We start from the raw sequence: 57671 nt of genomic DNA on the forward strand, positions 1-57671 counted from the left end.
ACACCAATTTGTAGGCCGTTTTCGGACTCGGTAGGCGCCGCCTCTTTTCTTCTTAATAGCATGCGAATACGAGCCAGCAATACGCGAGGTTTGATGGGTTTAGTAACAAAGTCATCTGCGCCTATTTCTAATGCGGCGACATGATCGAAGTCATCATCACTTGCTGTTAGCATCAACACTTTGCCTTTGTAGCATTCTCGGATTTGACGACATACACTCAGACCATCTTGTCCGGGTAGCATCAAATCTAACAGCACCACGTCTGGTTGTGTGTCAATAATCGCATTAGGTGCGTCCGTCCCATTGTCGATACATTTGACCTGAAAACCTTGTTCAACAAAATACTCTCCCAACATAGTTTGTAATTTGGGATCGTCTTCCACAATGATTAGAGATGGTTTGATTTGTTGTGCGTTCATTTAAGTGATGTATACAATATTTAATATCAATGGAACTTAAACAAATTTACGAATTATTTCAAATAAAGCTTTCTCAGAATAAGGTTATCGGATGAGTTAATTGGATAAAATTGCCAATTAATGATTTAAATCTAATCACTAATCACATTTCGAGAGATGTAAAAAGGCGCAACGTTTGCGCCTAGATATGGAATCTTAAAGCGAAATTACCGCTTATTCGGTGGTACACACGACGCTGTTGTCGCTGCCAAAAACATTTGGAACGTAAGCATCAGCTTGTGGGTCATTTTCCCACTTCGCATCATCGAGCAAGTAACGGAACTGAACATTCTGCGCTTTAGGTAAGCGGGTTTTAAATTTAAACTGACGACTTTTCTTCACTAATTTCATCGGTTCTGGCTGCCAGTTGTTAAAGTCTCCAGCAATTTGGACAGAGTCCCACTGATCTTTATCTAGCTCGAACGTGACTTCGACTTCATCTTTTGTCTTAAAGAATCTCTTTTTAAGCATTGATCTTTCCTTGTTCGTACAAAAACTGTTCTAACTATTACTCGTGTTTCATAATGATTTCAAGTTTTATCGAATTGTTGCTGGTATCTGATGAGGGGAGTATCCGAACGGTGAATAGCTCGTTGTGCTGGTTTCGTGTACTGAGGGATCGTTAGAGAGAAAATTCACTAGTCTAAAATGGTCAAAAAACAGAGTTTGTTAGCGAGCCGAGAGTCCGTATCTTGAAGTCAAACCGTTATCATGTATTATCTTAAATCACCATTTTCCTTGATGTAGCTATGTTGAAGTTTAACCGTACATTGTTGACTGCGATAGTTTGCTTAGTTGCTATGCTTTTGAGTAGTGTCGCTCCTGTGGCGCAGGCTTCCGCTCCGATGAAAACAATTGAAGTACGCGATCTTATTGTTCAACAGGCTGCTCTACACAAACAACTTGGCGTCAATGACGACTGCGTAGAATCACATCACGATGAGTCAGCCATCAATAAGGCACAACAATCTCACACGAGTTGTAGCTCTTCCTGCATGGTCAAAATCCCCGCCAACTTATCTCAAAACGACTTACTGCTTCTTCCTTATAGCCTTGCTTTGATTGATAGGCCTCTAGTCGAAAAAGTAGTGACAGTGATCACCAAGCTTTATCGTCCTCCGATTGTTTAATTCCTCATCTCAAATTACTTGGGGTTTACCCCTTCTTACCAAATGAAATGATTTGGCATTTGAATGCCACAAGGAAATAAACAATGAAAAAACTACTTGCCTTATGTAGTGCACTTTTACTGACTTTTACCGCTCATGCAGCGCAATTTGAAGAAGGGAAGCACTACAAAGTTCTGGATGTTAAGAAAGCATCGAAACCTGTTGTGACGGAATTCTTTTCTTTTTATTGCCCACATTGCTACAAGTTTGAGTCGCTTATTGAGCGTTTAAAACCTGCTCTGCCAAAAGAGGCAAAGTTTGAAAAGGTACATGTGGGGTTCATGGGCGGAGATATGGCGATTCCGATGGCCAAGTCCTACGCGACGATGGTGTCGCTCGGGGTTGAAGATACAATGATTCCTGCCATGTTTGCCCAAATTCATCAAAAGCGACAAGCGCCAAAAGACGAAGCTGAGCTGAAACAACTCTTCGTTGATAATGGCGTAGAAGGTAAGAAGTTTGATGCGGCTTACAACAGTTTCGCCGTAAACTCAATGCAGAAAGGTTTTGATAAGCAATTTTCTGCCAGCACGTTAAGAGGGGTTCCGGGTGTGGTTGTGAACAATAAATACATTGTTTTGGCCAACGAAATTCGTACTTACGACGAGTACAATCAATTAGTTAATTACTTATTGACGCTGTAACTGTAAATAGCATTGATGCTTAAAAATGGCGACGGTAGAGTCGCCATTTTTTATGCTTATCACACTCGTATTATCTAAGAACGCTTGTACATGCTTGAGTCGGAACACTAGTCATAAATATGGCATGCGGATAAAACAAGCTAGCAGCAGTGATTGCAACATTACATGGCTGAGCAATCGTGGTTTTAATCACATTGGTAAGCACGGCACCTGTATTATTTACTGTTTGAGCGGCGGCTTGTTGTGCCTGGTAAGACACGCAACCTGTCGTTGCATTGATCATCGCAGTGCTAAACAAAAGTTTGCGAAAAAACATATTCATATCCTTTGTGAATGCTTTGAATTACTTATATGTGGATTGATTCATAAATGAAACGAAACAGTGTTCAAAATATGTGTGCATTCACGAAATGAACATTGTTTTATAAAAAGACGTTTTTTTGTGATCTTAGTACTGGACAGACCAGGTTATGAAACTAAAGCCAATCCGTGCATTACGATTACGCCGAAGGTCAGTTTGCTCCTCATTCCTTGATATCCCTTGGGCTCGGCGTCTTGTTCGACTTTCCTCACGAGCTTTTCTGCATACCAAACAGCAAGGTACCCAATTGCTAAGAGTAGGGTTGCGACTGCGTAATGTTTGTGGCCCTGCAGTAATGCGCCCCAAGCCAGTAAGACAAAAAGGTTGCTGAGAATTAATATATTTCGGCTAAGGCGATGGTAGTAATGCTCAATGCCATTACCCCAAAGGATGCCGGATAAAAAACTTAATATAACGGCGCTATATGCGATGAAAAATTGCTGACCACTTAAATTGAAGAGTGAGATGTCAGTGAAAATCAGCCCTAAACTAAACACAAATGGAACCAGGCCTAAGTAACCGAGTTGTAGCATGGTTGAGCGTGTTGTCATGGTCGTCACCTTATAATTGTTGCTCTATCATATTGGTAAGCGTAGTACTTGTCGGTGATGTGGAGCTTGGAAAAGTAGCAATAACTTTACCTTCAGAGCTAATTAGAAACTTGTAGAAGTTCCATTTTGGTTTTATGCCTGCTTGGTTAGTAATCTGGTTGAAGACTGGGTTCGCATCTACACCTAATACTGAAGAGCGAGCCATCATTGGAAAGGTTACCCCGTAATCGAGATAACAGACTTTCGCTGTGTTTGTTTCGCTTCCTCTATCTTGTCGAAAGTCATTGCTCGGGAAACCGATAACGGTGAAGTTTTGGTCTTTGTAAGTTTGATAGAGGGTTTCTAACTGTTCGAACTGAGGAGTGAAGCCGCACTGGCTTGCTGTATTGACGATTAGTAGTGTCTTTCCCTTAAAGCTTTCGCATAGATCGACTTCTTCCGTTGAGTTTAACAACCTTTGCTTACCTTGAAGAATATCAGGGCACTCAGATGCAAGAGCAAGCGAATTCATGGAGAGAAAGCTAACGAGAGCGGCGAGTGTCAGTAATTCTTTCATGGTGTTGTTCCCCTTGTTTTCAATAAGTATAACTACTCAAGTGCAAAGAGGATCGATCAAAAAAGCCGCACAAATGCGCGGCTTTTTTCAAGAGCTGAGATCTGACTATGCCAGTTTCAACTCGAACTGGTTCAGGTACATTACCATGTCTTCAATCGTCAGTACCGGCATGTTGTGCAGGCGACCGAATGCTACGATCTCCGGTGCCTTTGCCATCGTGCCATCTGGATTGGTCACTTCACACAGTACGCCAGCGGGTTGAAGCCCTGCCATTTGCATCAGATCAATCGTACCTTCTGTGTGACCACGGCGAGTCATTACACCACCTGGACGTGCGCGCAGAGGGAATACGTGACCCGGGCGAGCAAGATCTTCCGGTTTTGCGTGCGGGTTTGCCGCCGTTTTAATGGTCGTTACGCGGTCTGCTGCTGAAACACCCGTTGTTACACCAACTTTAGCTTCAATAGAAACCGTAAATGCGGTTTGGTTTGCGCTGTTGTTGTTTACCACCATTGGAGGCAGTTCCAGTTTGTCTGCTTGAGCATCTGTTAAGCACAAACAAACGATGCCGCTACATTCGCGGATCATCAATGCCATTTGCTCGTTAGTGAGGTGCTCGACTGAATAAATGATATCGCCTTCGTTTTCGCGATCTTCATCATCAAGAAGCAGTACGCCACGGCCTTCTTTTAAAGCGATAAGTGCGTTTTCAACGCGAGTAATTGGGTCGCCGAATTCGGCAAGTAGTGATGACTGATTCATGGTTAACTCCTAAATTTCACCAGAATCAGGGCGGTATGAGAGATCGCCGTAAAATACGATCAAAAAGAAGTGCACCGGCATTTTTAGCGATCTGACTCGCTATGCTGGTGTATTCTTATTCTCTTTCATCCGGACTATAACCGTCGGCTCTGGCATCTCACCAGATCTGCTGACCTCGACGAATCGAGCGCTCGCGGGCTCACTTGAAAAAGTATACCGCCGGTGGGGAATTTCGCCCCGCCCTGAGAACAATTAAAAATGTGCCACTTCATTCAAGTTGTGAAGAAGTGGAGCTAGGATAGTACTGCGAACTGAATAGCTTGGAAAGTCGATTCCATCTGTATGATGGAAAAGTGTGCTATCGACGGAAATAATCTGTGCGAATAAAGTGATCAATCTGCTGCGGCACGAAGGTGTTGTAAATCAGGCTCGTATGCGTTTGCTTCACTTCGATATGATCTTGCATACCGTCCAGTCTTGTCTCTTCTACGGTAACCGTACCGTCCGACATGGTGTTGTCATTACGGATCAACAATGGGCGGGCACCAATCGGTACCGTTCCTGCGATACTGCCGAGTTTTTGCGGAAAAGCCCACGCATCATCATGTCTGTTTAATCCGTGGTGTGGCGAATTGCCTAAAATTGCACCCAACCCGAGATCTTGAATCCGACCTACTATGGACGCGCCTTTAAGAGGTGAACCGATAGCGACAACATGAGAGATTAAGTTAGTGCTCGGTTTTCTGTTGGCGAGATAGCGCTTAATCATCAAGCCTCCCAAGCTGTGTCCCACGAGCACGTTTGTGGTCAGTGGATTAAGCGAATGATCAATAGAATCAAACAGTGAAGACTCATCGATAGCAACGGTGTTATAGCTGAGTACTTGCGTTTCGTATCCGAGTTTTCTCAGCTTTTGGCTAAGAGGCTGCATGACCAGCCCATGCATATAAAGACCATGTAAGATGATGATTTTCATAATACCTCCTAGATTTATGACGTCGTAGATATCCTACTCTAATTGACAAGAAACTACTTGTGCTTTGTGGTGCATATTTACGTTTTGCTGCAAAGTTTGACTGCTGTAGCAAGCGACTCAGCCCAGTAAATCCTGTACTTGTTGTTGCAATTGATGACGATTTAAAGACGCAGGACTTAACACTTCACCGATAACAACATCCACTTTTGACCAAAAACGAGTCGGTCGTTTTGTGAGAGCATGTCCGCCTTTGTGGCTGAAAAAAGAACCCCAAAGCCCTTTTAACGCCATAGGGATGACAGGAACAGGGTTACGTTCAAGGATTTTCTCTACACCAGGGCGAAACTCACCCAATTGACCGTTAGACGTTAAACGACCCTCAGGGAAGATACAGACAACCTCACCGTCGTTAAGTGCTTGTTCAATCTGTTCAAATGCTCGTCGGTAAGTGTCGGCACACTTACGTGGAGAACAGATCGGGATAACACCGGCATGACGGAATACATATTTAAGAACAGGTAGCTCGCTGATGGATTTGTCCATCACAAAACGAACCGGGCGAGTAGAGGTTCCCATCAAAATCAATGCATCGACATAGCTAACATGGTTAGCCACGATTAACGCAGCACCTTGTTCAGGAATATGTTGGCGCCCCTTTACGGACACACGATACATACAATGGCTGAGTAAATAACTGATAAAGCGTTGTGTGAATTCCGGTACTTGACGATAGACATAGATTGCCACGAAGAAGTTACCTATTGCCATCATGACAAACAGTTCCACAATAGAAAGCTCTAGTACGCTGAGTACAACGATCGAAACCAAAGCAGACACCACCATAAACAACGCATTCATGATGTTGTTAGCAGCAATGGCACGTGCACACTCCCCTTTGTTTGAACGCGATTGGATGAACGCATAAAGAGGAACAATAAAGACACCGCCGCTTACACCAACAAGGAACAGGTCAATCATGACGCGTAGATGTTTTGATTCAGCAACGAAGCTTTGAACATCATAAAAGTGCACCGGAAGTGATGGATAACTTGGGACTGCCCATAGCAAGTCGACGCCAAAGACTGTCAGACCAAGGATACCGAATGGCAAAATACCAAGCTCAACGTGGTTGAAAGAGAGCTTTTCACACAACCAAGAGCCTGTCGCGATACCAATGGAAAACAATGCCAACAGTAAAGAAACGACAGTGCTATCTGCGAACAAATGTTCGCGTGCGAAGTTAGGGAATTGAGTTAGGTAAGTCGCACCCATGAACCAGAACCAACTGATGGCAAGAATAGACATCCAGATGCCTCTCTGCTTTTTTGCCACTTTTAACGTGTTCTTTAAACCAGAAATCGGTTCAAATTTCGCTTTGTCATTTGATTGGCTAGGCATCGCTGGAATATTCACGCTGCTCATGAACCCAAGCAAAGACAAGGCAATCACGGTACAAGAAGCAATCAAGGTACCATTAGGAATGGCTAGCAGCAGGCCTGCGCTAAGCGTACCTATAAGAATCGAAAGAAACGTGCCCATTTCAACCCAAGCATTTCCTTTAACAAGCTCATTTGGTTTGAGCGCTTGTGGTAGTAAGGCGTATTTCACGGGGCCAAAATAGGCCGATTGAGTGCCTGTCATAAACAGCAGAACCAGCATCAGCATGGCACTTTGGGTGGCAATAGCGGTTGCTGCGCAAGACATGATAGCCAGCTCGATGAGCTTTAGACGTCGGATTAATTTGGCTTTGTCCATGCTGTCAGCGACGGCACCAGCATGCGCTGAGAATAGAAAGAAAGGTAGGATGAATAAGCCGGCCGCCAAATTAACGAATAGATTGACGGATATTGGTAGGTTATCAATTTGGCTGTATGTCACCATCAATAACAGAACGTTTTTGTAGATGTTGTCATTGAGTGCGCCAAGGCATTGTGTCACAAAGTAAGGAAAAAAGCGTTTTGAGAAAAACATACGGGCCCCGATTAAACAAAGTCGAATGAGATGGGAGCACTTTATGCTCAATGAACGATTAAACCAGCTTTCTCTTTCAAGTGACGTTGTATGCCACCAAAAGTAACGAAATTCGTTACTTTTATTTCCATTTGTTTATTGAGTTACTAATTGCGAGACTTCTGCGTAGGTTTTCTTTCCCATGGTTCAAACAGAGGGAACGTCCAACGACGCATCGCAATAATCACAGAGGTGCCGTGTTTTTCGTCCATATCGAGAGAGCTATCACTTTGGCAAGCCTGATAAAACTCATCGATGACCTTTTGCAGTTTCTGTTGTAGCTTCTTGTTGGTTGGTACACTCATCAATCCTGTTGCCATGGAGAACTTTTCATCTTCACCAGAAAAGTAGCTTTGGAAAAAGGCGTCTTGAACTTGCTGTTGGAAGAACCGTTGAATAGGGCCGCCCATCTGCCACTTAAATGTCGGAGATATACGCAAACGAATTTTGTTATTTGGCTGCAAGTCGATGATGTTCAGCCGATCCAAATGAGCAAGCTTTTGCACCAGTTCCAACTCATTGAAGGTATATTGCTGAACGATTTGTTCAAACTGATAGCCATTTACAACACAGATCGCCACGAGCAGCAGGGCTTTATCGTAAACCAGCTGCTTTTCTTGCTCTAACGTTAGCGACTCTAGACCTTTATTGTGCGCAGCCGCGAGCTTAAATAGTTCCGCCATTTCTAAACCAATCAATTGGCAAATTCGTTCTAAGCGCTCAAGGCTAATGTGCTGACCTTCAGCGAGTAAACGTTTGACGCTTCCTTCACTTAAATTAAGGTGTTGTGCAACATCCGCATAATGCAGCCCAGCTAACTTTAGTTGGCGTTTAAGCTCTTTAATTAACGTATAGCTTTCTGACATTTACGCTGTTACCTCGTCGTGTAACTGCTCTAGGTACGTTTGCATAAAGGTTTTGCGTTTTTGCGCTTCGCGTCTCGCTGACTCCGTGTTCATGGTTTCAGCGATTTTGAATAACTTGGTTTGAAAGTGATCCAGAGTGAATTGTTTATCGTTAAGTTCACGTTCTTCGGCAAATATATCGCTGTCGTTGTAAAGTTGCGCGTTAAATTGAGTGCTGACTTGAATGCATCGCGTCACGCCAATTGCGCCTAAAGCGTCCAGACGGTCGGCATCTTGGACGATTTTGGCTTCTAACGTATTTGGCCTGATGTTGGCGCTAAAGCTGTGTGCCTCTATCGCATGAGCAATGGCATCATGATATTGCTGCGGATAATCGATACTCTCTAAAAATGCGACCGCTTTTTTGGCTGCGATGATTGAGCTCTCTTTGCGATTTGGGTGATCTTTCGGGTAAGTAAAGCAATCATGCAAATAGGCAGCCGGTAATACAATCGCGATGTCTGCATTTTCTTCCTTGCAGAGCTGTTTCGCTGTTTTGACCACGCGTTTTACGTGTTTAAGATCATGAGCTGCATCTACTTGCATCTCTTGCTGCATAAATTCCAAAAATTGCGGTTCTATCTGGCTTAATGACGTCATGGTTCATATCTACAACTAAAATGAAGTCAGAAGTATGCCCAACGCTTAGAATAATTTCCAAGTGCGATGGTGTAATTGAGATTCAGCCACCAGAACCTTGTGCAACGTTTGGTACTGAGCCGTTTTATATGGCCTTTCAATGTGTTCAGCGGTTTATGAGACAAGAATAGACAGAGCGAGCAGTGATGTTTACCAGTAGAAAAAAGGCCTGACGATGTCGTCAGGCCTTGCTCGTTTCGCCGATCTTTTTAGCGTTTGAACGTTACTTGCTCTGCTTGTTCAAGATGAATATGAGTCGTCGCAGGCTGTGTTTCTGCAATCACTTTACCGTGACGAACAGAGTAGCGAACCGGCACTTGGCGACGTACTGCGTCAAAACCATTTTCTGCGGGAAGAATCAGTAAACTACCTGGTTTGCCTTCTTCAATGCCGTGCTTGTCTTGAATGTTCAGTGTACGTGCTGAATTGGTGCTGATCAGATCCAGTGAGTTGTTGATTTGGTCGTAACCCATCACCTGACACACGTGCAGACCCATATGCAGCACTTGCAGCATGTTTGCAGTGCCTAGTGGGTACCAAGGGTCAAATACATCATCGTGTCCAAAGCAGACGTTGATGTTGGCATTCAGCATCTCTTTCACTCGTGTTACGCCGCGACGTTTTGGGTAATCATCAAAACGGCCTTGTAAGTGAATGTTCACCAATGGATTTGCCACGAAGTTGATACCGGACATGCGTAATAAACGGAACAGGCGAGATGCGTATGCACCGTTGTAGGAACCCATCGCTGTGGTGTGACTGGCCGTGACTTTATTCCCCATATCAAACTTGTGCGCTAATGCTGCCAGTGTTTCAACGAAGCGAGATTGTTCGTCATCGATTTCATCACAATGCACGTCGATCAGGCGGTCGTATTTTTGCGCTAACTCGAATACGTAGTGCAGCGATTCAATGCCATATTCGCGTGTGAATTCAAAGTGTGGAATCGCGCCAATCACGTCCGCACCTAATTTGACGGCTTCTTCTAGCAGCTCTTTGCCATTTGGGTAAGAGAGAATTCCTTCCTGCGGGAAGGCGACGATTTGGATATCTACCCATTCTTTCATCTCTTCACGCACTTCTACCATCGCTTTTAGGGCAATTAGGGTAGGGTCTGAAACATCGACGTGGGTACGAACGTGTTGTACGCCGTTTGCTATCTGCCATTTTAAGGTTTGTTTTGCGCGCGCTTTCACGTCTTCAATCGACAGCATTTCTTTGCGCTCAGCCCAACGTTCAATACCCTCAAACAATGTGCCAGAGATGTTCCAGCTTGGCTCACCTGCGGTTTGAGTTGTATCTAAGTGAATGTGTGGCTCGCAGAAAGGCGCAACCGCCATACCGCCTTCAGCATCGATGATGTCACCGTTATGACTAAGCTCCACATCGTTGCTTTCAATGCGCTTGAATTGACCATCTTCAATCAAAATTTGCTGCAGACCTTCTTGTCCTTTTAGCGTTACGTTTTTGATCAGTAGTGTTGTCATGATGGTTCCTTACGCTGGCTGTGTAGCCAGTGCTTTTTTGTTGAGAATAGGATTAAGAATCAGGAAGCTAATTGCGCCGCCAAGTACAGCGTTAATCGGCACTACGCCAGGCAGGAAGTGTCCCGCACCAACGCCAATCACGACAGCGATAATGCCAGCCCAGTTAACGTTTTGGAATTGGGCGGCTTCAAAGTTTGCGTAGCGTTTACGGTTCGTGAAGAAGTCAGCGATGATCACACCGCCAATCGGTGGAATTGCCAAAGATAAGAAGGTCAGCCAGCCAACAAAGTTATTGTAGAGCCAGAGAGCGCAAAGTGTGCCAACAAGACCGTTCGCCATTGAGATGTATTTACTTGGTAAGCCTGTGATGTTGGAAAATCCAAGACCCGATGCGTAGAGCGCGTTGTCGTTGGTCGTCCAGATGTTCAAGCCAAGAACGATGATAGCTGGAATAAGAAGACCTTGCGCGATCATCACTTCAGAAATGTCTGATTGACCCGTCACCGACGCACCTGCCGCGCCAAAGATAAACATTAACGAGTTACCGATGAAAAACGCCACCATGGTGATCATCACGGCGCTGCGCGGCTTTCTACCAAAGCGTACGAAATCCGCCGTTAATGTACCAGCACTGACAAAAGAGCCGACAACCATCGCGAGAGCTATTGAAAAATCGAGTGGCTCGGTTGGTTGAACCTGTTGTAGTTCGCTTATACCGCCAACACTATTTACTGCCTCGATGACAGAGTAGCCGCCAAGTAGCGCAATGGCAGGAACGGCAATTGCTGACAACACCATCAGTGCGGAGATGCCAAAGTAAACGGTCGCGGTCATGAGCAAACCGGAGACGAGGATCAAAGTATTGGTATCGATGCCCGTTGCTTTGTGCACCGGAATCGCAAACATCGCGACACCAACTCCAAACCACCCAACTTGAGTACCGCCAAGAAGAGCAGAAGGAAGCCAAGAGCCTTTAGAGCCAAAAGAGAAACGAGCAAGAAGGTGAGTAGAGAGACCAGTAGAAGCGCCGATGTAACCGAGGAAAGAAGTGTAAATACCGAGGATTAGGTTACCGATGAGAACAGCGAGGAAAAAATCATTAAAGGAGAGCCCAGTACCGAGAGAACCCCCAGTCCACATACTTGCGGAGAAAAAAGTGAGTCCTAACATCACCATTGTAAGTGACGCCACGCCTTTTCTGGCCGTGTTAGGAACTGGTCCAAGACTGTAGTTATTGTCTCCAGCCATTATTACCTCCGCACATTGAAATATTAAATTATAGCACCTGATTTTCAGGCAAACGGCGCGTATTATCGTGATGTAAATTTAATAGTCAATGATAAAATTGCAATTTAAACGTTTGCTTTGTTTTTGATGTGTATTTTTTCTTTTAATAACAATGGTTTGATTTTTAAATTCTAAAGGTGGAAATTTTGATTTTACGTATTTTCTATGATTTATAGACAGGTTTTCTATGTGAAATGAATGTTTTGAATTGCTATTTGTTTTTATGGATTAAATTTATCTATAACTCTGGATTGTTCAGTCGATTTCTATGAAAAGAAAACGATTTCATGATGAGGTTTTTGGTTTGGACGTTATTTGTTCTTTTCTTGGGTGTGTTTTCTTGGTTTTATTTTATGTAGGTGATTTATTTTTGTTGAAGCTGGCATTTCTAATGGTTTAGTGGGCGAATATTTGAATTTTATAAACAGTAAACAATCTGTTGTGGGTAAGAAAAGTACAACCGAGCTCGGTCAGAGGATAAGAGGGCAATAGCCACATAAAAAAATAGCCAACCGCAAAGAGTTCGATTGGCTTATATACATGTGAACAAAATCAAGTTCACTAACAACGTCAGTTGGCTAGGTGACCCTCGGCTTAAGAAGGGTCGATTTATATAATGCAGTTACTGTGCCAACTTTAATATGCCCTAAAATACGTAGTTTCTGTGACATGCGTTGCTTAAAGTTTGAGTGTGTTTGCAATTTGCAACTGCGTTATGCAATTTGACTCTATTATGCTAATGATTGATTAATAAACAATGAACCTTTTAAAGCATGACTAAACTCGCCGTTCCTAAAAAGGCGAAAAAACCAACTACATCTGTCACTGTTGTTAGAATCACCGAGCCAGCCAAAGCGGGGTCCAATTTAAACTTATCCAGAATAATGGGAATCAGCACACCAAATAAAGCTGCGGTAATAATATTGACGATAATGGCCAGCGCGATGGTTCCCCCAAGAACCGGAGATTGAAACCACAATCCGGCGAGCCCGCCGATGATTAACGCCCAAGCAATGCCGTTCAGAGAGCCAATACCCAACTCATTTTTCAAAAGCTTGAAGCGGTTACCTGGGGTGATCTGATTAAGCGCCATCGCACGAATCATTAGAGTGAGCGTTTGGCTGCCAGCAATGCCCCCCATGGATGCAACAATTGGCATGAGCACCGCCAAAGCCACCACCTGCGCAATTACATCTTCAAATAGTCCGATAGTGACAGACGCCAAAATCGCAGTAAGCAGATTGATGCCTAACCAAACACCGCGCTTTTGCGAGCTTTTTAATACTGGCGCAAACAAGTCATCGCCTTCATCCATACCTGTACCGGCCATCAAACGTGCTTCGTAGATTTCACGCTGTGTACTCAATGCAAACTGCCAATCGACTTCACCGATCAGTGTTTGGTCTGCATCAGTTACAGGGAGAGCGGGCAGTGTGCTGTGTTCTAATGCCTCTACCGCTTCAGGAAGCATCATTTTACTGTCTAGAACCGTCACAGCCTCAATAACGAGTATTTTTAAGCGAGTATCGGGGTCACCACGTAAGATATCGAAGTAGTTGACCGTTCCACGATACTGTTTATTACGATTAATCAGATACACCTGTTGAGGCGTGTCGTAGCTATAGCGCTCCATTAACTGCTTAGCTGTCCCAATCGTAATGTTGAAGGGCAGGGTGATGATCTTACGTTCAGCCCAGTGGCCGAGTTCTTCATCAGCATACTCGTTTGCTTGATCGTAAAGTTCCAACTCATCTTTTTCTATCAACGAGAGCGCTTCGTTGATGATCGACTCTGGCAACGAATCGGCCCATTCGATGAGCGACAAGTTGTCGAGTTTAGCGAGAGTTAGCTTTAGCTCGACTTCAGATAACGCATTGATGATAGAGAAACGTACGTCCGCACGCATTTCCGTTAACACGTCGATATGTAGCTCTAGTGGTAAAGCTCGCCATAAGCGAACACGATCGTCGATTGGAAAGGCTTCTAGAATCAGGGCAACCGCGCCGGGCTCGAGGCCCGCTTCAATAGATTCATTGAGCGTTGCGACTTGATCCGCTTCTTCGGCTTGGCCAATTTGCTGGATTAGAGTGGAGAGATCTTGAAACTTGCTCACCGAGTACCCCGATAGTTAATTCGTTTTATGGAAGTATGGCATGTTATTGAGATGCACAACTATGCATCTTAACCCTGCTCAAGGTACTTGAAAGTAACAGAAAAACAATAGGCTATTTGCTGTTGATGGTGAGATATGGCTGTACCAATTGGCGAATGTTCACTTTTGCGCCAATACGGGCTGCCAGCAAGTACATTCCGCCTATTTTTCTGTGCAAAAATAGGGCATCTGCTGGTGGAGTATGCCAGTATTCTTGTTCCATGCTTAAAATAGTGCCAGCTTCGCGAAGCTTTTGTGCTAAGCCACTGGCTTTAAAGTCATAAGGCTCATCAACTAACATTGGTTCACATGCCATTTTCACTAGATCGAGAATCGCTTGGCGCTGGTCTGGAAGGATGGTTTGGCTGAAGAAGCCTATTTGTTCAAGCGCATCATTTAAGCCTTGTTCGTCATTATTCACGACAGACGCAAAAGCTTGGCGATAGCCGGTACTGAACCGTTCGCTGTATTCGCGGGTCGCCCCGAAATCTAGCAAGCCGATTTGACGAGTGTTTTCGATATATAAGTAGTTGGCGAAGTTTGGGTCGGTTTGTACCATCTTAAATTCGAACAGCTCTCGAAACAGTAATTCGAGTAGGCTGTGCATGACAAAATCTCGCGTACTCTGATCATAATGTTCGATTTGCTCAATCGGACTGCCATCAATGAATTCCATCGCGAGAACGGAGTCTGAGCAACTTTCAGTATGAATCTTGGGCACCACAAAATGAGGGTGCTCCTTCAAAGCGTCATGATAACGAATGGCAAATTGTGCCTCTCGTGCGTAATCGGCCTCGTCATGTAGCTGCTTTTTCGCTTCTTCGAGCAATCCTTTGTAGTCGACAGACTCGGGAATCAACCCAACGACCTTGAGCAGTGTACCGACATTATCGACGTCGCTATCGATACTTTTCCGTATGCCCGGATATTGCACTTTGACGGCTAGGTTATCGCCCGCATCGCTGTAGGCTTGGTGCACTTGTCCTATTGATGCACTGGCGATTGGTTTGAAGTTAAATGACAGAAACTCAGCTTTCCAATTCGTTCCTAGCGAACTTTCCATTACTGCGTTGAGTTGTTTTGCAGGCATTGGGTCTGCGTTGGAACGAAGACGGGAAAGAATATCGGCAAGTTCAGGTTCTAAAACATCACCAGCATCCATTGATAGCATTTGACCAAGCTTCATTGCAGCGCCACGCAGGTGAGCAAGTTGGTCAGTTAAGCGCGCGATGTTCTGTGGCGTCAGCAAGAGGTCTTTCGCTTTTGGTTTGTTGCCTTTGGCTATCTGTTTCGTGCCTTCTGCAATCACATTGCCTGCGACACGGGTAGCAAGTGAAGCGAACTTGCTGAATCTTGAGATGCGATGGGTAGGTAGGCTTCTTTCCTTTGCCGACATGAATCTTCTCCGCTATTTACTAACTAATTGTTATACGGGAAAAGGATATGTTTGGATACAAATGAAAAGAAAACCGCCAGCGTAACTGGCGGTTTGCGAGTTTAGATAGAGTAGAAGAAGTACAGTTGAGACTTCATTCGGATGATGATCCCGCGAATCACATCTAAGAAGGCCATGAAGCCTATCGGTTTTTCACCGCTGACCCATGCGAGGCCAACAGAGCCAACAGGGATGTCGTAGCCTTCTGGCTCATCAATCTTAAGACGAACAAAGTGGTGTTTGTTCTGTAAGTTCTTTCCAGTGGTGACACGTACGGAATCATCGAAACCCAGTAGATTACCTTGTGACTCACCTGTTGCTTCAACAATGCCTTCGACGGTCGCTGAGAAGATCTTACCTGGGTAAACGGACGAAGAGAATTCCGCTGGCTGACCCGGTTTGATGTTACGAATCGCCTGATGGTTGACCCGCATCAGCACATACTTCTCGTTAGTGTACATGTTGATACGCGGCATCATCGATACACGCTGACCTTCACGCAGGATAAAGTTGGTGACAAAGCCATCTGTTGGGGCATGAACTTTTGTGCTATTCAAATCCCATTGCGCTTTTGCAATTTGCTCTTCAGCTTGGCGCAGTTCGGCTTGTTTGGTTTCAACTGCAAGTTCCGCTTTATGAATCGCCAGTTTTGCACGGGAAATATCGACTTGTTTCTTCTTGATTTGAGACTCAAGGGTTAACACGTTGTGACGTGCCATATCTACCGTGCTCGATTGTTTGTCGATGTCGCTTTCCGTGATGGTGTTTTGCACCACTCGGTTTTGCTCAACATAACGATCTAGCATTTTTTTCTGCAATTTGTAGTCAACTTTGGCCGCTTCCAACTGGCTCTTGGATGTTTCTAGATCTTGCACTAGCGCTTCGTGGTTAGCTTCTTCAATCTCAATGTCGCCTTTTGCCGTAGCTAATGCAACGCGAGCAGAATCAGCGGATACGTTCGCTTGATTTAATGCGATTTTGTATTGCGTTGGGTCAAGTTCATAAATGAGCTGACCTTCTCTAACTTTCTGATTTGGCCTAATGTAAATGTGGTCAACTTTACCTTTTACATTGGTTGAATCTGGACGCAATTGGATGTGTGGCGACTGCACGACAGAACCGCCGGATAAATCCATCGGGGTGAAGTTAATCAAACCTACCCAGACGAACATTAGCCAACCAAAGCCGCCAAGATAAGCGAACGATTTGGTTGCTTTGTTCCAAGGCATGCCAACCAAACGCAACAGGTAGATGAAGAGTGCCCATACTGCTAAACCTTCTAACATTATGCTTCCTCTTTTGGCTGTGTTTCTGTTTGCGGTTTACTTTTCCATGTATCACGCAGATTGATGATGGCTTTTTCCATATCAACAAATGCAAAGATCACGGCTAGTACCCAAACCCAGTGCCAGACAAACCCTATCCAGGTCAGCGCAGTGATGAGCCCTATCTGATGATGGTCTTTGCTGTGTGCTTTATTGATAGGTAATTCATGGATTTTCCAAAAGCCGTAACACGCGCCCGCGACACTCGCGATTAAAACGACAGCAGCGACAACATGTAACGCCGTATCTGCGCCTGTACCGACAAATGGGACACTCAGTAAACTCATTAAACACTCCTCTATCAAACTGTTGGCGTATTGTGATCTGAATTTGATTTGCGGCTTTCTTTGTGACAGATTCAATCACTATAGGATTAAATTTGATGTGATTGGTTATGAAAACGGTTCGGTTTATTCGCGCGATGGGCATTCTAAACATGCATAACCTCGCGTTATCTAAATACAATTTGGACTCGGATGAGTTAGGGATCCCAGCATCGGTGTTTCGTAACCCAATGACACTGATCCCGCTAAAAGCCGTTGCGGAATGGTATCGTTGTGTTGAACAAGCCAGTGGTGACCCGGATGTGGTGTTGAGTCTCAGCCGAGGTATTGAACTGCAAAAGCTAGGGCCAGTGGGACGCTGGTTATTCTCCGGCAATGATTTAGCCAGTACGATTCGGCGAGTGAATTATGGTGTGAGCAACCTACAATCAGGGGCGTTTTTTGCTGGCGAACAGTCGGGTAAAATCATCAAATGGACTTACCACAACCCGTTTATAGAAACGTCAGTAAAGGTGCACGATAGTATCCGCTGTGCGGTATTTATGATTAAGGTGTTACGCGAATTTCTTGGCAAAGATTACCAGCCTTTACGTGTCAAGGTTTCAGGCTCGAGAAAAAATACGGAGCGATACCGGGAATATTTCGGCTGCGAGGTGGAATGGAGTCAGCCAAAAACAGAGATATGGATCCCAGGAGATGACCGACTAGCTTCTCGCCAAGTGAGCCATCGAGAAGACAACCGTCTAGCGATGAGTTTTTCCGATTTAGATGATTTGCTTAATATGCCCGACCCAGAAGATGAGTTGAAAGTGATTTATGAAGTGGTGAATTACAGCAGCCATTATGGATTGCCAACGTTAGAGCGCGTTTCTTCTCTGCTTGATTTATCTGAACAGCAGTTTCAACGTCGTTTGCATAAATTAGGACTCAATTTTTCGACGGTTTCTGGCTATGTATTGAGTAATATTGCAGCTGGTTTGTTGAGTAAGCGCGTGAGTATTGATGACATTGCCACGCGCCTTGGTTATACCAATGTGGCGAGCTTCAATCGTATGTTTAAGAAACATCGTGGATTAACGCCCAAGCAGTATACGGGAAGATTAGAGAAGTAGTGCTCCACTTATCTCTATGAGTACAAGCAATAAAAGCCCTCAAAGTTGAGGGCTTTGTTATTTTTTGTGTCGTTTTATGTGATGGCTATTTCTTAGGACGCCAACTTAGTGCACTTGCAACAGCGCCGATGGCAATTACATCCTTTTTTTGTTCGCTAAGTTCAGGGAGCATCTGCACCGCAATGGTACCGTTCGTCTGCACTGCGGCAATTTCTTGTGTGCCCTCCTTAAAGCTATAACCCAATGGAATGTCTACCGCCATCATGGCGTCAGGACTAGTATGTACAGTTTCTACATTAAAGTGGGTGCTACCAATACGCACTACGCCTGTCTCTTTTTTCTCAAAGCTGATGTCGATGAGAGCGGATTTTGGCTCCATCGCAAACTCACCGACTTTTTTACCATCTTGAGTAATGTCACAGGTGTAAGGATCATTCCCACCAAAATCGACGCCCATGTAGTTAACCGACATACCGCCTCCGGTGCAGTTCAAAAGCCAAGTTTCCCCGCTGTCGATACGAGTCACTTCTGCGCCCATTGAACCTTCTTTGAAAGAGATACGGTTAAACCAACTTGAGTTAGAAGCACTGCGTGAATACTTGCCTTTGTACTTACCAGCAAAATCAAAATGGCCATCTGCACCGAATCCCCAAAAATCACCGTCGGTTTTGATCAGCATTTCTGGTTGTGCTTTTACGGCATCAGTACGATCCATGACGGCTAGGCCACCACAACCAACAAGGAGCAAGGGAGCGAATAGAATAAGTTTCTTCATGTTTTTCATTGTTTATAGCTTGGTTACATCTAGGGTTTGGTCGGTGAATTGGATGTTCTGAATGTCGTACAACTCGTCAGTGCCTGTATTTGGGCACTCAACAGAAACACTCTTTGCTTTGATAACAGTACATTCCGCCAGTTTGTGTGGCACGATATAGGTGTTGATACCGCCTTCACCATAAATGCTGTTGTCTTTGCTGTTGCCTTCAAAAGTATTGTTTTGATCATTACCGATCACATTCATCGCGTCGTCGCCAATGATCTTCACTTTTGTTAGCCACTGAGATTTGTAGGTGTACGCTTCTATCGAACCGTCTTTGTTGGGAGCCATACGGAAGGTAGGTACTGTGCCTGGATTTGTCTTTTCTGTGTAGAGCTTGACGCCCGCAGAGTCGATATTCGCGGTATATTGCAAGTATCCGTGGAATAAGCCACTGATCCAATCAACGGCTTGTGGATCTTGGGTTTGCATTTCTTCACGCGTTAACGCTTGGTAGCCATCTAAACCATGTCCGTTTGCTTTTGCTACACCCATGTAAGCTTCAAAAGCGGCAGCAAAATATTCGTGAGAATATGAAGGGCCCGTTTTTTTAACACTTTCAGGATCGAAGTCGTCCGATTTCCAATCGTCCCAGTCATACTGAGTAGGGCGCCACACCGTCGGTTTGCCCGATTGAATATCGTTATAGATGCTTAACGCATGAGCTTGAATGTCATTTTGCAGTGCCGCAGTCGCCGTGTTAGGTGCAATACCTTGCGCTTGGACCAAGTGTAAAATTTCTTCAAAAGCGGCGTCTCGTTCGGCTTTTTTACCAAGATTGGCGCAGTAATCGGCAAAATTACTCATGTAATGGCAATCGCCTTCAACTGTCAGTTCTCGATACATTAAAGATTGGCTATTCCTTAGCCAGTTTGGTGTTTCTTTACTAGTTACTAATGTTGACGCGATAGATGTGACAAGTGTATCCATATCATCTTCGTTAAGTACCATCATGCTTACAACAAACTTTTCTAGAGAACTCGTATCAAAAGAGTGTGCTAAGCCCGAGTTTGTAACTGCATCGTTCAATTTATCTTGGCGAATCAGTTCGTTGATAAAGATTTTGGTTAACATCTCATCATTCTGTTCGTCGTTTTCGGTCAGCATTAGTGTGGCATCACGCTCGGCTAATGTCTTAGCGATACGAGACTTGTCAGCACCGTACTTAGAGTCTGGTTGGTTTGTTAGAAGGTGTTGGATGATTTTGGCTGCACGAAAGATTTTTTCATTATTCGCACCGTCATCAACGGCCACAATGTGAAATGTATCATTGTTATTTGCTTCAGAAAGGGAGATTTTCACATAGTGGGTGAAGCCAGCATCAGCAGCCACTTTTAACTTGGCTGGAAACTCTGTAGAAACGACAGTTGGGATTGTGACAGTGCTCAATGTTGGCATTGGTGGTGTTGGAGGTTTCGTTGTCGATGGTTTCGGATTAGATTCACTGCCGCCACAAGCAGTTAGACTTATCGCGCAAAATATGGCTAAAGGTGTTAATTTGGAATATCTCATTTCATGTTACTCGTAGACTTTATTAGAGCAAGAAACTTAGAAGCAACATAAAGTCCTGTCTATATAAGCAAACTAAGTCATATATGTTGATATTGTTTTTTGGTAAGACCTATTATTCGATATGTTTAAAAATATAGTAGATTTTTATTCCGAATTTTATTTTATATGTGAAGCTATATTCTGATAATAAATAAAACATCAGGTTATTGTATGGTTTAAGGGGTATGGAATGATTAGGGTTATCGTATATGTATGGTTTGTAAGCGTATGTAAGCCTGCTTTTTATTAAAATTATCATTTAAGTGGGTTGCGCAGTATAGGACGAGCGATATACTCCCTCCATCATATTGGTGGAGTAAATGATTCATGGTGGGTAATACAATCTTACTGGTAGAAGACGACTCAGAGATTGCTCGATTAACCAAAATGTACCTCGAAGCCGAAGGATATACGGTAACTGTCATCGATAACGGTCAAAATGCATTAGAAACGATTAAGGGGCTCAAGCCGGACCTAGTGCTGTTAGATTTAATGTTACCAGGAAAAAATGGCGCAGAAATATGCCAAGAGGCGCGTAAGTTTTATCATGGTATTATCATTGTTTTGACTGCGACCGATGATGAAATGAGCGAGGTGAGCTTATTTAAGTTCGGTGCTGATGATTACCTTACCAAACCGATAAAAGGTAATATTTTGCTCGCCCGTATTGAAGCAGCGTTGCGTCGCTATTGTCGTCAAGTTGATATCGTTGAAGAAGAAAAGCTGAGCCGATATGGCATTAGTCTTTGTCTTCGTCGCTCCCAAGCATTTTATTTGCAAAAAGATATTGGTTTAACGAGTTCTGAGTTTGAAATTTTAGAGCTCCTGATGCTGAATGTCGATAAGCCAGTATCTCGTGAATCATGTTGTCGTCTTGCCCGAGGCATTGAATACTGCATTACTGATCGTTCGATTGATATGCGTATATCGTCGCTAAGGAAGAAATTCTCCAAGGCTCATATCCATACGGCTACCATTAAAACTATACGTCACCACGGCTACATGCTGACAGGTAAATGACGCGTGTTTTCCCTGTTTACTCGTCTATATGTGGGGTTAGTAACCGGCCTTGCGCTGACTGTTGCTTTGTTTCTCTTTATAGGGGAAGAGTACATGCGCAAAACAGAAGTCGGTGTTTTTTTGAACGATGGTGCTTATTTTGTCGATCAATACATTGAGCAGCGAGGCACTCCGGATTCTCTCTACAAGAAGTTAACCGAAAACGGCAAGCAAGATTTCTTTATCTTTGATTTAACATTGGTTGAGAACTGGGACGGATCACCGCCTTGTCGAGATTGTAATCTGCTGTACCGAATGCAAGGGGTACCTGTTTATCTTATTGACGGCAGTACCTATGCTGCGGTATTCCCTTTGCCTAACACTTCGAAGAGTTTAGTTTTCAAAGAAAAAACGGACTTCTTTAGCCCACACGTTGATTGGAATGAAGATTCTGAGATTGTATTTATACTTACTCTGCTTTTGGTTGTTGTATGCAGTTTAGGCATTATGGTTTACATACCTGTACGACGTCTTGACCGCCAAATTCGGCAACTAACGGCTGCGCAACAACAATTTGGTTCTGGTGAGTTGAATACGCGAGTCGATCTAAAGCAATTTTCGCAACCCGTGAAAGAGCTCGCCCAAGGCTTCAACTGCATGTCTGAAGAGATTGAGAGACGAGTACGCCAAACACACATCTTTACTCAAGCTATTCCTCATGAAGTGCGCACTCCGCTGAGTCGTATTCAGCTAGCGACGGATTTAGCTCGACGCACGAGTGGTGAAATGCAGGCAGAGTTACATGACGATATTGAACGATACGTTGATGTAGTGACGGATTTAACATCCGACATCGTCATGCTGTCTCGCTTGAGTGTGAAAAACCACTCATGGATCGATTCTGTTGAAACCATGGAACTGCCACTTTGGTGTAAAAGCCGCATGAATTACCTAGGCTTAGAGTCCGCCATGTTGAGAGCAGAAAATGAACTCGCGAACCAATTGATTCACTTTCAGCCTACTTTGGGTAACCTCGTCCTCGATAATTTGCTGCAAAACGCCAAGCGTTACGGTGAATCCTGCGTTGAGGTGACGATTCGAACGGTAGAGGATTGTTGGAGCATCGATATTGAGGACGATGGTCCGGGCATCCCTGAAGCGATGCGAGAAGAAGTGTTTATGCCATTTTCGCGCTTAGACAAAAGCCGCAACGCCGACATGAAAGGCTTTGGTTTAGGGCTTGCCATCGCTACCAGTGCAGCGCGGCAACTGGGGTGGGAGCTTTCTGTCGGCGAGAGTCACTTAGGCGGCGCACGTTTTACGGTGCTTATTCCTGCCAACGGTTAGAGTAGGCACTGCGGTAGTCTGGCTCTGCGATACCTTCATACAAATCGTCACAAGCTTGCAGCGGACCTACGACGGTTCGGTAGGGTAGGACACCTGCCCAAACAGGGATGTCCATGTCTTCCGCATCGTCGTTGACGCCAAAATTGCTGATTTTCACTGATGCCTCCGTGAGCGGGATACGCAGTAGCATGGTGGCTTTGAGTTCTTTTTCATTACTCAAACGGACTTGTTCTGTTCTCCCCGGAGCGATCTGTTCAATAAAGTGATTCAGCAACCTGTCTTTCTCTTGGTTATCTTCCACCATCTCAAACTGGCCAAAGACCACAACACTGCGATAATGCGCACTGTGGTGAAACGCACTTCGAGCCAATACCCAACCATCAAACAAAGTAAAGGTTAAGCACGTTTGCACTCCTTGTTTGAGTGAGCGTAATAGTCGACTGTTGTTGGCACCATGGATATACACGTAATCATCGACACGCCATGCCAGCATAGGGATGACCACAGGGCCTGACTCGTTGGTTATCGCAATATGAGCGATTAGGCTTTCATCTATGATGGCGTGCAGTTTGCTAACATCAGAGACGGCTTTATGTGCGCCTTTCTTAATTTCCGTTCTATTGGTGTTGGATAGCATTTTCTCTCCTTGTTTGCTCACGATTACGAGCGATTGATCCTCATTCTTTGATTGCAATGTAGCGTTTAACTGGTAGCTTAAAGAGAGCCACTTTTAACTAATGGATGGATCCAGTTTGTCTTTGATTGATATCGGTGACCTGCATTTAAAAGACAGTGATGGAACGCGTCAGCAAGCGTTGTTTTTTGCTATTCGCAAGAAAATTGTTCAAGGACTGTGGGTGAAGAATGGGAAGCTGCCTTCTACGCGGAAGCTTTCACAAGAGCTTAATCTAAGTAGGAATACCGTGATTTCTGCCTACGAACAGTTAGTGGCGGAAGGGTACTTGAACAGCCAAAAAGGTTCTGGTTTTTATGTTGCCGTAGAACTGCCAGAGCAGTACTTGCCTGAACCTAGTTCAGTTCAGAGAGACTCATCACCGAAAGCTCACTTTGATATCAACCGCGCATTTGCACCGGGTGTGCCGGATTTGGACGCATTTCCGATGGCGCAATGGCAAAAGTTACTCACTCGCCATATGTCTCGTACTTGCTTGTTGGGGAATCAAGATATTCAGGGTAGTTGGGCATTGCGCTGTGCTTTAGCTGACTACCTCGCATCAAGCCGTTCAGTGAATTGTTCTCCAGAGCGCATTATTATTACCTCTGGGGCGCAGCAAGCGTTGTCAATTGCGACGATGGTAGTGCTCAAACAAGGTGATAAGGTTCTGATGGAGCAACCAGGTTACGCGCAAATGCGGAAGTTGATTCAGTTCCAAAACTATCAATTTGAGCCTTTGTTCGTAAGAGAGAAATTAGGTTTTGATGTGGAAGCGGTGACCTCAAGCGATGCCGATGCGCTGTATATTACACCAAGTAATCAATATCCGATGGGCACCACACTCAATACCGAACAAAGAGGAAAGATCATCAACTGGGCGGTCGAACAATCAAGTTGGATCATCGAGGATGATTATGACAGCGAATTTCAGTTTGCTCATCGTCCCTATACCAGCTTACAGGGGCTAGCAGCTCAAATGGGTCGAGATGATCGTGTGTTGTATGTGGGTTCCTTCAGTAAAGTGATGTTTAACGGATTGCGGCTTGGCTACCTTGTAGCTCCTGAACGTTTAGTAGAGCAATGTTTGGTGGTTAAAGATGCGTTAAGTGGTGATTCGCCGACGCATACACAAGAAGCATTGGCAGATTTTATTACTGAAGGTGGGTTATTACGTCATATTCGAAAAATGCGTCGACTGTACAAAACTAAGCATGAACAGATGCATTTATCCATTCAACAGCATTTTGGCGACCGTGTTTGCGTCGTTAGCCAAGCGGCGGGGCTTCATATTACGTTGAAATGGCAAGACGGTATGGATGAGCAGCGTTTTACAAAAATGGCAGAGCATGAAGGGATCATCTTGCGACCTTTGAGCTATTATGAACCCCCAGATTTTCAAGCACGTCACTGGCATGGTGCCGTGCTTGGTTACGGCAATATCGCGTTAGAGAACATAGACGCTGGTATCCAACGTTTAGCTCACATATTTCGAAATGGGAAGCGATGACTATTCAACTACACGTGTTTGTCGCTTATGTCGCCACTGTTTCCAAGGCAGTAAAAGTAGAGTAAAAATGCCAAGTGCATAAAACATTGACCAGCCTAAACATATAAAAACACCGGTACAAAGCAGTAGGGACAGTCCCGCAAGTGTTTTACCAAATCCTCGAAGCAATTTGAAAGCGGCTAACATCGCCAACATGTAAACCAGAACGAATACACTGTTTGCGAGTTTTAGGAAAAACTCCAGATCGAGCTGTGATAGGGTTCCTATCACACAAGATATCAATAATATACCGCCAACTAATATGGTGGCTGAGAAAGGGACACCACGACGTGAAATCTTGGCTAGTGGACTAGAAGGACGATGTTCACGAGCTTGAGCCCAGACCATTCGCGCTAGACTCTGTGTGTATAAGTTAACGCTCGCGAAACAAGCGGAGAAACCTATCAAGCTGATTATCCATTTGGCTCCATCGCCTAGTAGTTGGGCACTAAGCCAGGGGATGGATGCGTTATCAAATTGAGCGTTACCATACGCGCCAAATTTTAAAATAACGACAGAGCATGCCCAATAGGTAGCCCCTGCTACAAAACAACCGACCACAATGGCAATAGGGAAATCTCTTTGAGGGTTTTTGAACTCTTCCCCCATATGGGCAAAAGCCTCTATGCCAACAAAACACCAGAACATCACGCCTAACGCTGCGGTAATAGGCCAAATTGACTCTTGTGTGATGGCGGGCATCACAAGATCGGCGCTGTTAACGTCGCCTTTCCATAAAAATGCGCCAACAAGTGCGAAGACACTCAAAGCAATAAGAGTTTGTAAATGACCTGATGATTTTGTGCCCATCAAGTTGACGAACACAAGTAGTACTACTGTCAGAATTTGTGCAAACAGATTGTTGCTAATAGGCTCTGGCAATATTTGTTGTAGGAAGCCTGCGGCGAGTGCAATCGCGGCCGGAACCCCTACCGGAATGACACTAACAAATAGCCAAGCGACACTACTTTCCAGTTTGGCGTTAAAGGCTTTGCGTACAAAAAAGGCTGTTCCGCCCGCGTTGGGGTATCGTTTACCCAGTTGAGCAAAAGTCAGCGCAATAGGACAAATCGCGATGAACAATAAAATCCAAGCCCATAGTGAAAAATGGCCAGCTATACCTGCTGCGATAGCCGGGATCATAAACAGCCCAGTTCCCATTAATGTGGTGGATAACTGTGCGATACCTGATGTGAGTGAAATGTCTTTTTTGAGCTCTTCCATGCGAATTGATTCATCCAATGTTATGAGGCTTATTACGAAAAAGCTTGTGGCTTCTGGTTATTTCGTTTTATGTGTTTAAGCGATGCTATTTATGTGCTGAGCACTTAAGTTGGGAATTTGATTTCAATGTGTTATCTATTTTCTGTTGAAATGGATAACAGCACTCATCTCATGCCCGCCAAATAGCATATCCAAAATGTTAATAACAAAATGATTTACTAAACCGTCAATATGACGGTTGTTTTAAATAATTCCAACAAAATGTTGGTTTCTTATGCAGTTAGAATCGGTATAGAATGAGAAAAATAAGGAAAGCTTGGTAACGGTATGGACAAGTTTGATCATAAGATTGTGGATCTGCTCAGGCACAACGCTCGGCTGTCGGTGACTGAAATTGCGGATAAAGTAAACCTTTCTCGTTCTGCGGTAACGGCCCGTATTCGTAAGCTAGAGCATGACAAAGTGATTCTAGGGTATCACGCTGAAATTGCACCTTCGGGTGGGGATTCGATTTGCGCCTATTTTGCCTTAAAGTTCGATAAATCAACCTCTACGTATTATTGCGAATCATACGCGGACGAGTTATACAAAATTGATGGCGTAAAATGGTGTCATGCGATCAGCGGTGAGACGGACATGATGGTTTTTGTCGAAGTGCCTACGATGGCTCGCTTGAACGAAATCAGAGATCAAATTCAACGATATCCAGAGCTTCGAAACCTGATGACTCATACCGTCTTAGCTGAATTCTTTAACACGACTGGGAACCTGTTTGTGAAGTGACCATGAATGGATGCCATGTTGAAAACCCTTCTGAGCGAATATGTTAAACAACATTAATTTGAATCTACTTAGATCCTTGCATGTACTTTTAGAGGAGTGTCATGTCAGCCGGACCGCAGACCGTTTGCACATTACGCAGTCTGCCGTCAGTCGACAGCTTGCACAATTGCGCGATCTGTGTGGTGACCCACTGCTTATTCGTCAAGGTAATCAACTGATACCAACGCCACGAGCAATAGCGTTAAAATCAAAGCTTGATGCATTACTGGCTGAGTTTGACCATTTACTCGATGACCAACCTTTTGAGCCGCGGCAGTGGCAAGGTGAGCTTGTTATTGCTTCTAGTGACTACGTGGCGCAATACGTATTGCCCGATATTGCCTCTCACTTGGGTGAACAAGCGCCACAGTTAGATATGGCGTACCGACTGTGGCAACCCAACTTTCTTGATAAACTTCATGAGACGGGCATCCATATCGCGTCTTCTATGTATCCAGAAAAACCACAGAGTGTGTCGAGCGTTAAAATTGGTGAGGATTCATCAGTTTGTTTGATGAAATCTTCTCATCCGTTAGCAAAGCAGGACCAGATCAGTATTGAAGACTTGATTTCATATTCACACATCAAAGTGACTGGCGGCGGAGACAAAGATTCCTACACTGATTTAGCATTGAAAGAGCTAGGGCACACCCGCCACGTTACCTTTAAGGTTCCATTCTTCTCTGCTGCGATCAATCGCTTAGTTGCAAGTGAGCACCTGATGGTGGCTCCTGAACATATTGCCGTTAACCTCGCTAAGCATTGGGACTTAACCCATAAAGCATTACCACTCGAAACACCTATTCATCAATATTGGTTAATGTGGCACCCCAAATACGACACGGATCCTGCGCATAAATGGGTGCGAGAAGAGATTCGCTCAGTAATGCAAATTTCTGAATATTCCATTCGCTAATACGTACACCGTTTAGCTATGACTTGAAGTCATGATTAGTATGAATAACTTTGATTTCTAATTATACCTCTTCCGTTGATAGAGTGAGCTTCAAAGAGGGGAGATTCTTATGACACTAACAGTTTGGTTATCACTTTTTACCGTGTGTTTATTAGGGGCTATGTCACCAGGTCCCAGCTTAGCTATTGTCGCTAAGCACTCGTTGGCTGGTGGACGTATCAATGGATTAGCTACGGCTTGGGCTCATGCGTTTGGCATTGGTATATATGCGTTTATTACCTTGATTGGGCTCGCTGTTGTTTTGCAGCAAAGCCCGATGCTGTTCAAGACGATTAGCCTTGTGGGTGCGGCATATCTTGCGTATTTAGGGTTTAATGCTTTGCGTTCAAAAGGTGGTGTGGCTGCGAAGTTGGAGTCAGGTGAGGAAACAACGGTAATCCAGTCTGCGCGAGAAGGCTTTTTTATCTCGATTTTAAGTCCCAAAATTGCTTTGTTTTTTATCGCATTATTCAGTCAGTTTGTCGCGCTCGGTAATGATTTGAGTAATCAGATGATCATTGTTGCCACGCCGTTTGTTGTGGATGGGCTTTGGTACACCTTTATTACCCTAGTGCTATCGAGCTCTAAAGTCGTTGACAGAATTCGCTCTAAGGCAGTGTTGATTGATCGTTTGTCAGGAGTAGTACTCATGCTGCTGGCTCTTAGAGTGGTCGTAACGGTATAGACAAGCTCGCAAGACAGAAATACTAAAAGCAGCCCGTGTGGCTGCTTTTTTGTCTACTCTCAGTAACCCTTACACAATTTACGTAATTCTGACGCTAAACGTTGCTAAAATTAATATTATCAATAGTGTTACTTTGGTTCATATTCTCATTTGCTGTGAAAGCTACTTTCCAACGCATTGTTATAATGAGAACGATAGCCACTTAACGTTAATACTAACAGTGTCGCATATTAAGTCGAGAGTGCTTTATTGGATAAAAACGGACTTTCCTCTTACTTACCCTATGAAAGGGGTAGAGACTTCATGACCGTTTAGAAGGTGAGAGCAATATGCAAAGAATAGTAGATTTAGCTCCAGTAGTAATTTTGACCAGTGTTTGCAGCGTTGCTTGGATATTCTTTTCAACAAAGAGCATTTGGGTGTTTTTTGAACTGTTTGTATTTACGATGCTTGGCTTTGGCCTTTTGTACGGGTTACTACAAAAGGCTGATCCTAAACACTTTGACTTTGTTTTAAATCACATCGATGAAATTAAGAAGGAAGGCAAAGATGCTTGCCTAAGCGGCGCTCCGAAAGAATCCAACCCATACTCTGGTGTCGATGGTGATTTATGGGAGGCTGGTTACACAGCCTCCTACAACAAAAAGATAAAGCAATAAACCGCTAGGTGCTTATTCAATATTGTGCTTTTCAAAAAAGCACCCTGCCATTTTAAGGACAGGGTGAAAGCAAGAAGTTTCTCAGGAGCGGTCGGGGGAGAGAAACTCATCTAAATCTTATTTACTTACCGGCGAACCTCTTCAAATTCACCTTCAATCGCATCTGCTTTACCTGTATTAAACTCATACTCTTCGTGCATTTCTCTCTGCATTTTCTTGACGCGCTTTTCAATACGTTTACCGGTAATTAATGCTGCGATGGTCAACGGAATCGCAATGATCAAGCTAAATACTAACGTAAAAAAACCGGTAATCAGTGCTAGTGCAGTTACAATAATCCGATTCATAATCATGACCTCTCTGTAATTTATGTGCTCAGATTAATGCTGTGAACATGAACAAAACATGAATGCTGACGTTCACTTTGTCCGGAGAGTGTCAAATGAATGAAACGAAAAAACGCCTGAGGGTGATCAGGCGTATAAACGGGGAAAAATATTAGTAATGCGCATGGCGCTTATTATTTAGAACAAATATGAGATATTGTCCGCTACGCTATGTGGTTAACGTTGTGGAGCAAAGTTCACCTATCGAGGGAATGTTTGGTAACGAACACCCATCATTTGTTCCATACAGTGCACAACTTGGCAGCTGTAACCGAATTCGTTGTCGTACCAGATGTAAAGTACACAACGCTTGTCTTGTGCGATAGTCGCTTGACCATCTACGACGCCTGCATGACGAGAACCAACTAAGTCAGTTGATACAATTTCTGTTGAATCGGTGTAGTCAATCTGTGCCGAAAGCTCAGAGTTCAACGCCATTTCACGCAAGTAATCGTTCAGTGAATCACGGTCTACGTCTTCACCTAAGTTTAGATTAGCGACTGCCATAGAAACGTTTGGTGTCGGTACGCGAATCGCGTTGCCTGTTAGCTTGCCTGCAAGCTCTGGCAATGCTTTAGCAACTGCTTTTGCCGCACCTGTTGAAGTCAGAACCATGTTTAGTGAAGCACTACGTCCGCGACGGTCACCAGAGTGGAAGTTGTCGATCAAATTTTGGTCGTTTGTGTATGAGTGCACGGTTTCAATATGGCCAGAAAGAACACCATATTTATCGTTCAGAGCCTTAAGGACTGGCGTGATTGCATTTGTTGTACAGCTTGCCGCAGAGATGATGGTGTCATCTTCTTTAATTACCGACTCATTTACACCGAATACAACGTTTTTGATGTCACCTTTACCTGGTGCTGTTAGCAGTACTTTCTCTGCGCCTTGACACGCTAAGTGTTGGCTCAGGCCTTCAGAATCACGCCAAACACCTGTGTTATCAACAACTAGCGCGTTATTGATACCGAAAGCTGAGTAATCCACTTCGCTTGGGTTATTTGCGTAGATGATTTGGATGTAGTTGCCGTTAACGATCAGTGCTTTACGCTCTTCATCGATAACAATGCTACCGTTGAACTGACCGTGAACTGAGTCACGACGCAGCAAGCTAGCACGCTTCTCCAAATCGCCTTTTTTACCGCCACGAACCACAATCGCACGTAGTCTTAGTGGGTAACCTGGACCACTTTTCTCAATGAGAAGGCGAGTAAGTAGTCGACCAATGCGACCGAACCCGTAAAGAACCACATCACGCGCTTTCAATGAAGAATCTGCGTCGCGAGCACCATCAAGTGCAGTGATAAGGAAATCGTTTAGAGAGCTTGTATCGTCATGTTCATTCCAGTACATAGTTGCCAATTGGCCAACATCGACACGGCATGAAGAAATGCTCATTTCACAAAGCGCTTGAATAATAGGCATCGTGTGCTCAAGCGAAAGTGGGTTACCGGTATAACGTCTTGCAACGCGATGAGTTTTGAGAATGTCTATAGTAGTAGCATTAATAAGCGTTTTACCAAACAGAACCACTTCGATTCCTTTTTGACGATATAGCTTACCAATTAGAGGGGAAATAGATTCAGCAATCGTTTGGCTAGTTTGCCAGTCTTGGAGATATTTCTCTGGACTCATTGTTGTATTAGACCTTTCACGTTTTGGGGGCTAACCATACTCTCTGCTGTTGCCTCTTCGGCAGCGTGCAAGAGTGTGGTGGGTTATGTAATCGGGTTGTAATAGTTATGTGTGCGGATTCTAAGGTCGGAGTCCTTATTCTGCTAGGAAAATTAAATCCAGTGTAAAACACTACTTAAGGGGACGTTAGTGGTGGATTAATGTGACTAAAGCAGTGGTTTTCACGTATTGACATTTAGAAAGTAACTTACTTTTTTTGCGATGATAACGTTTGCTTTCAAATTAGTTTTGTTGACAAAAATGGATATTTTGCATTTTTGTGTGATTTAACTCGATAAGGCAACTCAATAGGTAAACATACAATAGATGATTTCCTGAAAAGTGATGCGACTCTTAGTTGTGAGTGAAACTTTATTGTTTGCATCCAACTTTAAGATCAAAAAATATGACTTGAATCACAATTGCCACTTCATTAGCCGATGATAAAACACTCACAATAACCATAATCTAGGTAGGTGAATGTTGTTTGAAAGTAACAATGTCGTATATGCCTTTCAATGCAAGAAACTAGTCTAATATTAAATAAACGGATGAAATCAACCATTAGGCTGATGGATGTTGAGATTATCAATAAAAACACGCTTAGCACTCCTCGCACTATTACCCGCTGTGGTAATAGTGGTGTTTGCAGTTCAGCAGTTTTCTGATAATGCGTTGCGCGTGAGCCGTCTCAATCAAACGGTTAGCAATATTCAAGGTTTCCAATTTATATCCAAGGCCTCCCACTTTATTTACTCCATAGAGAAAGTACGCCGACAGCCTGATCTTCAAGTCTCTGCAGCCATTAATATTGAAGAACAAGGTGAAGTTATTTCTTCTTTGCATCAAAAGTTTGTGAGTAACCCTAATACTGCTGAGTATGCTGATGAACTGAAAGAAGCCATGCTGGGGGTATTGTCAGGTAGATTGAGTGAGATGGACGACCTGGGTGATTGGGCATTTCAACAGCTCCAAAATATGTCGCGCTCTTTGCTGCAAAATCATCAATGGTATGGCAGTGACGATGGCATTCGCATGCAAAATTTTATTGCCTACCTTGCTCAGCTCTCTTTTTGGACACAGAAAGAAGCTTGGCTGACGAACCGTTTAGTCCAAGACCCTAAGAGTCGGCTAAGTCAAAGTATGTTTTATCAGGCGATTGACAGACAGCAGCAAAATTTGGATGCGTTTTTAAACTTAGGTGGGTCATACGAGCAAGTGGATAAATTGCTTGGCTTGTTTACTTCGCCGAGATATCAGAGAAACTTGGCGTCTCGCGGACAATTAATGTCAGGAGACATGTCACAAAGTGACTACGCCGCGTATTTAAAAGAACTCGATTTTCGTGTGCAGCGCTTACAAGTGCTCATTGATGGGTTCACCAAACAAACTGAGCAGTCGCTTCTCACGCAGGTTCATGAACAAAAGGCCAATATAGCGATGATCAGTTTTGGCGTCGCCTTAGTGGTTATCCTGCTTTGTTGGCTCGGATTTAGTACTTGGTTCCGAGTTAACAGCAAACTCGATGCGATCATTCATACTTTAAACGCGTTGATCAACTCCGAAGAGAAGCAAACAAAAGTCAAAGTTGATGGAAGTGATGAACTGACCATTTTTGCTCAGCAAGTGAATCGAGTGGTTGAAGAAATGCAGAGACAAACTGAAGAAATACTGCATGCAAAAGAGTCAGCAGTGTCGGCTAATCGTGCAAAATCTGTGTTTCTTGCCAACATGTCACATGAAATACGCACGCCCCTTAACGGGATCATGGGCATGACAGAAATACTCTCTCAAAGTGAGTTGTCTTCGCATCAACAAGAAGTTGTTGATGACATTGACTCATCATCTCAAACGCTGCTTACTTTACTTAACGATATATTGGATCTCTCTAAAATCGAGTCTGGACGATTGGAGCTGTCACTAGTAGAAGCGGATATCCGAGAAGTCGTGTATCAGTCGATGATTTTATTCCAATCCAAAGCAACATCTAAACAGCTAAAGTTAGGTATTAATTTAGCTGAAAATATCCCCATTCGCGTGATGGTCGATGATCATCGTGTCAAACAGGTAGTTACGAATCTGGTATCGAATGCGGTTAAGTTTACCGAAAGTGGGCATGTATGCGTTGATGTTAGTTATGAAGAGTTACCTGAGAAAGAACGTGGAGTGCTGACGTTTAAAGTAGAAGATACCGGAATAGGCATTGATCAAGATAAGTTAACCACGATTTTTGAACCCTTTACTCAGGAAGATGAAGGAGTGTCGAGGCAATTTGGCGGCACAGGGTTGGGTTTGGCAATTTGTTGTCAGCTTGTGTCGATGATGGGGGGCAAGCTCGTAGCAACATCTACAAAAGGAGTGGGCACATGCTTTGAATTCTCGATTGAGGTTGAAGCAATTCCGGTGTTTGGCTGGCGTTCTGAGGTGATTAATAAAGGGCTTTTGATCTGCTCAAATTACGACTACGCCGACCAAGTATTAAAAGAGTGTCGCTTAGCGAAAATCAATCTCTTTGGTGTTAATAATGTGAATGAAGTGCAAGCGATAAATGATGACTTTGATGTCATATTTCTGTGCCACAGTAACGACGCTAATACCGATGAAATCTTGGATAATCTATCATTTAATTACGATCTTCGCCGTGTGATTATTTGCCAGCATCATTTATCCACTCCCTACGAAAATGCAGAAAAAGTACATGCCGTACTCACATTACCTTTCCTTGGCAATCGATTTAAGCATGTCATTGATGATTTAGCTAAGGTTGAAAAGACTATATCAAGTGACAATGTCACCAATAATGTTGTCAGCTCTGAATATCGAGCGTCGCGCTCTCATCGGAGGATCTTAATTGCGGAGGATAATTTGATGAACCAGAAAATAGCGAGTTTTTTTCTGGATAAAGCAGGTTATGACTATTTGATAACAAGCAACGGCCAAGAAGCGTTAGAAGCCATCACAAAGGGAGAAGAATTCGATGCAATTTTAATGGACTGCATGATGCCCGTGATGGATGGACTGACCGCGACGAAAGAAATTCGTCGTTGGGAAAAGAAAGCAGGACGTGAAAAAACAATGATTATCGCACTCACTGCGAGTGTTTTGGAAGAAGACATCCACAACTGTTTTGCGGCAGGCATGGATGCTTATTTACCTAAGCCGTATAAATCGAACCAGTTATTTGAGCTCTTTAGTGAATTAAAACTCGCCTAGCTAACATTTCAACTTAGACAAGGCGTCAAAACGATAAAGCCCCACTTCAGGGGCTTAGTTCTGATTATTCATTGTTGTGCGTTGGCTTGAGCGCCTGCGAGTTTGCGTATGGTTTGGCGATAGGTTAGGTATGCGGAAACACCAGCTAACAGGTTGCCGATACAAGCGCCTAAGAGTAAACCTCGGATTCCATCCATTTGAGCGCCAACCCACAAGCACGGTAGGAAAAAGACAAACAAGCGCAGCGCTGAAATAGTGAGCGCGGTGTAAGATTTGCCTAATGCATTACAAAGAGAAACCATTAGCATACAAACCCCTAATGAACCCAAACTGATCGGCACTATCAGTAAATGCATTTCCAAGACTTGCTCCACTTGCACATCACTTGTCATCAATAATGCGAGTGGGTTTGCGACGGCAAATGTAATGGCTGCAATCAAAAGTTGGAAACCTAGAATGAATTTTACGGCAATACTGACGAGCCTTTGGATATCTTCATAGTTCTTTGCCCCAAGTAAGCGTCCAACCATTGGAGGCATAGACATTGTCAGCGCCAAGACCGAAACGATAGCAAAGAACTCATAGCGTGAACCAAGCGCCCAAGCGGCGACTGCTGCGGTTCCAAAGCTTGCCAATAATTTTGTTGCTAGCATGGAAGACAACGGTGGCAGCAGTTGGCTAATCATCGCAGGGCCCATAATGTTACCGATAGATGCAACACTTTTGGCTACGTTAAGATCTTGCCATTGTGTCGTTGCCCAGTGATTCTTTTTCACGCGAGGAGCGACGACTAAAATACCAAACCCAAAAGCGACGATGGTTGCTATTGCCGCTCCGTTAATACCCAAGTCAAACGTGAAAATAAATAGCGGATCGAGCACAAGGTTCACGCCGCTGGTTATCATCATCATTGTGCCAGGTAACATTGTATTGCCATTAGCTCGGCAGATACTGTAGTAAAAATACAAAACTGCACCAGTCCATGAGCTTAATAACCACCAAGGCCAGTAACTGTCGATTATCGGCATAACAGATTCTGGAGCGCTTAATAGAGCTAAAATGGGGTAGCGCAAAAGCCAAATTAGCCCGCCAAAAATAGCGACACCAATTGAGCCGATCATCAATACCAATCCGCCAAGTTGTTTGGCATACCGACTTTCATTCGCCCCAAGAGCTTTAGAAATGACCGCTGTCGTTGCGATCCCTAGACCGACTTGAATACCGATAATGACCATTTGCAAAGGCAGAGTGAAACCTTGAGCGGCTAACGGTAAAACGCCGAGCTGACCGATAAACGCACTATCCACAAGCTGAAAGCTCATTAAAGACAGAACGCCAAATAGCATTGGCCAGGTCATCGTAAATAATTGTTTTGCAAGCGTTGGTTGTGTACTTGTCGTAGTTGAAGACATAGAAAGCTGAATGCGTTAGGAATAAGAGTTAGATTGATTGTACACGGCGGTTAGTTTAGAGACAAAAATAAACCCCGAGGAAGATATTCTTGCTCGGGGTTCGAAAATCTAGCTTACGCGTTTATTTTTTGCCGCTAGTTTGCTTGTCTTCTTCAGTCAGCTCACGAATGCGACGGCTGATGTCACGACGTGCTTTAGAGATCTCAGCGCTTTTAATGATGTGGTCATCAACACGATCTTCATAGTCTGCTTTCATATTTTTGATGATTGCGACGATTTCATCGTGAGTCATTTCTGGTTTGATGTAGTCTAGAAGGTTTTCTAGAAGATCAACACGTTTACGGTTATCACGAACTTTCTTCTCGTTATCAAGAAGCTCACGTTTTAGTTTGTTTTTACGACGAGCTTGGTTAACGATTTCAAATACGCTACTCATAGTTCTCTTTCCTAATTTTATGAATATCTTCCTCGATTAAAGCACAACATCCAGTGGCATAACAGTCTTTAGATCAATAGCAATGCAGAGTTGAACATTTCTCAACCAATTGCGTTGTGTCCATATAATCGTGCTGCTTTCTTCGAGTTTTGGCCAACATTGTAGAATCCATCGATTCATTGTCATAACGTGGCCTTCACTATATTATCAACACCATTGAATGCAAAATGATGAACTTGATATGGACTCTGGTAACACTGCGGAGCAAGTAAATAGTCAAGATAATGAGCAAGTCACTCGCTCTGTGGCTGAAAAGTTAAAAACGGCGTATATCAACGCTCGCGAGCAACTCGAAATCATCGAAGTTGAGCTTAATCGTTCAAAAATAATGATGGTCGACCAAGATGGCAATTTGACGAGAGTGCCGATTCTCTCGGAGCATTGATACCTGACCCTATTCGTAAGGGGTGTCAGGTCTTACGCTATGCTTTAGCCTGACACCAACACCTGAACCGCTAACGCTTCTTGCACTGCTGTGTGAATTTATGGCGTATGATTTCGAAGCGATTTAGGTACAAAGTCAAATGCAAAAATAATAAGGAAATGCATTATGAAAGTTGAGCTAACGGCAATTGAAGCACGAGTTATTGGTTGCTTGATCGAAAAAGAAGTCACTACCCCAGATCTTTACCCCCTCAGCCTGAACGCATTAACCAACGCGTGTAATCAAAAAAGCAACCGTGATCCCGTGATGTCACTCTCTGAGTCAGACGTACTCGATGCCGTTGATGCTCTTATTGAGCGCAGGCTCGTCAGTGACGAAAGTGCGTTCAACAGCCGCGTCAGCAAGTATCAACACCGTTTCTGTAATACGGAATTTGGTGATTTAAAGCTGACAGAGCAGGAGAAGGGCATTGTATGCTGTATGCTTTTGCGCGGTGCTCAAACACCTGGGGAAATTCGTACTCGTACTAATCGTCTCGCGACATTTCATGATGTAAAAGAAGTGGAAACGGTCCTTGAGCATTTAGCAAGCGAAGAGAAAGGACCATTAGTGGTCAAATTACCACGTGAGGCTGGTAAGCGGGAGTCGCGTTATATGCATTTGTTCTGTGGTGATGTTGATGCGTCCGAACTTGCAGCGCCTGTGTCTGCTGCAAGCTCGAGCTCCGATCGAGTAAGTCAGCTAGAGCTCGAAGTCGCTCAGCTGAAAGAAGAGCTGGATGAATTAAAAGCTAAGGTTGAGTCACTGCTTTCATGATGGAAAATACAACGCAGCGTTGGAGTGTCTACCTGATACGAAATAACCGCAACGCGTTGTATTGTGGTGTTACCAATGATGTTGAACGAAGATTCAATCAGCACCAAACCGGAAAAGGAGCGAAAGCTTTGAAGGGAAAAGGCCCTTTGGTATTGGAATGGTCATCGGATTTTGACTCAAAGACGCTTGCCATGCGAGCAGAGTACTATATTAAGCAACTAACTAAAGCGAAAAAAGAGCTGCTCGTTATGTCAAAAGCAAATATTGTCGTCGACGAACATCAACAAATGATGTTAGAGATAGTGGCACTCTGATAAGCCCTTGCTACGCAAAGATACACGGAAACCGCCTATGTCACATTGGCGGTTTCTTTTTGTTTTTGGAGTACCATGTAGGAATAAACTGACGCATAATGGGCTGGTGTTCTGTTTAAAGGTCCCGAGTATGAAAAGCGCGAAATGTCTCTACGTCATCGAGACAAAGGAAGCGACTCAATGTACTTTATTTGCATCCACTCAGACCAAGAACCAATTTACTATTGAAACAGACACTAAGAGGAAGGTAGATTACAAGAGTATAGGATGACTCGGCTAGGTAATGAATAGAGCTGAATTAGGCTCATAAAAAAGCTAAAAGAGCAGTAGATGAAAAAAGCGTTAGTATTCTCCCTGATTTCAATGGCCGCTTTTACGCCGAATGTGCAGGCCACCCAAGTTCTTAATGGGTATTGGGCATATCAAGAATTTTTAGACCAGTTTCCACAACAGAAGCAGCTAACTAGTGCGTTGGCTGAAGTGGTAAGAGAAACCCCTGTACCCGTAGCAAAAGACAAAAAGCGTCCACTGAAAATTTCTGTTGTTTATCCAGGGCAGCAGATCTCTGATTATTGGATTCGAAACATCGATGCGTTTGAAAAACGCCTAGATAAGCTTGATATCGACTATCAACTAAATCAAGTGTTTACTCGTCCTAATGCAGATATAAAGCAGCAAAGTTTGTCTTTAATGGAGGCGCTGAAAAGCAACTCCGATTACTTGATCTTTACTCTAGATACCACAAGACATCGTAAGTTTGTTGAGCATGTCTTAGATTCAAAGAAAACCAAGTTAATTTTACAAAATATCACCACACCTGTTAGGGATTGGGAACATCATCAGCCGTTTCTTTATGTTGGTTTCGACCACGCAGAAGGAAGTCGTGAATTGGCCGTTGAGTTTGGCAAGCGTTTCCCTAAACATAGCCACTATAGTGTTCTCTACTTCTCAGAGGGCTACATTAGTGACATCAGAGGCAACACTTTTATCAACCAAGTGAACCGCGATAATCAATTTGAACTACAATCTGCTTACTACACCAAAGCAACAAAGCAATCTGGGTATGAAGCTGCAAAAGCCAGTTTGGAGAAGTATCCGGACGTTGACTTCATTTACGCGTGTTCTACCGATGTAGCATTAGGTGCTGTTGACGCTCTTAAAGAGTTAGGTCGTGATGATGTCATGATCAATGGTTGGGGCGGCGGTTCAGCAGAGTTAGAGGCGCTTTCTAAAGGGGAGTTAGACGTTACCGTTATGCGTATGAACGATGATACAGGTATTGCAATGGCTGAGGCCATTAAGTGGGATTTAGAAGGAAAGCCAGTTCCCACCGTTTACTCTGGTGATTTTGAAGTCGTTACCAAATCGGACTCTCCAGAAAGAATTGAAGCATTAAGAAAACGTGCATTTAGATACTCAGATAATTGATGACAACTACATCAAAAACAAGAAAGCGTCGCTCACTGTCGACGCTTATTACCAAAATAATTATTCTCGTACTTGCTCCGATCATTCTAGGCATCTTTGTTCAGAGTTATTACTTCTCGAAGCAGATTATTTGGCAGGAAGTCGACCGAACCAAGCAGCAGACCTCTGCCCTGATCCTGAACATTTTTGATAGCCATTTTGCAGCGATTCAGATTCATCACAACAGCAATTCGAAAAGTGATGTTGTATTGGATTTTTATACAGAACGTGATGAAGAGGCACTCAATTACTTTTTCATGAGTATTGACCAGAGTGATCCTTCCCATACACCAGAGTTTCGTTTCCTAACCGATCATCAAGGTATTATTTGGGACGATGGCAACGCGCATTTCTATGGCATCAACAATCTGATACTTAGCCGACTTGCCAGTCAGGTGACCTTTAGCAACAACTGGTATTATCTACCCTCACAGACCCCGATGGGAACTCGCCATCTGTTACTTCGTCGCGTACCCGTTTTACAACCTAAAACCGGTGAAGTGATGGGGTACTCTTACAATGTTGTTGTTTTAGATAATAACTTTGGGTTGATGGAAAGGTTAAAAAATGAAGGCAACGTCGACAATGTTGTGTTGGTCGCTAACAACACACCATTGGCAAGCTCATTAGTAGGAGATGAGGCTTATCAAATATTTGACGTACTCAAACGACGAGAGTCCCAGCACAAGCTTGACCAATTATTGATCATCAAAACCCCTATTGAGGTAAATGCCGCCGAGACTGACTTGTGCTTGCTTACTGTGCAAGACAATCAGAGCGTGGTGACATTGCAAATCCAACACCTGCTAGCAATGCTAGCCTCAGTTATCGGTATGGTCATGATTGCGCTAATGACTAAAGAATGGATCGAGAATCGAGTAGTTGAAGAGTTAGGATCCCTGATGGCATATACCCGCTCGGCTCGTGAAGAAAAAGGATTTGAGCGTTTTGAGGGGTCAGATATTGAGGAATTCGATCATATTGGTTCGACACTAGAAAACACTTTTGAAGAGCTTGAAGCACAAAAGCGCTCTTTCCGCGACCTGTTTAACTTTGCGTTATCTCCTATTATGGTGTGGTCTGAATCGGGTGTGCTTGTCCAAATCAATCCGGCAGCACGCAAAGAGTTAGTCATGGAAAACGATATTGAAACCATGCACCCAGTGTTCAAAGGTTTCAAAGAAAAGTTGATGCCACACCTTCGCATGGCGGCTCAGGGAGCTACGTTGACAGGCGTTAATGTGCCAATTGGAGACAAAGTATATCGCTGGAACTTATCGCCGATTCGAGTTGATGGAGATATTAGCGGTATTATTGTTCAAGGTCAGGATATAACCACGCTAATTGAGGCGGAAAAACAGAGTAACTTGGCGCGCAAAGAAGCAGAGAAATCTGCTCAAGCCCGTGCCGACTTTCTGGCTAAAATGAGCCATGAGATCCGAACGCCAATCAATGGAATTTTAGGGGTTGCTCAATTGCTAAAAGACTCTGTGGAAACAGAAGAGCAGAATAACCAAATTGACGTACTTCGACATAGTGGTGAGCACTTACTTGCTGTTTTGAATGATATTTTGGACTTTTCGAAGATTGAGCAGGGTAAGTTTAATATCCAAAAGCACCCGTTTTCTTTCACTGATACAATTCGAACGTTAGAAAACATTTATCGTCCTATTTGTGAAAGTAAAGGCGTCAACCTTGTCATTGAAAACAAAATAGATCCCAATGTTGAAATCTTTACTGACCAAGTTCGTCTGAACCAAATTTTATTCAACCTAGTCAGTAACTCAGTAAAGTTTACGCCCTCGGGTAGCGTGCGCTTGCATGCGGAACTTGAGCAGTTCTATGGCGCTGACAATAGTGTACTGGTCGTGGAAATTACGGATACAGGTATCGGCATCGAGTCTGACAAACTCGACCAAATGTTCGAACCTTTTGTTCAAGAAGAAGCAACAACGACTCGAGAATACGGTGGCAGTGGCTTAGGGCTGACCATTGTGAAGAGCCTTGTCGACATGCTGGAAGGTGATGTTCAAGTCCGCAGTCAGAAAGGCTTAGGAACGACTTTTGTCATTACAATGCCAGTGAAAGATCGTGAGCGAGTACTCACCCCTCTTGATTCGAGTTTGCGAGTTAAGCCAGGTGAACTATTTGCAGAGAGTCTCAAAGTGCTGTTGGTAGAGGATAATCATACTAACGCATTCATTCTAAAAGCGTTTTGTAACAAGTACAAAATGCAGGTTGATTGGGCGAAAGATGGGTTAGAAGCAATGGAATTCTTAAAAGATCATACTTACGATTTGATACTGATGGACAACCAACTTCCGCATCTTGGTGGAATTGAAACGACCAAAGAGATCCGACAAAAGCTAAAACTAGGCACGCCAATTTATGCGTGTACTGCTGACACCGCGAAAGAAACCAGTGACGCCTTTATGGAATCGGGTGCGAATTACGTGCTTCTCAAGCCGATTAAAGAAAATGCGCTCCATGAAGCATTTGTGGATTTTAAGCAGCGGTTCTTAGTCGAGCGAACATGAATCATTGGCTCACTACGAGATAACCCAATTATTCATTATCTGAAAAGCACAACACCATGACTGTGGGTTGTGCTTTTTTGTATCTGCCCCTTTTACTCTTATACAAATCAGACTTTTCAGACTTTATTGGTCTCGACGTTTGTTGTGTACATCGCAGCATTTCAAATTCAAACATAGTGTTGTGTTACTTAGATTTCTGCCCCTTCACTGACACACCCAACGTGATTTCAATCACAAAAAGATATTTACTTAGCGTGCTAACTATTTTATATTGCTTAGCACGCTAAGTAATTGAGTAGATCTTATGATTCAAGACATCAACAGTTTGCGAGACCTTTCTCTGGCTGAAAAATTATCTCGTGTTGCTCGTTTATGGAAAATGGTTGCAGATCGCGAGTTAGAGCCTTTAAACCTAACGTATCCGCGTTGGACTGCGTTATGGAAGCTTTATCGAATGGGTGACAACATCAGTCAGAAGCATTTGGCTGAAGCGCTTGAGATCGAGTTAGCGTCGTTGATGCGAACATTAAAATTATTAGAAGAGCAATCTCTGATCGTTCGCCATTGCTGTGAACACGATAAGCGAGCACGCATTGTTAGCCTCACAGAAGAGGGGAAAACCCTACTAAAGCGAATGGAGGTTCGAATTCTTCAAGTTCGAAGCAAGCTCCTAACGGACATCAACGACCAGGAACTTCAGCAGCTTTCATTGATTCTTGATCAGATTGCTCACAATGCGCTTGATTCACTTAGCGAATAAGTCAGAAAACCGAATTAAAAGAGAAGTAAATGCCTATGACTCCAGATCAAAAATTCGCACGTTGGATCAAATATTCTTGCGTCGCGTTTGTCCTTGTCTTTGCCTATTTTCTAGTTGCAGATCTCGCCATGCCGTTGACGCCTCAGGCAATGGCAACGCGTGTGGTAACTAAAGTGGCCACCCGTGTGAGTGGGCAGATTACACATCTTTATGTTGCCAACAACCAAGAAATAAGCCAAGGCGATCTATTATTTCAGATTGATTCCCAGCCTTATCAGCTCGCCGTAGAAAAGGCTCAACTTAACCTTGAGCGTGTGATTCAAAACAACGAACAACTTGATGCTTCTATTGCGGCGGCAAAAGCAGACGTTGAAGCGAGCAAAATCGTGGCGGAACAAAAAGTTCGCGAAGCGAAACGTCTTAATACCCTGTTTCACCGTAATGGTACTTCGCAACAACAGCGCGATGACGCACAGAGCAGTGCAACGGCAGCTAAAGCGAACTTACTGGCCGCACGTGCTCGTTTAAAAGAGTTGGAAGTAAACCGCGGTGATTTAGGCGCGACGAATGTGAATATCCGCGTGGCGCAAAACCAGCTAAAACAAGCGGAACTTAATCTGTCTTACACTCAAGTCTCGGCGGAGCATGATGGCGTTGTCGCTAACTTGCAGCTGGAGACGGGGGCCTATGCGGCAGCTGGTACACCTCTTGTCGCTTTAGTCTCCGATGACGTGGATATCATTGCCGACTTTCGTGAAAAGAGTTTACGACACTTTAATCAGAACAGCCGTGCGTTAGTGGCTTTTGATAGCTTACCTGGTGATGTATTTGAAGCTCGTATTACGAGTGTGGATGCCGGGGTCAGCTCGGGTCAATTCGATGCGGATGGTCGCTTAGCAACACCAACTGACTCAAACCGATGGGTGAGAGACGCGCAGCGCTTACGTTTACATTTAGCTATCGATGAACCTCAGCAGCGCGCATTTCCAGCAGGGGCACGAGCAACCGTGCAGTTGTTGCCAGAAAACGCATTATCTGGCTGGTTAGCGAGATGCCAGATCCAATTCTTGAGTCTTCTTCATTATATTTATTAACGAGGAGGCGATATGAAGTTATGGGACCACCCCATGTCGGAAAACGACTTCCGGCAGTGTTTGCGCATTGCAACTGGTGCGACCATTGGTTTCACTTTATGTAAAATATTTGGTTGGAACTATGGCGTATTCTTTACTGTAACCCCGATGCTGTTACTTGGAATGGTGCCAGTCATGAGTCTACATGCCGCACGACAACTGATTTTTTCAGCGGTTGTGTGTGGATTAGAAGTTGGTGTTCTTGGTGGGTTATTTGGTGGGCACCCTGGCATGATGACAATCATTGCATTCGGGTTGTTTCTGTATAAATTCGCCTGTATGTCAAAAGGGAGCTTGTTCTTATTTGGAGCGAACAGCGTACTGAGCTTAAGCATCATGCTGCATTTTGCGAGTTATCCAACCACTGACTTAAATGACCTAATATTTAGCAATCTGCAAGCGAATGTTATTTCAGTGATCGTTGCTTATGTGGTGACATTTTTGATTCCTGATGCGGAACCTCGTCAGCCACCAGCGAAACCGTCGCAGCCTAAACAGAGTCATCGCATGCGTCATGAAGCCCTTATGGGGGCGAGTATCGCTACAATGTCTTTCCTTGTATTCCAGCTATTTGACCTGAGTGACTCTATGTCTGCTCAGGCGACAACCTTACTTTTATTGTTTCCTATGCATTGGAACGGTGCTTTAGGGTATGCGCGAAAAAGAGCAATGGGGACCTTGATGGGGGTGACCTTTGGTGTTGTCGGACAACTTGTATTATACGATTGGTCGGATACCTTATTGTTTATCGTCCCATTGCTTTGGATTGGGGCGATGATGTTCAGTTATATGCACGTGAAAGAGTCTAGCGGTTCGGGAGCCGGATTTGGCGGTTTAACCACATTAGGCATTTTGTTCGGCCAATATCTTACTCCGGATGGTGACTTAATGTTCAGTGCGCTGTATCGCGTGAGCAGTATTTTGTTTGCTATTGTTGCGACGCTGCTTGTGACCTATACGGTTCACAGAATACTCAACAGCTTTGAGGCGACGCGCTTTAGCGAGCAGTAAGTTCAGACGTTACTGGTTAGAAAGGATTGCTCCAGTAACTCTGTTTTTAGTTCGTGAGTCATCGCAATGGGACTGGCAAACTTAATTCCAACTACCCATCCCTTCACCAATTTCTTAATGTTGGCAATGACACATCGATTTTCTTCTCCGATATAGTGGCTTAACGGGCATTCGATGGTAACACTCTCACCCACGTTGAATTCGGGCTCAATCAAGGTTGATATACCAACACCTGCTAGAGAGAAATCGATAAGGCTACCGTCGTAGACATTCCCTGCATGAATAACGTTACAGTCCATTTGCAACTTGTAACGCTCATGTTCCCGAACTGGTTTGGTTGCAAATGTTCCTGGAATGCGGATAAACAAAAGGGGAGATGGTCGAACGGTCGTCGTCAGCACGCTAGACTTAAACGCAATGACATGGCCTAACTCCGTATCTGATACACCACGCACGATGACATCGGCGTTGGGGAGTTTTCTCATCACTTGCTCTTCAAGCAAACGCATTGGTATATCAAGAATCAAATAAGCATTTTCTTTCATCCCCAGATAGGTGGTGGAATACGTATATTGATCCTTAGGCCCAAATTCGAAATTAGTAGAAAGCTTCATTCCCGGTTTGAGAAACCTATGCAGTTCATCTTTAGTATGAGTGGCTGGCATCACATTGGCGTTTTAATTTTTTAGTTAAGCTGAGGCTATCAAAACGCCATTTTGTTATTCAAGATAGTAAGGCATAAGTTTTTGTAAAATCATCGCTATCTGTGAAGTGGTGGGCGATAAGTTTGGTTCATTCCATCTTTCATAAAGATTTGGCTTGCCACAATACTGCCGCATGTGACCAACATCAGCGCTAACCAAGTGAGAGAATCTGGTTGTTCACCAAAAATTGGAACGGCAAGAAGTGTCGCGACGACTGGAGTTAATGAACCAAAAGCAGCGCTGGCTTCGGCACCGATGATCCTAATTGCATAAATGAAAGTGAAAGAAGCGATTAAACCTGCGCCAACACCTTGTAGCATCGCGTGGCCAAATAACTCCTCCCATGGCCACTGGCTGAACGGTGTTACCACCAAATAACTGTCTACCCACCCGAAACCAACGGCGATGATGAGCAGAGCCAAAGACGCGATTGCAACGAATCCTGCACAGACGTGTGCATTAAGATTGGCGACACGAGCGCTGATGGTGAAAGCAGCCCACATGATGCTGCCAGTTAGAAACAGGATATGCCCTTGTAATTGAGACCAGTTGTACTCTGCGCCGCTATTAGAAAGAAGGAATACGAAAATCCCTAACAACACCGTAGAAAGCCCGATTAAGCGGTGAGCACTCAGCGACTGTTGATAACAAAGTACCGCGATAGCAGAAACAAACAATGGCAAAGTGCCAGGTACTAATGCACTGCCGTGCGCCACGGGAGCGAAATGCATAGCCGTTCCGACGACCAGAAGATAGGGAAGGCCGCTTCCAACCACAACACCAACCAGGTAGCGTTTAGGCACGACGCGCAGCGACTGTTTATGCTTAATCACAAATGGTAATAAAATTATACTTGGGATGAGAAAGCGAACTAACGCGATATCGGCTGGCTGCAAGGCAGAAATTGCGCCCCCTTTTAAAGAAATAAAGAAACCAGACCAAAGCAGTAAGGTCGTTAATATAGCTGCGTATCCCAAGATCATTATCGACATGTCCATTTGTAAATGATGTGTTAATTGTTGAATAAAACTCTTGCCAAAGGGAGGCAAAGTTTGACGTAATTAGGCTTGATGTTGGTGATAAGTTGCGTATAAATGTTAATTATTAGTGATTAAAGGCACGGAAGAATAAATGGATAAAATTGACAGGCAACTTATCAACCTAATGCAGAAGGATGCCACTCTGACAACGGCAGAACTTGCTGACCAAGTAGGGCTATCGGCATCACCTTGTGCAAGACGCATTAAGCGTTTGGAGCAGGAAGGTGTAATAAGTGGTTATCGAGCTATTGTGTCCAGAGACACTGTAGGCATCGCGATGACTGTATTTGTTGAAGTGAGTTTAAATAACCACCAAGCTTCTTCGATTGATGAGTTTGAACATGCCGTTGTTGAGATGGATGAAGTGATCTCATGCCATGTCGTATCAGGGGCCTATGATTACCTGTTAGAGGTGGTCAGCAAAGATCTCGCTGGTTATGAAACATTTACTAGAAAGTTACAGCGATTAGAAAATGTGAAAGATATTCATACCCACCTGGCGATTAGACAAGTGAAAGGAAATGGCAGTTTGCCGATTTATGCATAAGAAAGATGAAATTTTTCGATAGACTTAAGATTGCCCACTATCATCGAAAGCGATATAGACAGTTTGGTAAAGACAGAGCCCGAACTCTGGGATGGGCAGATAAGTATAGTCAGATCAGCCGTTTTGAGGCGTTGTGCCGAGGGTTAACGTTAGACGGTTCAAGTATTTTAGATATTGGGTGCGGCTACGGAGACTTGTTAGCGTTTATCGAACTTACGGGGGGGCTTCCTCAAAGCTATATTGGCATTGATCAGCAAAAACAGTTTATCTCTGAAGCCAGAAAACGAGGTTTTCGCACGCAAAGTAAGTTTATATGCGGTGACTTTTCAACGTTGGTATTGCCTCGTTGCGATTTTGTTTTTGCTTCCGGATCATTGAACTATCAATCCACCAACCCAAATCACACCATTGAAATGATTGATAAAATGTACCGAGCGACAGAGAAAGGTTGTGTGTTTAACTTGTTGGATGAATCCAAACTACCCAGCATGAAAATGTTAGCGTCGCACAATAAAGAAGGTGTCTTTCGCTATTGTCGGTTGCTGTGTCCGAATACACGATTGATTGAGGGATACTCCGAGCACGACTTTACGATTGCCATGATCAAAAAAGCGGAGTCCGTTTCCTGACTCCGCTTAATAAATTCTTAAGCCTTATTGGTTTTTGTATTGTGAGATTTCACAGTTACCTGTGTATCTATCAACCTTGAATGAGAACGCGGCTGAATGGTATTCCCTCCCATCACTCCATATTGTTTCTCCGAAGATTTTACACAGATCCAAATCACTGATTGAACCGAACTCTTTTACGTGCCTAACTACTGACAAAAACTTGGCTTTGGTAGCATTAGGACATTCCCTGTTACTTAATCGATTGATAACCATGTTTGTAGCATCATCTCCAGCCAAATGTGACTTTTTATTAAATTTTATTAATGGCTAAACTAACCAAAAAATGTCCATAAGTAAAGCATTAATGTGACGTATGTCTCTATAAATTGATTGTCTTGGCCATGGTTTAGTCAAGTTTGTCAAAGAGAACAATCCCATTATTTACATTTGATATCATTCACGACTAAGGAAAGAAAAAAGCACGAATAACGTCCAATATTGGAGTGAAAAACCAACATCGTCTATTCAAAACTGGCTCTGTTTTTACTTCGAAACATCTTGAGCGTATTGAAGCGCTCGAGCTTCTTTATCATAGACTTGTGACAGAGTTTGATATTGTGAAGAGAGGCGCTTGTAATCTTCAGCAAGTTCCAAAGCGTTGGTGTTATACCATTCCGCGGTTATTTGATTGGCTGTTTTGTTTGACTCGCGGCACTTCTGGGCCAGTTTCTCCCACCCATTTGCTGACCATTGAGATTGTGTGCTCAATTTAAGCAGCTGATTCGCTTTAGTTGTGAGCTCTTCTTTGTATTGAATCGATGCTTTTAATTGCGCTTTGAACACATTTTGGTTCGACTTGGCACGCCAAAGTAGCACGAGCTCATGCAGTGAAAAGGTTTCGGACAATAACTGACGCTGTTTATGTTCGGTCAAAAGTGTATTGAATACCTCAACATGCTGATTGTAATTGGACTCTAAACGATTGAATTGGGTAAGATTGTCATTCCACGACGATGGGTTACATTGAATATTGGCGTGCCCCGTTATCGGGAACAGAAGAAATAGTAGTATCCAATTGAGTCTGTTGATCATTATTGCTCGCGTTAGTTGACCTGCTCTTTTGAGTATATACCCAAATTTCTACGACATGCGTGCTGCTGGTGGGATAAGAATAAAGAATGAAAAGGAAAAGGGCATGAAGAAAATTCTCGTCGCATTGATTGTCATGCTGTTGCTCGGCGGAGCGGGGGCTGGATACTATTTCTTCTTTATGCAGAAAGATGAACCTGAAGCACCAAAGGCTACACAAGTCGAGCAATCGTCACTGCAAAAAGAAACATCCAAACCGATTCTGGATTTAGAAGCCGTTCCCCCGGAAGCTACCGAGTACTACGTTATTGAGCGTCGTGTCAATGTTTACAACAAGCCTAACCCTAATGCTTTAGTTGTCGATACGCTCTATAAGGGAGAAAAAGTATCGGTGTTAGAAAAAGTAGATGGGTGGTACCGAATCTCCGACTATCTTGTCTATGAAGAGGGTGGAGAAGAAAAAGCCGAATGGTTGAATGCTGAAGGGTTATCGGATGCAGAGCCAGTTATTAAAGAGCAAGAGCGCTTAGAGATATTGGATGAATACCTACAGAAGTCGGATGATTTAAAAGTTCACTTGGATATTTTCCGTAAGAAAACACAGCAATTGTTAGACGATGAAACCTGTGATCCGAGTGATTTTGAGGAGCTCGGAGGCTGGGTTCGTTCTGTGACGTTCAAAAAGCGCAACGTTTACTTCATCTATTGTGGCGGTTTGGAGCAAGAGAACAAGATCTACTTAGATGTTGATAAGGGCGATATTTTTTATCGATAACTCACGACCAATTACACTAGTTTTCTAAAGACGTTTTGATAAATGCAATAACGATGCAAACCTGAAATCAGAGATTTATAACTTTTTAGTTGTGAACCATAATCAATAGGAATACTATCAACGAGTCAAGTGACCTAACTTGGCTCTTTGTGTTTTTAGTGAGTTCCTATGCCTTGGATTTACCTTAGAAAGTTGATTTTGCTGCTATTTGCAATGGTATTGCTACCAGTGCATGTATCTGCTGCGCAAATCGACCACAAGGCTCACGTACCGCACTTTTCTAAGCTACAACCTTTTGTAGCCGTAAGTGTATCGCCAAACTCTTCCGTCGATTTTTCTGAAGTTTCAGAAGAAAGCTCTCAATCTCCAGTATCTGAAGGCCATGCAAGTCTCGATTCCGTTGCTTTGTTTAACTCTCAGCGCTGGACGTCTTACTTACGGGAAGGGCTTGATGACGAGCACGTAGATTTTGTCGGCGATCTCACTACTCCGTTTTACGCTGATGCGGGTTACGCATACAGTTTGATGGACATTAACTGGCGTCACAACCAGTCCACATTTTATCATTTCACAAGCGATCATCGCATTTCTGGTTGGAAAGAGACCAATGCCATGTACGTCGCACTCAATAGTCAGTTTTCTGCCTAAACACCATTTATTTGCACCATTGTGCACTCTTAACACGACGATTGTATTCGACAGGACGTGAGCGTTCTGAGCATTTCATACCCTGAATTTATTCTGGGAGCATCTGTCGTGTGTTAAGCCTTGTTATTAAAAGCTTCACTTCATCGTGAAGGGATGATGTTTACATGAAAAAAACACCAAAGCAGCAAAAGAACAGAAAGCTGATGAATCACTACTCAGCTTGGAAATATGTCGTATTAATCACGACAGTCATTATTTTAACCCTAAGTGCTATACCAACTTGGTTTGGCGAACAGCCTTCTATCCAGTTGACGTTTTCGGAGCAAAACAACAGTGAAATGTCGGTTGTTCATCTGAATCAACTGCTAAAAACCAACCATATTTCAGCCGACAAAATCATCGAAAAAGACGGCAAAACAACCATTGTATTCGATGGTGAAGATGCGCAAAGTAAAGCTCGTGTGTTGTTAAACAAAGAGCTAAATAAAGACGACAGCATCACTTTCTCATACGTATCGGTTGCGCCAGAATGGTTGAATGAGATGGGCTTTAGCCCAATTAAGCTCGGTCTTGACCTTCGTGGTGGCGTTCAGTTCTTGTTGAATGTTGATGTGAATAAAGCGTTTGAAGAACAACGTGATGCATTGATTGATGAAATCAAAGCGAATCTACGTGATCAACGTGTTCGTGGTGTGCAAGTTCGAGCAGAAAGCGGCAACCGAATTACGGTAAACAGTGACAGCGAGCAAGCATTGTCGGAAGTGAACAAGTTCTTGCGTCAAAACTACCCGGGCTGGATTTCAAAAAGTTCATCTCGTGGCTTTGTGCTTGAACCGAGTGAACAAAATATCCAAGAATTTCAATCGTCGACTCTTCAACAAAACCTGAAGATCATGCGTGGTCGTATTGAAGAACTTGGTATCACAGAAGCACTAGTGCAACGCCAAGGTAAAGAGAGCATTCGAATTGAACTCCCTGGCGTACAAGATCCTGCTCAAGCGAAAAACGTTATTGGTGCAACAGCAAGCTTGGCGTTTTATGAAGTGAAAGATGCGAGCCAAGCACACAGCAGCCAAGATCTTGTTCTTCAAGACAATGACGGCCGTACGGTGATTTTGGCAAAACGACCAGTTCTAACGGGTGAGCACATCGTAAACGCTCGAGCTGGTGTCGACAAAATGGGTATGTCAGAAGTAAATATTTCTCTTGACCACGCTGGTGGTAAGAAAATGAGCGACTTCTCAGCAACTCACATCGGCAAGCCAATGGCGACCGTTTACCGAGAGTACAAGACAAACGATCGCGGTGTAACCGAGCGTAGTGAGCGCGTTATCAGCGTCGCAACTATTCAATCTCAACTTGGTAGCCAGTTCCGTATTACTGGGGCAGGTAGCATGGACGATGCGCAGCAGTTGGCGCTATTGCTTCGCGCGGGGTCACTGACCGCGCCAGTTACTATTGTGGAAGAGCGAACAATCGGTGCTTCTCTGGGTGCAGAAAACATTGAAAACGGTTTTGCAGCACTGGCTTTAGGTATGGGACTAACACTGACCTTTATGGCACTTTGGTACCGCCGCTTAGGTTGGGTAGCAAATGTGGCGCTTTGTGCCAACATGCTTTGTTTACTTGGCTTAATCGCCTTGTTACCAGGAGCGGTTCTAACGCTTCCAGGTATTGCCGGTTTAGTGTTAACCGTCGGTATGGCAGTAGACACCAACGTTATTATCTTTGAACGTATTAAGGACAAAATGCGTGAAGGCCGCAGCTTCGCTCAAGCGATTGATCTTGGCTTTGACAGCGCATTCTCGACCATCCTTGATGCCAACATTACTACCATGATCACCGCCGTGATTTTGTACGCCATCGGTAATGGCCCAATCCAAGGCTTTGCCTTAACACTCGGATTAGGTTTGTTAACCAGTATGTTTACAGGCGTATTTGCCTCTCGAGCAATGATCAATTTAATTTGGGGCCGCGATGCCCGTCGTGATGTGAGGGTTTAATCATGGTCGAAATGCTAAAACAAAATATTCGTAAAATTCGCTACTTTACTACGCTAGTTTCCATCATTTTAACGGTGATCGCGATCGTCGCTCTAGGCTTTAAAGGGTTGAACCTAGGTTTGGACTTCACTGGCGGTATGGTGACAGAAGTAAAGGTAGATAAGCAGCTAACTAACCATGATCTGCTTGACGTTCTGCAACCAAAGCTTGGTGAATCTGCGTCAGTGACACGCTCTGGTGAAGATGGCCGTTGGGTGATTCGTTACTCTGCGCCGGAAGATGGACAAACGTTGCCAAGTGTAGAAGAGGTGTTGAAGCCAATCTCTCACCAAGTTGATGTTGTCAGCAACAGTATAGTTGGCGCTCAAGTTGGCCAAGACTTGTTTGAACAAGGTGGCTTAGCATTGTTGATTTGTGTGTTGAGTATTCTCGGTTACTTGTGTTTCCGTTTTGAGTGGCGTTTGGCAAGCGGTTCACTGTTTGCTTTGGCTCATGATGTGATCTTAGTGCTTGGTTTCTTTGCAATTACTCAAATGGAGTTCAACTTAACCGTTTTTGCTGCTGTGCTGGCGATTTTAGGTTACTCATTGAATGACTCGATCATCATTGCAGACCGAATCCGTGAGCTGTTGATTGCGAAGCAGAGTTGGAAAACAGAAGACATCAATGACCAAGCTGTTATTGCGACGTTTTCACGCACTATGGTGACATCTGGTACGACATTGATCACTGTTGGTGCATTATGGATTATGGGAGGAGCGCCTTTGGCTGGTTTCTCAACCGCCATGTTTATTGGCGTTCTGTCGGGTACATGGTCTTCGATTTCGATTGGTACTGTGCTGCCGGAGTGGTTGAAACTGGAGCCGAAACATTATCTTCCAGTTGAGATTGACGCAGCGCCGTAGCATCGTTCTTTTAAGGTAAAAGTGCTTGCGCCACTCATTTTGAGTGGCGCTTTTTTTGTGCTTATTTCACGCGCATCAGACGATGTTTTACTCGTCCCAAATCGAACTCTAAGACTTGTGAGCGCTTCATTGCTTCGACTTTATTCAACATTGGCTCTTGGTAGCCTTTCTTCTTCATCCACTGAAGAGGTACAGAGAAAGCATCTTCATTAACGACATAAGACTCGCCTTTATGCTCACCGCTATAGACGTTCACAACCCAAACTCGGGCTTGAAAGTCCAATACTTCACCCATGACTTTAGCGATTTTATTCAGAATATTTTTCATTGTTTCCAGTTTGCCTTAGCTTAGTAGCAACCAGACACCAACTCCCATCATTAAAGTGCCTGCGATACGGTTCATTAGACGTACATTCTTAGACTGACCTAATACGTGTTTCAACCCTTTACCACCAGTAGCGTACAGAGACATGCAAATGAACTCAATCAGTAAAATAATGGAGACAAGTATGATCAGTTGCGGTGCAAGCGCTGCGTTTTGGTCTATAAAAGGCGGTAAAAGAGAAATCATAAATGCCCAGCCTTTTGGGTTTGCGATTGCGGTAACGAAGCCTTGCATGATCAGTGCGATATTGTCACTCTTTGGTGTTTCTAAGTTGTCGACATTAATCGCAAGTTTCCCTCGCGATCGCCACATTTCAACACCAAGATAGAGTAAATAACCGCCACCAATGAACTTTAACGCGATAAACATCCAAGGATAATTGAGCATAATCGCAGCGATACCTAACACCGCAGAGACTGACACCAGCGCAACACCGAGAAGTTCTCCTATCATCATCCATAACGTGCGACGATAACCGATACTCATACCTAACGTTAGGGCGAGAGTCATGCACATACCAGGCGTGATTGAGACAAAAAAGAAAGTAGGGATGAACATACTGAGCAATGCAAGATTCATATCTGTTGATGATTTAGTGATTAAAGAGAAGCCACAAAGATAGTGCAAAGTGGAAAAGGATGCTACTACAAAGCGAATGATTACTTTCACTAGTAGCTAGTTGATGTTCTTCGAATATATAAATTTAAAATGAAATTATATTTTAATCTATGCGTCATAATAGTGCGTATTGCACCAGTATGAGACAAGCTCTTATATCATTTTTAGATTAAATATATTTAATTTATTATATTTTATCGGTATTAATTATCACTGTATTAAAATAATCAAATTGATAACTAAATTATCATTAAATGCAGTAATTAAATGATATGTTTGATAATTATTTTTACTGATAATTGAATTATTATTCTAATCTCAAGTTTGTTGTAATCATATAGGCTTAAGATTCAGATCTTAAATCATGACATAATGTAACGTCTACCATTCTGTATGTAAGTGCATGATATTTAATAATTATGTTTCTATTTCTGTTGGTGTGGCTTTTGTGGAAGTGTGATTTAAAACAATGACTTATGTAAAATTAACCATTTTATAACATTTCACGGGTAATGAGATCTAAATCAATCTTATGCAATTGGGTGAGTTTTTTATTTGAAATGTAATATTTCTAGGTTAACTTAAAATAAAGGCAGCACGGGATTGGTTGTCAAAAGAATAAATAAACACGTCAGGTGGTGAACTATTTCATCAGTGTATTAAGTTTGCTTTTTAAATGCCGTTAAGAATGGAGTCTTCAATGAAGAAAGTCGCTTTGATCACTGGATCAAAAGGCGGAATTGGTTCTGCTATTTCCTCTCAATTAGTCAATGACGGTTACCGTGTAATCGCTACTTATTTCACAGGTAACTACGAATGTGCGCTGGAGTGGTTCAACAGCAAAGGGTTTACCAAAGATCAGGTTCGCCTTTTTGAGTTGGATGTAACAAACACGACAGAGTGTGCAGAGAAATTGGCGCAATTGCTTGGGGAGGAAGGAACCATTGATGTTGTTGTCAACAACGCAGGAATCACACGTGATGGCGTGTTTAAAAAGATGACTGCGCAAGCTTGGAATGATGTCATCAATACCAACCTCAATAGTTTATTCAACGTTACGCAACCCCTCTTTGCTGCAATGTGCGAAAAAGGCGGTGGTCGTGTCATCAATATCTCTTCAGTCAATGGTCTTAAAGGGCAGTTTGGTCAAGCAAACTACTCGGCGGCGAAAGCTGGGATGATCGGTTTCTCTAAAGCCTTAGCATACGAAGGTGCTCGCTCGGGTGTGACAGTTAATGTTATCGCTCCGGGTTACACGGGTACGCCAATGGTTGAGCAAATGAAGCCAGAAGTGCTGGAATCCATCACGAACCAAATTCCAATGAAACGTCTTGCGACACCAGAAGAAATTGCAGCATCAGTGAGCTTCTTGGTCAGCGATGCGGGCGCCTACATCACCGGAGAGACTTTGTCGGTGAACGGCGGCCTATACATGCACTAAGGAGAGAAGATGATGGAAAAAGTATTTATCGTAGCGGCGAAGCGTACTCCAATTGGTGCTTTTGGTGGCAGCCTGAAAAATACTTCTGCTGGCGATCTGGCAGCAGTAGCGATTAAAGGCGCGTTGGAAGCGGCAAAGTTGCCTGGCGACAAGGTTGACGAAGTGATTGTTGGCAACGTTGTTGGTGCAGGTCAAGGAATGGGTGTTGGCCGCCAAGCGGCACTGTTTGCGGGGATTCCTGAATCTGTTCCTGCATATGGCGTAAACATGGTTTGCGGTAGTGGCATGAAAACGGTCATGGATGCCGTGTCCCATATCCGTAGTGGCGATGCTGAGATCGTTGTTGCAGCGGGTGTTGAAGTCATGTCTCAGATTCCGTTTGCCGCACCAAGCAGCATTCGTGATGGCAACAAAATGGGCAATCTGGAGCTAAAAGATCTGCTCGTAGCGGACGGTTTAACCGATGTTTACAACCAATATCACATGGGTGTGACGGCAGAAAACGTAGCAAAACAAATCGGCTTAACTCGCCAGCAGCAAGACGAATACGCGCTGTCTAGCCAACAGAAAGCGGTAGCCGCTATCGAAGCTGGCAAATTTCAAGACGAAATTGTGCCAGTGGAAGTAAAGCAACGCCGTGAAACCGTGATGTTTGATACGGATGAATACCCAAAAGCGAACGCGACAATGGAAGCCTTAAGCAAGCTACGTCCTGCTTTTGACCGCGAAGGCACTGTGACTGCGGGTAATGCATCAGGCATTAACGATGGCGCGAGTGCGATTATCGTGGCGTCTGAAAGCGCAGTTAAAGCGCATGGATTAACGCCGCTTGCTGAGATCGTAAGCTATGCGCAATCGGGTCTTGATCCGAAGATCATGGGCCTAGGTCCTGTAGAGTCGGTCAATAAAGCACTCGAAAAAGCGGAACTCACAGTAAATGACATTGACGTTTACGAGTTAAACGAAGCATTTGCAGCGCAAGCACTTGGCGTGATTCATCAGTTGGCGGAAACAAACCAAGTTCCAGTTAACGCGATTCAAGATAAAGCGAACTTTAACGGTGGTGCTATCGCGCTAGGACACCCGCTTGGTGCATCTGGCAACCGAATCTTAGTCACGCTGGTTCACGAGCTTCATAAGCAAAATGGTCAATATGGCGTTGCTTCACTTTGTGTGGGCGGCGGCATGGGCACGGCTGTGGTTGTAAAGACAGTTAAGTAATTATTTAAACGGACATTTTTTAATTCTTTCTCTAGGAGACAAACCATGTACACAGATTTCTTCAAAACATTTAGCGATCAAACTGAAAAAAATCTAGAACCTTACTTGAAGTTCAACAAGCTAGTGACAAAAAACGTAGAAGTGTTGACCGAGCTTCAATTGAACGCCATTCGCACATACAGTGAAGTGGGTCTAAACCAGATGAAAGCAGCGACAGAAATCAAAGACGTAACGTCATTGACTGCTTTCAACAGTCAGCAACTAAGCGTACTTACTAAACTTTCTCAACAAATGATGGATGACAGCAACAAGCTTCAAGCGATTGCAAAAGAGTTCAAAGAAGACGTTGAGAAAATGACTTCGGAAAATCTAAAGACTGTTACTCCAGCGTAATTTGTCCGATTCTCGCCGCCCCTAGATTTGGGCGGCGTTGTTTTTTCCGAATATAGGAGTAAGACTATGTTTCAACACTTCTTTTCGGACTATCTTGTGAAGCTTCAGGAAACCAATCATCAGTGGTGGCATGATTTCGAAGTGAACAAGGCAGTCGTGAACTCTCCTTTAAACAAGGCCATGCAAGAAGTGAACTTTGAGGATACTGCCAAACTGTTCGAACAAGCTGCGAATCAGCCTGCTGCGATTTTAAAGCTGCAAGCACAGTGGTGGGAACAGCAGCTGCAAATTTG

Annotated in this window: 58 protein-coding genes and 1 riboswitch (2 of these 59 only partly in view); of the genes, 29 read left to right on the forward strand and 29 right to left on the reverse strand. The window is 43.8% G+C overall.

Translation table 11 applies throughout. From position 1 onward, the window contains the following. Together R7Q48_RS01340 and R7Q48_RS01345 are read right to left on the reverse strand one after the other, a co-directional pair. A protein-coding gene (locus R7Q48_RS01340) for a response regulator (RefSeq protein WP_005373673.1) crosses the window boundary here: on the reverse strand, positions 1-419 show its 5' portion. It extends 295 nt beyond the left edge of the window; the window shows 419 of its 714 coding nt (coding positions 1-419); the start codon lies at positions 417-419; its stop codon lies beyond the left edge, outside the window. 213 nt (positions 420-632) lie between these two features. Further along, the gene (locus tag R7Q48_RS01345) at positions 633-929 is read right to left on the reverse strand and encodes an isoamylase early set domain-containing protein (protein ID WP_017635151.1); all 297 of its coding nucleotides are present in this window, start codon (positions 927-929) and stop codon (positions 633-635) included. A 278-nt stretch (positions 930-1207) separates the two neighbouring features. Between R7Q48_RS01345 and R7Q48_RS01350 the strand changes: the two genes are divergently transcribed. Both R7Q48_RS01350 and R7Q48_RS01355 read left to right on the forward strand, forming a co-directional pair. Continuing rightward, positions 1208-1588: a hypothetical protein gene (locus tag R7Q48_RS01350; RefSeq protein ID WP_005373669.1), complete on the forward strand. Its 381-nt coding sequence runs from the start codon at positions 1208-1210 to the stop codon at positions 1586-1588. An 83-nt stretch (positions 1589-1671) separates the two neighbouring features. Next, entirely contained in the window at positions 1672-2271 is a 600-nt protein-coding gene (locus R7Q48_RS01355) for a thiol:disulfide interchange protein DsbA/DsbL (RefSeq protein ID WP_005373667.1), read from the forward strand. A gap of 70 nt (positions 2272-2341) precedes the next feature. Here the strand turns inward: R7Q48_RS01355 and R7Q48_RS01360 are convergent, their stop codons facing one another. From R7Q48_RS01360 to R7Q48_RS01425, 14 genes are all read right to left on the reverse strand, one after another. Continuing rightward, positions 2342-2587: a hypothetical protein gene (locus R7Q48_RS01360; RefSeq protein WP_005373664.1), complete on the reverse strand. Its 246-nt coding sequence runs from the start codon at positions 2585-2587 to the stop codon at positions 2342-2344. Between the two features lie 152 nt (positions 2588-2739). Continuing rightward, the gene (locus R7Q48_RS01365) at positions 2740-3183 is read right to left on the reverse strand and encodes a DUF3429 domain-containing protein (RefSeq protein WP_005396352.1); all 444 of its coding nucleotides are present in this window, start codon (positions 3181-3183) and stop codon (positions 2740-2742) included. A 10-nt stretch (positions 3184-3193) separates the two neighbouring features. Further along, positions 3194-3739, reverse strand: coding sequence for a glutathione peroxidase (locus R7Q48_RS01370; RefSeq protein ID WP_256902783.1), 546 nt, complete (start codon positions 3737-3739; stop codon positions 3194-3196). Positions 3740-3844: 105 nt separating this feature from the next. Continuing rightward, positions 3845-4501 (reverse strand): 3,4-dihydroxy-2-butanone-4-phosphate synthase, encoded by a 657-nt coding sequence (gene ribB / locus R7Q48_RS01375; protein ID WP_005373655.1) that lies wholly within the window; start codon positions 4499-4501, stop codon positions 3845-3847. Between the two features lie 113 nt (positions 4502-4614). Next, positions 4615-4755, reverse strand: a riboswitch (FMN riboswitch). 104 nt (positions 4756-4859) lie between these two features. Beyond that, positions 4860-5477 carry a triacylglycerol lipase gene (locus R7Q48_RS01380; RefSeq protein WP_256902782.1) on the reverse strand — a complete coding sequence of 206 codons (618 nt, stop codon included), beginning with the start codon at positions 5475-5477 and terminating at the stop codon, positions 4860-4862. A gap of 117 nt (positions 5478-5594) precedes the next feature. After that, positions 5595-7448 carry an MFS transporter gene (locus tag R7Q48_RS01385; RefSeq protein WP_104976243.1) on the reverse strand — a complete coding sequence of 618 codons (1854 nt, stop codon included), beginning with the start codon at positions 7446-7448 and terminating at the stop codon, positions 5595-5597. Positions 7449-7594: 146 nt separating this feature from the next. Beyond that, the gene (locus R7Q48_RS01390; RefSeq protein ID WP_256902781.1) at positions 7595-8353 is read right to left on the reverse strand and encodes a helix-turn-helix domain-containing protein; all 759 of its coding nucleotides are present in this window, start codon (positions 8351-8353) and stop codon (positions 7595-7597) included. Then, on the reverse strand, positions 8354-8992 hold the full coding sequence (locus R7Q48_RS01395) for an HD domain-containing protein (protein WP_017819864.1): 639 nt from the start codon (positions 8990-8992) through the stop codon (positions 8354-8356). A gap of 248 nt (positions 8993-9240) precedes the next feature. After that, complete coding sequence (locus R7Q48_RS01400) at positions 9241-10518, reverse strand: cytosine deaminase (RefSeq protein WP_025767946.1); 1278 nt, start codon at positions 10516-10518, stop codon at positions 9241-9243. Positions 10519-10527: 9 nt separating this feature from the next. Continuing rightward, entirely contained in the window at positions 10528-11766 is a 1239-nt protein-coding gene (gene codB, locus R7Q48_RS01405; protein ID WP_213867603.1) for a cytosine permease, read from the reverse strand. A gap of 805 nt (positions 11767-12571) precedes the next feature. Further along, on the reverse strand, positions 12572-13918 hold the full coding sequence (locus R7Q48_RS01410; protein WP_086047512.1) for a magnesium transporter: 1347 nt from the start codon (positions 13916-13918) through the stop codon (positions 12572-12574). A gap of 112 nt (positions 13919-14030) precedes the next feature. Then, on the reverse strand, positions 14031-15353 hold the full coding sequence (locus R7Q48_RS01415) for an ABC1 kinase family protein (protein WP_158173404.1): 1323 nt from the start codon (positions 15351-15353) through the stop codon (positions 14031-14033). A gap of 101 nt (positions 15354-15454) precedes the next feature. Then, entirely contained in the window at positions 15455-16678 is a 1224-nt protein-coding gene (locus R7Q48_RS01420) for an HlyD family secretion protein (RefSeq protein ID WP_213965416.1), read from the reverse strand. Then, on the reverse strand, positions 16678-17004 hold the full coding sequence (locus R7Q48_RS01425; protein WP_017635162.1) for an MFS transporter: 327 nt from the start codon (positions 17002-17004) through the stop codon (positions 16678-16680). The genes R7Q48_RS01420 and R7Q48_RS01425 overlap by 1 nt, the downstream gene beginning before the upstream one ends. A gap of 107 nt (positions 17005-17111) precedes the next feature. On the opposite strand from R7Q48_RS01425, the gene R7Q48_RS01430 reads away from it, so the two are divergent. Further along, positions 17112-18113 carry an AraC family transcriptional regulator gene (locus R7Q48_RS01430; protein ID WP_054574582.1) on the forward strand — a complete coding sequence of 334 codons (1002 nt, stop codon included), beginning with the start codon at positions 17112-17114 and terminating at the stop codon, positions 18111-18113. Positions 18114-18198: 85 nt separating this feature from the next. Here the strand turns inward: R7Q48_RS01430 and R7Q48_RS01435 are convergent, their stop codons facing one another. Together R7Q48_RS01435 and R7Q48_RS01440 are read right to left on the reverse strand one after the other, a co-directional pair. Next, positions 18199-18888 carry a hypothetical protein gene (locus R7Q48_RS01435; RefSeq protein WP_080276951.1) on the reverse strand — a complete coding sequence of 230 codons (690 nt, stop codon included), beginning with the start codon at positions 18886-18888 and terminating at the stop codon, positions 18199-18201. A gap of 12 nt (positions 18889-18900) precedes the next feature. Further along, positions 18901-20442, reverse strand: coding sequence for a hypothetical protein (locus R7Q48_RS01440; protein ID WP_213987108.1), 1542 nt, complete (start codon positions 20440-20442; stop codon positions 18901-18903). Positions 20443-20808: 366 nt separating this feature from the next. Between R7Q48_RS01440 and R7Q48_RS01445 the strand changes: the two genes are divergently transcribed. Together R7Q48_RS01445 and R7Q48_RS01450 are read left to right on the forward strand one after the other, a co-directional pair. Beyond that, positions 20809-21501: a response regulator transcription factor gene (locus tag R7Q48_RS01445; RefSeq protein WP_005373624.1), complete on the forward strand. Its 693-nt coding sequence runs from the start codon at positions 20809-20811 to the stop codon at positions 21499-21501. 3 nt (positions 21502-21504) lie between these two features. Continuing rightward, entirely contained in the window at positions 21505-22827 is a 1323-nt protein-coding gene (locus tag R7Q48_RS01450) for an ATP-binding protein (protein ID WP_213987107.1), read from the forward strand. On the opposite strand, the gene R7Q48_RS01455 is transcribed toward R7Q48_RS01450, so the two are convergent. Beyond that, positions 22808-23464 carry a pyridoxamine 5'-phosphate oxidase family protein gene (locus R7Q48_RS01455; protein ID WP_213893526.1) on the reverse strand — a complete coding sequence of 219 codons (657 nt, stop codon included), beginning with the start codon at positions 23462-23464 and terminating at the stop codon, positions 22808-22810. The two genes, R7Q48_RS01450 and R7Q48_RS01455, sit on opposite strands and share 20 nt — an antisense overlap. Positions 23465-23564: 100 nt before the next feature. Here R7Q48_RS01455 and R7Q48_RS01460 point away from each other — a divergent pair, with 100 nt between their 5' ends. Further along, the gene (locus tag R7Q48_RS01460) at positions 23565-25010 is read left to right on the forward strand and encodes a PLP-dependent aminotransferase family protein (RefSeq protein WP_318132120.1); all 1446 of its coding nucleotides are present in this window, start codon (positions 23565-23567) and stop codon (positions 25008-25010) included. Here the strand turns inward: R7Q48_RS01460 and yjeH are convergent, their stop codons facing one another. After that, positions 25011-26273 (reverse strand): L-methionine/branched-chain amino acid transporter, encoded by a 1263-nt coding sequence (gene yjeH / locus R7Q48_RS01465; protein ID WP_017819874.1) that lies wholly within the window; start codon positions 26271-26273, stop codon positions 25011-25013. A gap of 327 nt (positions 26274-26600) precedes the next feature. Between yjeH and R7Q48_RS01470 the strand changes: the two genes are divergently transcribed. The 4 genes from R7Q48_RS01470 (at position 26601) to R7Q48_RS01485 (ending at position 29394) form a co-directional block, all read left to right on the forward strand. After that, complete coding sequence (locus tag R7Q48_RS01470; RefSeq protein ID WP_005373615.1) at positions 26601-27056, forward strand: Lrp/AsnC family transcriptional regulator; 456 nt, start codon at positions 26601-26603, stop codon at positions 27054-27056. 40 nt (positions 27057-27096) lie between these two features. Next, positions 27097-28011, forward strand: a complete 915-nt coding sequence (locus tag R7Q48_RS01475; protein ID WP_017819875.1) for a LysR family transcriptional regulator — start codon at positions 27097-27099, stop codon at positions 28009-28011. Positions 28012-28120: 109 nt separating this feature from the next. Next, positions 28121-28735, forward strand: coding sequence for a LysE family translocator (locus tag R7Q48_RS01480; RefSeq protein WP_005373611.1), 615 nt, complete (start codon positions 28121-28123; stop codon positions 28733-28735). Positions 28736-29064: 329 nt separating this feature from the next. Beyond that, the gene (locus R7Q48_RS01485) at positions 29065-29394 is read left to right on the forward strand and encodes a hypothetical protein (RefSeq protein WP_005373609.1); all 330 of its coding nucleotides are present in this window, start codon (positions 29065-29067) and stop codon (positions 29392-29394) included. Between the two features lie 125 nt (positions 29395-29519). Here R7Q48_RS01485 and R7Q48_RS01490 read toward each other — a convergent pair whose 3' ends face one another. Together R7Q48_RS01490 and R7Q48_RS01495 are read right to left on the reverse strand one after the other, a co-directional pair. After that, entirely contained in the window at positions 29520-29741 is a 222-nt protein-coding gene (locus R7Q48_RS01490; RefSeq protein ID WP_005373607.1) for a hypothetical protein, read from the reverse strand. Positions 29742-29981: 240 nt separating this feature from the next. Continuing rightward, the gene (locus R7Q48_RS01495; RefSeq protein ID WP_005373606.1) at positions 29982-31415 is read right to left on the reverse strand and encodes a glyceraldehyde-3-phosphate dehydrogenase; all 1434 of its coding nucleotides are present in this window, start codon (positions 31413-31415) and stop codon (positions 29982-29984) included. Positions 31416-32030: 615 nt separating this feature from the next. On the opposite strand from R7Q48_RS01495, the gene R7Q48_RS01500 reads away from it, so the two are divergent. Then, complete coding sequence (locus R7Q48_RS01500; protein ID WP_170896919.1) at positions 32031-34667, forward strand: ATP-binding protein; 2637 nt, start codon at positions 32031-32033, stop codon at positions 34665-34667. A gap of 68 nt (positions 34668-34735) precedes the next feature. On the opposite strand, the gene R7Q48_RS01505 is transcribed toward R7Q48_RS01500, so the two are convergent. Together R7Q48_RS01505 and R7Q48_RS01510 are read right to left on the reverse strand one after the other, a co-directional pair. After that, the gene (locus R7Q48_RS01505) at positions 34736-36079 is read right to left on the reverse strand and encodes an MATE family efflux transporter (RefSeq protein WP_025767935.1); all 1344 of its coding nucleotides are present in this window, start codon (positions 36077-36079) and stop codon (positions 34736-34738) included. 121 nt (positions 36080-36200) lie between these two features. Next, entirely contained in the window at positions 36201-36515 is a 315-nt protein-coding gene (locus R7Q48_RS01510; protein ID WP_005373603.1) for a DUF496 family protein, read from the reverse strand. 220 nt (positions 36516-36735) lie between these two features. Between R7Q48_RS01510 and R7Q48_RS01515 the strand changes: the two genes are divergently transcribed. The 8 genes from R7Q48_RS01515 to R7Q48_RS01550 all read left to right on the forward strand — a co-directional run bounded on the left by R7Q48_RS01515 (position 36736) and on the right by R7Q48_RS01550 (position 44998). After that, on the forward strand, positions 36736-36960 hold the full coding sequence (locus R7Q48_RS01515) for a hypothetical protein (protein ID WP_005385630.1): 225 nt from the start codon (positions 36736-36738) through the stop codon (positions 36958-36960). A 165-nt stretch (positions 36961-37125) separates the two neighbouring features. Continuing rightward, entirely contained in the window at positions 37126-37776 is a 651-nt protein-coding gene (locus R7Q48_RS01520) for a YceH family protein (RefSeq protein ID WP_005373594.1), read from the forward strand. Beyond that, on the forward strand, positions 37773-38090 hold the full coding sequence (locus tag R7Q48_RS01525; RefSeq protein ID WP_005373593.1) for a GIY-YIG nuclease family protein: 318 nt from the start codon (positions 37773-37775) through the stop codon (positions 38088-38090). The genes R7Q48_RS01520 and R7Q48_RS01525 overlap by 4 nt, the downstream gene beginning before the upstream one ends. A gap of 330 nt (positions 38091-38420) precedes the next feature. Continuing rightward, positions 38421-39518, forward strand: coding sequence for an autoinducer 2-binding periplasmic protein LuxP (locus tag R7Q48_RS01530; protein ID WP_104980502.1), 1098 nt, complete (start codon positions 38421-38423; stop codon positions 39516-39518). Continuing rightward, entirely contained in the window at positions 39518-42094 is a 2577-nt protein-coding gene (gene luxQ, locus R7Q48_RS01535) for a quorum-sensing autoinducer 2 sensor kinase/phosphatase LuxQ (protein WP_169644399.1), read from the forward strand. The genes R7Q48_RS01530 and luxQ overlap by 1 nt, the downstream gene beginning before the upstream one ends. A 304-nt stretch (positions 42095-42398) precedes the next feature. Continuing rightward, on the forward strand, positions 42399-42854 hold the full coding sequence (locus tag R7Q48_RS01540; RefSeq protein WP_054574590.1) for a MarR family transcriptional regulator: 456 nt from the start codon (positions 42399-42401) through the stop codon (positions 42852-42854). A 35-nt stretch (positions 42855-42889) separates the two neighbouring features. After that, a complete protein-coding gene (locus R7Q48_RS01545) occupies positions 42890-43948 on the forward strand; it encodes an HlyD family secretion protein (protein ID WP_318132167.1) in 1059 nt (352 codons plus the stop codon). 12 nt (positions 43949-43960) lie between these two features. Continuing rightward, positions 43961-44998, forward strand: coding sequence for a DUF2955 domain-containing protein (locus R7Q48_RS01550; protein WP_054574592.1), 1038 nt, complete (start codon positions 43961-43963; stop codon positions 44996-44998). Between the two features lie 2 nt (positions 44999-45000). Here the strand turns inward: R7Q48_RS01550 and R7Q48_RS01555 are convergent, their stop codons facing one another. Both R7Q48_RS01555 and R7Q48_RS01560 read right to left on the reverse strand, forming a co-directional pair. After that, positions 45001-45663 carry a flagellar brake protein gene (locus R7Q48_RS01555; protein ID WP_064369362.1) on the reverse strand — a complete coding sequence of 221 codons (663 nt, stop codon included), beginning with the start codon at positions 45661-45663 and terminating at the stop codon, positions 45001-45003. Between the two features lie 95 nt (positions 45664-45758). Continuing rightward, positions 45759-46685: a DMT family transporter gene (locus R7Q48_RS01560; protein WP_025767932.1), complete on the reverse strand. Its 927-nt coding sequence runs from the start codon at positions 46683-46685 to the stop codon at positions 45759-45761. 148 nt (positions 46686-46833) lie between these two features. On the opposite strand from R7Q48_RS01560, the gene R7Q48_RS01565 reads away from it, so the two are divergent. Together R7Q48_RS01565 and R7Q48_RS01570 are read left to right on the forward strand one after the other, a co-directional pair. Then, entirely contained in the window at positions 46834-47289 is a 456-nt protein-coding gene (locus R7Q48_RS01565) for an Lrp/AsnC family transcriptional regulator (protein WP_005373581.1), read from the forward strand. Positions 47290-47294: 5 nt separating this feature from the next. Then, positions 47295-47918 (forward strand): class I SAM-dependent methyltransferase, encoded by a 624-nt coding sequence (locus R7Q48_RS01570; RefSeq protein WP_154204238.1) that lies wholly within the window; start codon positions 47295-47297, stop codon positions 47916-47918. Between the two features lie 525 nt (positions 47919-48443). Here R7Q48_RS01570 and R7Q48_RS01580 read toward each other — a convergent pair. Beyond that, a complete protein-coding gene (locus R7Q48_RS01580; protein ID WP_256902773.1) occupies positions 48444-48992 on the reverse strand; it encodes an ATPase in 549 nt (182 codons plus the stop codon). Positions 48993-49095: 103 nt separating this feature from the next. Between R7Q48_RS01580 and R7Q48_RS01585 the strand changes: the two genes are divergently transcribed. From R7Q48_RS01585 to secF, 4 genes are all read left to right on the forward strand, one after another. After that, the gene (locus R7Q48_RS01585; RefSeq protein WP_256902772.1) at positions 49096-49764 is read left to right on the forward strand and encodes an SH3 domain-containing protein; all 669 of its coding nucleotides are present in this window, start codon (positions 49096-49098) and stop codon (positions 49762-49764) included. 168 nt (positions 49765-49932) lie between these two features. Then, positions 49933-50412: a hypothetical protein gene (locus tag R7Q48_RS01590; protein WP_005373572.1), complete on the forward strand. Its 480-nt coding sequence runs from the start codon at positions 49933-49935 to the stop codon at positions 50410-50412. 164 nt (positions 50413-50576) lie between these two features. Further along, the gene (gene secD, locus R7Q48_RS01595) at positions 50577-52415 is read left to right on the forward strand and encodes a protein translocase subunit SecD (protein WP_017635185.1); all 1839 of its coding nucleotides are present in this window, start codon (positions 50577-50579) and stop codon (positions 52413-52415) included. A 2-nt stretch (positions 52416-52417) separates the two neighbouring features. Beyond that, positions 52418-53320 (forward strand): protein translocase subunit SecF, encoded by a 903-nt coding sequence (secF, locus tag R7Q48_RS01600; protein WP_005373567.1) that lies wholly within the window; start codon positions 52418-52420, stop codon positions 53318-53320. A 61-nt stretch (positions 53321-53381) separates the two neighbouring features. Here secF and R7Q48_RS01605 read toward each other — a convergent pair whose 3' ends face one another. Both R7Q48_RS01605 and R7Q48_RS01610 read right to left on the reverse strand, forming a co-directional pair. Then, complete coding sequence (locus tag R7Q48_RS01605; protein WP_115386540.1) at positions 53382-53648, reverse strand: hypothetical protein; 267 nt, start codon at positions 53646-53648, stop codon at positions 53382-53384. Positions 53649-53663: 15 nt separating this feature from the next. Further along, a complete protein-coding gene (locus tag R7Q48_RS01610) occupies positions 53664-54284 on the reverse strand; it encodes a LysE family translocator (RefSeq protein ID WP_318132121.1) in 621 nt (206 codons plus the stop codon). A 739-nt stretch (positions 54285-55023) separates the two neighbouring features. Between R7Q48_RS01610 and R7Q48_RS01615 the strand changes: the two genes are divergently transcribed. From R7Q48_RS01615 to phaC, 4 genes are all read left to right on the forward strand, one after another. Beyond that, positions 55024-55764 (forward strand): SDR family oxidoreductase, encoded by a 741-nt coding sequence (locus tag R7Q48_RS01615; RefSeq protein ID WP_005373555.1) that lies wholly within the window; start codon positions 55024-55026, stop codon positions 55762-55764. A 12-nt stretch (positions 55765-55776) separates the two neighbouring features. Beyond that, positions 55777-56985, forward strand: coding sequence for an acetyl-CoA C-acetyltransferase (locus R7Q48_RS01620; RefSeq protein ID WP_031777157.1), 1209 nt, complete (start codon positions 55777-55779; stop codon positions 56983-56985). Positions 56986-57030: 45 nt separating this feature from the next. Next, entirely contained in the window at positions 57031-57378 is a 348-nt protein-coding gene (locus tag R7Q48_RS01625; protein ID WP_005373550.1) for a phasin family protein, read from the forward strand. 66 nt (positions 57379-57444) lie between these two features. Continuing rightward, a protein-coding gene (phaC, locus tag R7Q48_RS01630; protein WP_064354855.1) for a class I poly(R)-hydroxyalkanoic acid synthase crosses the window boundary here: on the forward strand, positions 57445-57671 show its 5' end (the start). It continues 1549 nt past the right edge of the window; 227 of the gene's 1776 nt are visible here — the first part of the coding sequence; the start codon lies at positions 57445-57447; its stop codon lies off the right edge, out of view.

The organism is Vibrio sp. 378, from assembly GCF_033339435.1.

Excerpts from the sequence above, each read along its gene's own strand:
- R7Q48_RS01480 (WP_005373611.1), top strand. The coding sequence starts at position 28,121 with ATGACACTAACAGTTTGGTTATCACTTTTTACCGTGTGTTTATTAGGG.
- R7Q48_RS01545 (WP_318132167.1), top strand. The coding sequence starts at position 42,890 with ATGACTCCAGATCAAAAATTCGCACGTTGGATCAAATATTCTTGCGTC.
- secF (WP_005373567.1), top strand. The coding sequence starts at position 52,418 with ATGGTCGAAATGCTAAAACAAAATATTCGTAAAATTCGCTACTTTACT.
- R7Q48_RS01350 (WP_005373669.1), top strand. The coding sequence starts at position 1,208 with ATGTTGAAGTTTAACCGTACATTGTTGACTGCGATAGTTTGCTTAGTT.
- yjeH (WP_017819874.1), bottom strand. The coding sequence starts at position 26,273 with ATGGAAGAGCTCAAAAAAGACATTTCACTCACATCAGGTATCGCACAG.
- R7Q48_RS01430 (WP_054574582.1), top strand. The coding sequence starts at position 17,112 with ATGAAAACGGTTCGGTTTATTCGCGCGATGGGCATTCTAAACATGCAT.
- R7Q48_RS01460 (WP_318132120.1), top strand. The coding sequence starts at position 23,565 with ATGGATGGATCCAGTTTGTCTTTGATTGATATCGGTGACCTGCATTTA.
- R7Q48_RS01530 (WP_104980502.1), top strand. The coding sequence starts at position 38,421 with ATGAAAAAAGCGTTAGTATTCTCCCTGATTTCAATGGCCGCTTTTACG.
- R7Q48_RS01570 (WP_154204238.1), top strand. The coding sequence starts at position 47,295 with ATGAAATTTTTCGATAGACTTAAGATTGCCCACTATCATCGAAAGCGA.
- luxQ (WP_169644399.1), top strand. The coding sequence starts at position 39,518 with ATGACAACTACATCAAAAACAAGAAAGCGTCGCTCACTGTCGACGCTT.
- R7Q48_RS01395 (WP_017819864.1), bottom strand. The coding sequence starts at position 8,992 with ATGACGTCATTAAGCCAGATAGAACCGCAATTTTTGGAATTTATGCAG.
- R7Q48_RS01385 (WP_104976243.1), bottom strand. The coding sequence starts at position 7,448 with ATGTTTTTCTCAAAACGCTTTTTTCCTTACTTTGTGACACAATGCCTT.
- secD (WP_017635185.1), top strand. The coding sequence starts at position 50,577 with ATGAAAAAAACACCAAAGCAGCAAAAGAACAGAAAGCTGATGAATCAC.
- R7Q48_RS01380 (WP_256902782.1), bottom strand. The coding sequence starts at position 5,477 with ATGAAAATCATCATCTTACATGGTCTTTATATGCATGGGCTGGTCATG.
- R7Q48_RS01345 (WP_017635151.1), bottom strand. The coding sequence starts at position 929 with ATGCTTAAAAAGAGATTCTTTAAGACAAAAGATGAAGTCGAAGTCACG.
- R7Q48_RS01365 (WP_005396352.1), bottom strand. The coding sequence starts at position 3,183 with ATGACAACACGCTCAACCATGCTACAACTCGGTTACTTAGGCCTGGTT.
- R7Q48_RS01625 (WP_005373550.1), top strand. The coding sequence starts at position 57,031 with ATGTACACAGATTTCTTCAAAACATTTAGCGATCAAACTGAAAAAAAT.
- R7Q48_RS01370 (WP_256902783.1), bottom strand. The coding sequence starts at position 3,739 with ATGAAAGAATTACTGACACTCGCCGCTCTCGTTAGCTTTCTCTCCATG.
- R7Q48_RS01455 (WP_213893526.1), bottom strand. The coding sequence starts at position 23,464 with ATGCTATCCAACACCAATAGAACGGAAATTAAGAAAGGCGCACATAAA.
- R7Q48_RS01605 (WP_115386540.1), bottom strand. The coding sequence starts at position 53,648 with ATGAAAAATATTCTGAATAAAATCGCTAAAGTCATGGGTGAAGTATTG.
- R7Q48_RS01435 (WP_080276951.1), bottom strand. The coding sequence starts at position 18,888 with ATGAAGAAACTTATTCTATTCGCTCCCTTGCTCCTTGTTGGTTGTGGT.
- R7Q48_RS01425 (WP_017635162.1), bottom strand. The coding sequence starts at position 17,004 with ATGAGTTTACTGAGTGTCCCATTTGTCGGTACAGGCGCAGATACGGCG.
- R7Q48_RS01555 (WP_064369362.1), bottom strand. The coding sequence starts at position 45,663 with ATGCCAGCCACTCATACTAAAGATGAACTGCATAGGTTTCTCAAACCG.
- R7Q48_RS01620 (WP_031777157.1), top strand. The coding sequence starts at position 55,777 with ATGGAAAAAGTATTTATCGTAGCGGCGAAGCGTACTCCAATTGGTGCT.
- R7Q48_RS01505 (WP_025767935.1), bottom strand. The coding sequence starts at position 36,079 with ATGTCTTCAACTACGACAAGTACACAACCAACGCTTGCAAAACAATTA.
- R7Q48_RS01485 (WP_005373609.1), top strand. The coding sequence starts at position 29,065 with ATGCAAAGAATAGTAGATTTAGCTCCAGTAGTAATTTTGACCAGTGTT.
- R7Q48_RS01490 (WP_005373607.1), bottom strand. The coding sequence starts at position 29,741 with ATGAATCGGATTATTGTAACTGCACTAGCACTGATTACCGGTTTTTTT.
- R7Q48_RS01520 (WP_005373594.1), top strand. The coding sequence starts at position 37,126 with ATGAAAGTTGAGCTAACGGCAATTGAAGCACGAGTTATTGGTTGCTTG.
- R7Q48_RS01440 (WP_213987108.1), bottom strand. The coding sequence starts at position 20,442 with ATGAGATATTCCAAATTAACACCTTTAGCCATATTTTGCGCGATAAGT.
- R7Q48_RS01565 (WP_005373581.1), top strand. The coding sequence starts at position 46,834 with ATGGATAAAATTGACAGGCAACTTATCAACCTAATGCAGAAGGATGCC.
- R7Q48_RS01475 (WP_017819875.1), top strand. The coding sequence starts at position 27,097 with ATGTTAAACAACATTAATTTGAATCTACTTAGATCCTTGCATGTACTT.
- R7Q48_RS01415 (WP_158173404.1), bottom strand. The coding sequence starts at position 15,353 with ATGTCGGCAAAGGAAAGAAGCCTACCTACCCATCGCATCTCAAGATTC.
- R7Q48_RS01470 (WP_005373615.1), top strand. The coding sequence starts at position 26,601 with ATGGACAAGTTTGATCATAAGATTGTGGATCTGCTCAGGCACAACGCT.
- R7Q48_RS01445 (WP_005373624.1), top strand. The coding sequence starts at position 20,809 with ATGGTGGGTAATACAATCTTACTGGTAGAAGACGACTCAGAGATTGCT.
- R7Q48_RS01420 (WP_213965416.1), bottom strand. The coding sequence starts at position 16,678 with ATGTTAGAAGGTTTAGCAGTATGGGCACTCTTCATCTACCTGTTGCGT.
- R7Q48_RS01400 (WP_025767946.1), bottom strand. The coding sequence starts at position 10,518 with ATGACAACACTACTGATCAAAAACGTAACGCTAAAAGGACAAGAAGGT.
- R7Q48_RS01580 (WP_256902773.1), bottom strand. The coding sequence starts at position 48,992 with ATGATCAACAGACTCAATTGGATACTACTATTTCTTCTGTTCCCGATA.
- R7Q48_RS01590 (WP_005373572.1), top strand. The coding sequence starts at position 49,933 with ATGCCTTGGATTTACCTTAGAAAGTTGATTTTGCTGCTATTTGCAATG.
- R7Q48_RS01550 (WP_054574592.1), top strand. The coding sequence starts at position 43,961 with ATGAAGTTATGGGACCACCCCATGTCGGAAAACGACTTCCGGCAGTGT.
- R7Q48_RS01500 (WP_170896919.1), top strand. The coding sequence starts at position 32,031 with ATGTTGAGATTATCAATAAAAACACGCTTAGCACTCCTCGCACTATTA.
- R7Q48_RS01540 (WP_054574590.1), top strand. The coding sequence starts at position 42,399 with ATGATTCAAGACATCAACAGTTTGCGAGACCTTTCTCTGGCTGAAAAA.
- codB (WP_213867603.1), bottom strand. The coding sequence starts at position 11,766 with ATGGCTGGAGACAATAACTACAGTCTTGGACCAGTTCCTAACACGGCC.
- R7Q48_RS01510 (WP_005373603.1), bottom strand. The coding sequence starts at position 36,515 with ATGAGTAGCGTATTTGAAATCGTTAACCAAGCTCGTCGTAAAAACAAA.
- R7Q48_RS01495 (WP_005373606.1), bottom strand. The coding sequence starts at position 31,415 with ATGAGTCCAGAGAAATATCTCCAAGACTGGCAAACTAGCCAAACGATT.
- R7Q48_RS01390 (WP_256902781.1), bottom strand. The coding sequence starts at position 8,353 with ATGTCAGAAAGCTATACGTTAATTAAAGAGCTTAAACGCCAACTAAAG.
- R7Q48_RS01585 (WP_256902772.1), top strand. The coding sequence starts at position 49,096 with ATGAAGAAAATTCTCGTCGCATTGATTGTCATGCTGTTGCTCGGCGGA.
- R7Q48_RS01525 (WP_005373593.1), top strand. The coding sequence starts at position 37,773 with ATGATGGAAAATACAACGCAGCGTTGGAGTGTCTACCTGATACGAAAT.
- R7Q48_RS01355 (WP_005373667.1), top strand. The coding sequence starts at position 1,672 with ATGAAAAAACTACTTGCCTTATGTAGTGCACTTTTACTGACTTTTACC.
- ribB (WP_005373655.1), bottom strand. The coding sequence starts at position 4,501 with ATGAATCAGTCATCACTACTTGCCGAATTCGGCGACCCAATTACTCGC.
- R7Q48_RS01515 (WP_005385630.1), top strand. The coding sequence starts at position 36,736 with ATGCAAAATGATGAACTTGATATGGACTCTGGTAACACTGCGGAGCAA.
- R7Q48_RS01560 (WP_025767932.1), bottom strand. The coding sequence starts at position 46,685 with ATGATCTTGGGATACGCAGCTATATTAACGACCTTACTGCTTTGGTCT.
- R7Q48_RS01615 (WP_005373555.1), top strand. The coding sequence starts at position 55,024 with ATGAAGAAAGTCGCTTTGATCACTGGATCAAAAGGCGGAATTGGTTCT.
- R7Q48_RS01360 (WP_005373664.1), bottom strand. The coding sequence starts at position 2,587 with ATGTTTTTTCGCAAACTTTTGTTTAGCACTGCGATGATCAATGCAACG.
- R7Q48_RS01610 (WP_318132121.1), bottom strand. The coding sequence starts at position 54,284 with ATGAATCTTGCATTGCTCAGTATGTTCATCCCTACTTTCTTTTTTGTC.